Genomic DNA, 56,329 nt, shown 5'->3' on the forward strand with positions numbered 1-56,329 from the left:
CCCCAGCGGAGCCGCTGCGGCCCCTTCCGCCCGGAGAACCTGAGCTTCAGCGTGGACAGCAGGGAGGCCGACAGCAGGTAGGACACCGCGTCGACCAGAAGCGCGTACGGCGCGCCGAGCAGCTGGACGATCAGTCCCGCGAGCCCGGGACCGGCCACGTCGATGACGGAGTAGCTCGTGCTGACCGCGGCGTTGCCGGGGACGAGCTGCTTCTCATCGACCAGCCGGGGAAGCATGGAGTGGTGCGCCACGTCGCCGAGGGCCTTGAACACGCCCATGGCCAGGCCCAGGCCGTACAGCCAGCCCAGGCTCAGCGCGCCGGTCGCCGTGACGATCGGCACGGTGAGCAGGATCAGTCCTCGGGCCAGGTCGCACCCGGCGTTCACCAGCTTGGCCGGCCAGTGGTCGGCGACGACCCCGGCGAAGGGCAGGACGACGACCGCGGGGACGTACTGCAGGCCGGTCAGCAGGCCGAGCTGTACGGGGTCGGCGTGCAGGACCATCAGGGCGGTCAGGGGCAGCGCCATCAGCGTGACCTGGGACCCGATTCCCGAGACGGTGATCGCGGTCCAGAACCTGAGGAAGTTCGCGTCGCGGAGCGGGCCTTTCCCGACCTGGCCTTCCTCCGTGGCCGGGTCGTTCATGGCAGGCCGATGACGCCGACGTCGACGAGCGAGGCGTGGTAGGCGGCGATCTCGTCCTCGCCGACCTGGAGCCCCGCCGAGGCGAGCGCGCCCCCCATCAGGTGTACGGCCTCCTCCTTGGGACGGCCGTGGGAGACGCCCCACAACAGGGCGCCCTGCCAGCTGAGCAGCACGGACTCCCCGCGTACCGACTCGATGAGGACGCCGCTGCCCTTCATCGGGATCACGCTCACGTCGACGCGCCGGGAGTGGTGCCCGGGGACGGCGCCGAGCACCGGCACGTACTCCAGGCCGGTCGCCGCCATCACCAGCAGGTCCTGCGCGAGGAAGCGGTTCCTGCCGACGGCGTCGTCCTCGGCCGTGTACGCGTGGTCGATCACCTCGGTGAGCGAGGCCTTCAGCGGCTCACTCGCCGAACGCCTCCAGCGGGCCCAGACCCACTTGGTGTTCACATAGAGGTCGTCCCGCATGCACAGGTAGGCCTCGGTGGCGCGGTGCAGATACTCCTGGGAGAGATACCTCGTGGCGGGCGCGTCCCCGTTGAGAATGGCGCCGCAGATGTCCTCGTTGAGATTGTGCGCGTCGATCGCGTGCCGCGTCATGAGGAGCCGCTTGTAGTCCGGCATGTTGTCGGCCAGGCGTTGCCGCAACGCGGCGAGTTCACCGTCGTCGACGACGACCTCGCCGAGCAGGAAACGGGTGAGAACGTCCAGCCGGTTACGGCTGAACCGCGCGGTCTGGCTGAAGTCGGTGTTCGTCACCCGGAAGACCGTGCTCTCCTGCACGTCCCGGCGCAGTTGTTCGAGATCCAGGTACTCCACGTCCGCGCGCTCGCCCTCGAATTCGAGCTGCGCCGGGGGAAGCGATTCGCAGTCGGCCCTGACGACGAACAGATCGATGTCCGACATCGGGGAGCCAAGCCCTGCCGTCGGCGCGCCACCGAGGTAGATCCGGGACACGGGGTGTTCCTTCGCGAGCCATTCGGCGGCGCGTCGCCCTCGCGCGAGGGCGTCATTCGACATAGGGGTGGTCATAAGCTTTCCGACGCTTTCCGAGGCTCTCGCTGGACGGTTTCCAGAACTGTCACCGGGCAGCTTTTCTGAATCGTCGCCAGACAGGTCGTGGAGATCCGGCGACCGGGCGGCTGGGTGCGCGAGCACTCGGTCAGAGGGCGCGCGCACCCAGTCAAGCTGGGGAAACTCAGCCGTCTCCCGTTGTGGAGGACTACTCCATCCTGGTGGAGATGGTAATCATCGGAGACTCACCCATGGTCGATCACCCCCTTCCTGACCGTCGCGGCGGTGCTTCTCGCGAAACAAGGCCGTCTTTATCAGGAACCGTTTCCCCGGGGCCCGTGGGTTTTCCGGGCACCGTCCTCTTCTACAGGCGCCCGCCCACGGGAAGGATGTTTTGAATCCGTTGCCGCAGCGATTTCTCCTCCGGCCCTCCGGCCGATACGGTTCCCTGCCCAACCTTCGTGGCGCCGGAGATCGCCGGGCAACTCTTTCGGTCCCCGCCGAATCGCCGGACTCCCCGAGCCTCCGAAAGGGGACGGCCCACTCGCCGTCGCCCCCCCACGAGCCACGAACCCCGTGCCCGCGGGCGGTACCGGCCTCCCCCGCTCAGCCGGTAGGCGGGCGTGTGCACCTGGTCCTCTCCGGCCGTCGGCGCCCACTTCCTCCCCATGGTCCGCGAACTCGGCGCTCCGCCGCTGAGCGTGATCGCCGCGGCCACCGCCCTGGCGGCAGGGGGCGTCCCGGAGATCCGGCGGATCGTGCCGTGCCCGGGCCCGCGGCCCTCCTCCGGGGTTCGGTCGCGTTCACAGCCGTACGGACACGTCGCCTCGCCCTCGCGACCGGACATGCCTGACGGATCACCCTGAGAGAGTCGCCGTCGCCCCGGAGGCCGGTCGCCGGAGAAGTCAGAAACGGCGGTGATGTCACGCGTCGCCACGGTCCCCGTCCGGGTCCCGGGCGGGGGCCGTGATTATCCGGATGAAACCCGGCCTTCGCTGGCCTTTTATCGTAGAATGCTCAGTTTTCTGAGGCCCTTCTCCCGGAATTGTCCGGTGCATATGATTCGAGCCGGTTGACGAAGTATCCCGCGCTCGGACCCGGCCGCCTCCGCACGAGGAAAGGGACATCACAGAGCGGCCGGCCGTACTCCGCCTGCGCCGATGCGTCCGTGCGGCCGGGCTGCGGGTGCCGCGCGGCGTTTTTCGGAAATCCCGAACAAACGGTGGAAACAAAAGGCGTCGGTTCGGCGGAGCCCTTTCCATGTGAGTCACGCCCTTTCTTTTCGTATGCCTCGGAGGCGGAACGATGAACGAACCGATGACGGTCGGTGCCGCGGTTCCCGCTCTTGTCGCGCGCTGGGCGCGGGCGCGTCCTGACCACCCGGCGATCGTGTCCGCCGGTACCGAGCTGACCTACGGCGAGCTGGTCGAACGGGCGGGCCGGATGGCGAGCGTGCTGCGTTCCCACGGCGTCGAGCGGGGCACGCTGGTCCCCCTGGTCGTCGAACGCTCGGCGGAGCTGGTCGTCGCCGCCCTCGCGGTGCTGTTCGCCGGGGGCGCCTACGTGGGCGTCGACGTGGACGAACCGGACGCCAGGCTCGGTGCGATCGTCGCCGACTCCGGAGCCCCCCTCGTCGTCACCCGCGCGGCCACGGCCGGGCGGCTCGGCGGGGGACCGGCCAAGGTGCTGGCCGTGGAGGAACTGCTCGCCGCCGACGCGCCGGTGAGCCTGCCTCCGGAGGCGAGCCTCCCGCCGGTGAGCCCGTCCCCGGCGGCCGGCCTGTCCCTGGAGGCCGGCCCGCTCCCGGAGGTGACGGCCGGCGACGTCTGCTACGTCACCTACACCTCCGGTTCCTCGGGCACGCCGAAAGGCGTCATGGTGGCGCACGGCGGACTGTCCAATCTGGTCTCCTGGTACGGCCAGGCGTTCGGCGTGGGCCCCGAGGACCGGATCACCCAGTTCGCCCGACCCTCGTTCGACGCCTGGGCGCTTGAGGTGTGGCCCTGCCTGGCGTGGGGCGCGACGTTGCGCCTGGTCGAGGGACGGCTGCCGGACTCCCCGGCCGACTTCGCCGAGTGGCTCGCCCAGGAACGGATCACCGTGTGCTTCCTGACCACGGTGCTGGCCGTCGAGATGTTCGACCAGCCCTGGGACCTGTACGGCCACGCGCCCCGCGTCCTGCTCCTGGGCGGGGAGAGGCTGCGCCGCCACCCTCCGTTCGGCCTGCCGTTCGCCGTGTACAACCTCTACGGGCCGACGGAGGCGACGGTGGTCGCCACCTGGGCCGAACTCGACCCCGCCGACGTGGTCGGAGGCCAGGATCCGCCGATCGGCAGGCCGTTGCCCGGTCTGCGGACCCATGTCCTGGACGCCGAGCGGCGTCCGGTGCCGCCGGGCACGGTCGGCGAGCTGTACGTCGCGGGGGCCGGGGTCGCGCTCGGCTACCTGCGCAGACCCGAACTGACCGAGGAGCGTTTCCCCGCCGACCCGTTCACCCCGGGCGGGCGCGTGTACGCCACCGGAGACCTGGTCCGCGAGCTGCCCGGCGGCGCGCTGGTCTTCGTCGGCCGGGCCGACGACCAGGTGAAACTGCGTGGTTTCCGGATCGAACTCGGGGAGGTCGAGACGGCGCTGACCCGCCTGCCCGGGGTCCGCGAGGCGGCCGTGGTCCTGCACGAGCGGGGTGACCGGCTGGTGGGTTACGTCGTGTCCGACGGCCTCACGGAGGATCCGGGGGAGGGTCTGGCCGCTCTGCTGCCCGCCCACATGGTGCCGCAGACGATCGTCACGGTCGAACGGCTGCCCCTGACACCGCACGGGAAGCTCGATCGCGACGCCCTGGCCAGGCGCCCCCTCCCGGCCCGCGTCGCAGGTGAGACCGGTTTCCTGACCGAGGCGGAACGGGTGCTCGCCGAGATCTGGTGCGACGTGCTCGACCTCGACGAGGTCGGGCGGCAGGACAGCTTCTTCGACCTCGGGGGCGACTCGCTCAGCGCGATGCGGCTGGCGTCGCGGGCCCGCGAGCGCGGCATCAGGCTCGGCGCCGAGGACGTGTTCGAGCACGAGGTGCTGCACGAACTGGCGGCGGCGATCGACGCGACGGCGGGTGAGGACAGATGAGCCCCCTGACGAGCCCCTCGACGAGCCCCCTGCCCGAACCGGTGCCCGAACCGCTGCCGGAGTCACTGCCGGAGTCACTGTCCGAGCCGCTGTCCGGGTCGCTGCCGAGGCCGCTGCGGGTGAGCCTGCTCGAACTGCCGCTCTACACCAACACGCTGCCCCTGGCCTCGGGCTACCTGCAGGCCTACGCCCTGCGGGACCCCGCCGTCGCGGCCGGTTGTGAGTTCCTCGTGCACGCCCCCACGGCGCGGACGCCGGTCGCCGAGCTGGTCACGGCGCTGCTCGCGCAGGACGCCGACGTGTACGCGATGAGCTGCTACCTGTGGAACATGCGCCGGATCAAGGAGGTGCTCGACGAACTCGTACGGCACCGCCCCGACGCCTGCTTCGTCCTGGGCGGTCCGCAGGTGATGAACCACGCCGCGGAGTACGTGCCGCCGGAGCTGGAGAACGTGCTGGTGTGCAACGCCGAGGGGGAACGGCCCTTCCACGCGCTGCTCACCGAGCTGCTCACCGCCCGCGCGGGCGAGGCCGTACCGGACTTCACCCGGGTGCCGGGGATGAGCTTCTGGGTACGGGGACAGCTGCTGACCACCGACAAGCCCGCCCGGATCACGGATCTGGACGAGATCCCCTCACCGTTCGCCATGGGCCTGTTCGACGGCGGGGAGTACACCTTCGCGGTCGTGGAGACCAACCGGGGCTGCCCCTACAGCTGCTCCTACTGCTACTGGGGCGCCGCGACCAACGACAAGGTCCACCGCTGGGACCTGGAACGGGTCAAGGCAGACCTCACCTGGATCAGCGAGCACGGCGTCGAGAGCGTCTTCCTGGCCGACGCCAACTGGGGGGCGCTGCCCCGTGACGTCGAGCTGACCCGGCACCTGGTCGAGGGCAAACGGCGCACCGGCTACCCGATGATGATCGCCATCCAGGCGGCGAAGAACCGTCCCGACCGGGTCACCGAGATCACCGAGATCCTCGTGGAGGGCGGCCTGCTGACCAGCCAGCCGGTCTCGCTGCAGACGCTGAGCCCGCAGACGCTTGAGATCGTGCAGCGCGCCAACATCAAGGAGTCCACCTATGTGGAGCTCCAGCTCAAGCTGCACGAGAAGCAGATCAGTTCCTACACCGAGCTGATCTGGCCGCTGCCCGGCGAGACCCTGAAGTCCTTCCAGGCGGGCATCGCCAAGGTGTGCAGAACCGGGGCCGACGCCGTCGTCGCCTATCCGCAACTGCTGCTGCGCAACACCCCCATGTACGGCACGCGGGAGGCGCTGGGCATCGAGACCGTACGGGTCGACGACCCCGTGGCCGAGGCGGACGTGGTCGTGGCCACCAAGTGGGTGACCCGCGAGGACTTCCAGGCCGGGGCCTGGTTCTACTACGCGGTCATCAGCCTCTACAACGCCCGCGCCGCCTTCCACGTCGCCAGGGAACTCGACCGGAGCGGCGTCTGCTCCTACGAGGACTTCCTCGTCCGCGCCGCCGACCACTACCGCCGCCGCACCGACACGGAGATCTGCGCGTTCTTCGCCGAGTCGGTGCGCGGGCTGGGCAACTACGACCTCAACAACATCGGCAAGGTCCTGCACATGGTGCTGCACTCCCACCGGGCGGAGATGGACACCCTGCTTGAGGACTTCCTCGGCGAACAGGGCTGGCTGGCCGATCCCGCGCTGCGCGCCGTCTTCGAACTCGACCTGGTGGCCAGGCCGTACGTGTACCGGGAGGCCGTCTCCGCACCCGCGGTGCCGCTCTCGCAGGTGCGGATCGTGGACAGGGACCGCTACCGGCTCGTGGTCGACCTGCCGGAGGCCGCCGTGGGGGCACTCGCCGAAGCGGGTTTCGTCGAAGGCTCCACGGATCCCGGGAGGTACGTCGTCGATCATCGAGGCCGCAGGAAGATGCCCTATCCGCGCCACCGCAGCCTGGAGCACAACGCCGCCTACTGCCAGGCGATGATGAACCGGCTACGCGACATCCTGCCCTCCTGGCGGGCGGCGGCCGTACGGGATCGGGTTCTCGATGCGTCGTGACCTCTTCACCCGGGAGCACGAGGAGTTCCGCGACCTCGTGCGGACCTTCGTCGCCAGGGAGGTCACCCCGAACCTGGAACGGTGGGAGGAACACGGCGCCGCCGACCGGGCCGTGTGGCTGCGCGCGGGCGAGCACGGCCTGCTCGGCCTCGACGTCGACCCGGAGTACGGCGGGGCGGGCGTCGCCGACTACCGCTACCACGCGGTGCTGGGAGAGGAGTTCGCCCGCGCCGGAGCCCACGCCCCGGCGCTCTCCCTGCACAACGAGATCTGCGGCCTCTACCTGCGCACGCACACCACTCCGGAGCAGCGGCTGCGCTGGCTGCCCGGCTTCTGCTCGGGTGAGCTGGTCACGGCCGTCGCCATCAGCGAACCGGACGCGGGCAGTGACCTGCGGCGCATCCGGACCAGGGCGGTGCGGGACGGCGACCGCTACGTGCTCAGCGGGCAGAAGACCTTCGTCTCGAACGGTGCCACGGCCGACCTCGTGCTGGTCGTCGCCCGCACCGGGGAACGGCCCTCCGACGCCGGTGTCTTCGTGGTCGAGCCGACCAGGGTCGGGGTGACCAGGGGCAGGACGCTCGACAAGATCGGGATGCGCGCGCTCGACACCGTCGAGCTCTTCCTCTCGGACGTGGAGATCCCGGTGGAGAACCTGCTCGGTCGTGAGGACCGTGCCTTCGCCTACCTGATCAGGACCCTTCGGCAGGAACGGGTGATGCTCGCGGTCTCGGCATTGGCCACCGCCGAACGGCTCTTCGAGGAGACCCTGACCTACTGCGGCAGACGCGAGGTCTTCGGACGGCCGATCGGACGTCACCAGTACAACCGTTTCCTGCTCGCCGAGCTGAGGACCGCGCTCACGGTCGCCCGCGCCTTCACCGACCGCTGCGTGGCCGAACACGACGCCGGACGCCTCACCTCGGAGGAGGCCGCCATGGCCAAGTGGTGGAACACCGAGCTGTGCCAACGCGTGGTCGACAGGTGTGTCCAGCTCCACGGGGGTTACGGCGTGATGCGGGAGTTCCCGGTGGCCCGTGCGTTCGTGGACACCCGGGTCCAGACCATCTACGGCGGGACCACCGAGATCATGAAGGAACTGATCGGTCAGTCCCTTCTGTGACCGGCTCGACCGTGAGCCGGAGCCGGAGCGGACCTGGGGTGTCTCCCGCTCCGGCCACGGACTTCGACAGGACGGGTCGTTCAGGAGGTCACAGCTTGACGCAGGTGCTTCCCACGACCCAGGTGGGGCTGAGCAGTTTCGCCGCGTCACACTGGTAGGTGCCCGCGTGTGAGCCGGACAAGATGGTGATCACGCTGGCTCCTCCGTCACCCGAACCCGTGCACGGATTGCCCCAGACGTGCCAGAGGGGGGTGCTTCCGGGGAGACTCCGCTCGAAGAAGGTCCCGCTGTCACAGGTGTAGGTTCCGGCGGCGTGCGCGGCCGGAACCATCAGCAGCGGCCCGGCGAGGGCCGCAGCGGCTGCGGTGAGGGTAAGGCGCTTGATCAGGGACATGGGGGGTGTCCTTCCGTAAAAAGGATGATTGTCCAACTATCCACCCATCCCCCCAAAGATCACCCTCACCACACCGTCAGGCTTTCGGACCCCGCCCCTGACTTCCGTGTCACGCGGAAAGAAACGTCAGCCTCTCTCGACGATCCCCGTGAGGCCGTCGAGGAGCGCGGTCAGGCCGAAGTGGAAGAGGTGGTCGAGGTCGAGGTCGAAGTCGCCGGCCAGGTCGTCGACGACCTGGCCGAAGTTGGGATACCTCCCGGCCTCGAAGATCGTCCGTAGCCGGTCCTCCTGACCGTCCATCCACTCGTCCTGGGTGAGCCCGGTGGAGGCGAGCGCCTGCCGTTCGCGTTCGATGTTGACCGCGATGCCCTGCACGAAGCTGTAGAGCAGGGTGTGCACGTGCATCTTGGTCACGGCGTCGATCGGGGTGTCCCGCAGCGCGCCGAAGGCCCATTCGGTGTGCTTGAGGAGGCTGGCGGAGGGCACCGGCCTCGTCAGCGAGGTCACCTTGACCAGCCACGGATGCGCGCGGTAGGCGGCCCACTGCAGACGCGCGGACGTCTCCAGGCGGGCGCGCCAGCCGTACGGAGGGTCCGCGGGCAGGGGGAACTCCTCGACCACCGCGTCGATCATCAGCAGGACCAGGTCGTCCTTGCCGCCCACGTGCCGGTAGAGCGACATGGTGGCCGTGCCGACCCGGTCCGCGACGCCGCGCATGGTCAGCTCGGAGAACCCCTGGGCGTCGGCTATGTCGATGGCGGCCCGTACGACGCGTTCACGGGTCAGGTCCACACCCGGCGCCACCGGGCGCCGGGGGGACGCCTCGCCACCCCGGGGTTTCGCGACCACCGTGCCGACCCGTGGCTCGGCGACCACGACGCCCTCCCGGGCCAGGAGGGTCAGGGCCTTGGCCGCGGTGGCCAGAGCGACCCCCCAGTCTCTGGCGAGCTGCCTGGTCGAGGGCACCCGGTCACCTTCACGGAGTCTGCCGTCGGCGATGCGGCGCTTGACGTCGGCGGCGATACGCGCGTGGGGCGGTTGGGTCATCGTGCCCCCTGTACTAGTACAGAACCTATGAGATTCCCTTGTTATCCGCTGTTTGTACATCGTACGGTCCATGTCGCGTACAACGTCAACAGACAGGGGTGTCTCATGAGGGTTCTCATCTCCGGCGTGGGCGTCGGCGGTCCCGTCCTGGCCAACCGGTTGCGTGAGCACGGTGCCGAGGTGACGCTCGTCGAGCGTGCCCCCGCCCCACGCACGGGAGGCCAGGCCGTCGACATCCGAGGGGCGGCGCTGACCGTGGCCGAGCGGATGGGCGTCCTGGAACAGGCCAGGGCCGTCCGGACCACCATGCGCGGTATGTCGATGGTCGACGGAGACGGCAACGAGATCATGCGCAGCACCGAGGAGACGATCAGCGGAGGCCGGTTCGACAGTCCGGACATCGAGATCCTGCGTGACGACCTGACCGCCATCGTCATCGGGGCGACCGACGCCGATTACCTGTACGGCGACTCGATCGCCGCCGTCGACCAGGACGAACACGGCGTGGACGTCACGTTCGAGAGCGGCGCCCGGGACCGTTACGACTACGTGGTGGGGGCCGACGGCCTGCACTCGAACGTCCGTGACCTGGTCTTCGGCCCCGAGGACCGCTTCCTGCACCACCTTGGCACCTACGTCTCCATCTACACCGCCCCCAACTTCCTGGGACTGGACCACTGGCAGGTCTGGCACCACGAGGGAGGGGCGGGCTATGGCCTGTTCAGTGACAGGGACACCGATGTGATGCGGGTCAACCTGGGCTTCGAGGCCGGGGTGATCGACTACGACCCCCGTGACGTCGACCGGAACAAGCGCCTGGTCGAGGAGCACTGCTCGTCCCTGCGCTGGGAGACTCCCCGGCTGATCGAGGCCATGTGGAAGGCCGACGACTTCTACTTCGACGCCTTGGCCCAGGTCAGGATGGACAACTGGTCCCATGGCAGGGTCACGCTGGTGGGGGACGCCGGATACTGCGCCTCACCCCTGTCGGGTCAGGGCACCAGCCTGGCCATGGTCGGCGCGTACGTGCTGGCAGAGGAACTCGGCAGGGAACCCGCCGGGGCGTTCGAGCGCTACGAGCGGCGCGTGCGCCCCTTCGTCACGCGCAACCAGGCCCTCGCCCTGGAGAACCCGGGCCAGGGCGCCTCGCCGGAGAGCGTACGGCAGGCGGCCGACGCCATCACGCTCTGAGGGAGGACCGGAGGGTCAGCGGCGGCGCAGCGACGGGTCGAGCAGCGCGGGCGGGGTGTCGAACTTCTCGTGCGGGGCCAGATCGACACCGGGGGCGACGATCGCGTCGATCGCGTCGAGGACGTCGGCGGAGAGCACCGTGTCCGCGGCGTCGAGTTGCGAGCGCAGGTGGTCCAGCGTGCGGGGACCGATGAGCGCGCCGGTCACGGCGGGATGCGCGGTCACGAACCCGAGCGCGAGCTGGATCATGGTCAGCCCTGCCTCGTCGGCGACCTTGGCCAGTCGTTCGACGGCGTCGAGTCTGGCGCGGTTGGCGGGGATCGCGGTGTCGAAACGCTGCGGCATGAACGTCGAGCGGCTGGTGGTGATCTCCTTGCCCTCACGGATCGCGCCCGACAGCCAGCCGGAGGCCAGCGGGCTCCACGCCAGCACACCGAGTCCGTACTGCTCGGCCACGGGCAGCACGTGGGCCTCGACACCGCGCTGCAGGATCGAGTAACTGGGCTGTTCGGTGACGTAACGGCCCAGATGGTTCTCGCGGGAGGCCCACTGGGCCTGCACGATGCGGTACGCGGGGAAGGTCGAGGAACCGAAGTAGCGGATCTTCCCCGCGCGTCGCAGGTCGGTCAGGGCCGACAACGTCTCCTCGTCGTCGGCGCTCGGGTCCCAGCGGTGGATCTGGTAGAGATCGACGTGATCGACGCCGAGGCGGCGCAGGCTGTCGTCCAGCGCGGTGACCAGCCAGCGGCGCGAGCCTCCCCGGTGGTTGCGCTCCTCGCCCATCGGCATGGCCGCCTTCGTGGCCAGCACGATGTCGTCGCGGCGGCCGGCGACGGCCTTGCCGACCATTTCCTCCGACTCGCCCGCGCTGTACATGTCGGCGGTGTCGATGACGTTGATCCCGCCGTCGAGGGCGGCGTCGACGATGGCGGTGACCTCCTCCTGGGTGGTGCGGCCGATCTTGCCGAAGTTCATCGCGCCGAGCGCGAGGGAGCTGACCTGCACACCGGTGCGGCCCAAGGTGCGGTACTGCATGGCCGTGTTCCTTCCGTCAAGGGTGGGGAGCTTGGACATCGGGACCCGTTCTGCCATCATGAATAAACGGGACGCTGTCCCGATTAACGATATGGAACGTTGTCCCGTTTAGCAAGCTCGACGGCGGAGGGAACGGCGCGGTGAAGAACAGCGACGAGAACGCGGGGAGTACGGCCCGGCCCAAGCGGGCGGACGCCCAGCGCAACAAGGAGGCCCTGCTCGACGCGGCCGCCGCGATCTTCGTCACCTCGGGCGTCGAGGCGCCGGTACGCGACATCGCGGCCAAGGCGGGCGTCGGGACGGCCACGATCTACCGCCACTTCCCGACGCGGGCGGACCTCATCATCGCCGTCTACCGGCACCAGGTCGAGGCGTGCGCCGAGGCCGGACCGGCCCTGCTGGCCTCAGGCGCGACGCCGTACGCCGCGCTGGAGCGATGGATCGACCTCTTCGTCGACTTCCTGGTCACCAAACACGGTCTCGCCGCCGTGCTGCAGCCGGACAACCCCGGCTTCGACACGCTGCACGCCTACTTCATCGACCGTCTCGTGCCCGTATGCGGCCGGCTGCTCGACGCCGCGGCCGGTGCCGGTGAGATCCGATCGGACATTCAGGCCTACGAGCTCATGCGCGGCATCGGAAACCTCTGCATCGGCGCGGGCGGCGATCCCCGCTACGACGCGCGCCGCCTGGTCGAACTCCTCGTGGCGGGCCTGAGGACCTGAGGAGACCGGTGCGTGAGGGCCGTCAGTCCCACCAGAAGGCCCAGGTGTCGACGCCGACGAGCTCCCGCGCGTAGGCCTCAAGGGTGTACGGACTGCCGCCCTGCTGGATGTTGTCCGGACAGAACGCGAAATGCTCCGCCGCGACGTGCAGGGCGTGCTCCACGGTGCTGGGCGGCGCGGCCACGCTGAGATAGAGGGTGGCGAAGCCGACCGCGACCACGCGAGCGCCGAAGCGACTCTCCCAACTGCGCAACACCGCCGACAGGGGCGGCATGTCGCTGTGGTTGCACGGCCCCGTCCAGCCGATCGCGGTCAGGGCGTCCGCGCCGCGCGCGGCGGGCACCAGGCCCAGATGGCCGTGCTGCCCGTCGAACAGCCGGGCATGTCGGTCGGCGGCCTCGTCCGGATCGGTGACGGAGACGCCGGGCGCCGCGAGGCCGGGACGCGTGCGGCGGAACGTCTCAAGCTCCTCGAACTCCGCCCACGTCTTCACCATGAAGTCGGCGACGTCGTACCCGTCGATCGCCGACACGGGCGTCGGCGTCAGCTCACCCTGCTCCCACGGCCGGCCGTCACCGTCTCTCAGGTCGTGCAACAGGAGCAGGGGCCACAATCCGGACCGGGGGTGCTCGGCGCGACACGCGGCCCAGACCTCACCGCCGACCGGACGCTCGCTCATCCAGAAGACCGGCGCGTACGGCTGGGCCGCGGTCGTCTCGTCCGACATGGACGGGTCCGCCGTCATGAGGCGCCCGGCCGGAAGCGGGACGCGCGGTTCGGGAAGTACGAGATCGTCCATCGTGCCGGATCCTCACATGTCGGCTGAACCCCTCGGCGGGTGGTGTCCGAAAGGACCGTACGGATGAGGACCGACAAATTAGCCGATCGCGTCCTGCGAGCTCTGGCGGTCGTGACGAGGCGTCGAGGGTTACGGGTTCACGCCCTTCCGGGCGCCGGTGGTGAACCCGGCGGTCTGCGGGTCGCCGGTCGTGCCCGCGGCGACCGAGGTCAGCATGCTGACCACCGCCGCCATGCCCGCCACCGAGACCACCGCGGTCCAGGCGACGTCGAACAGCCCGGCCTGCCTGGCGGTCAGCGCCGCCAGGGCGCTGGAGGCCGCCGCCCTGATCATCCGTTCGACCGTGTCCGCCCAGTACGTCCCGGTCAGGAGCCGTCGTGTCGTCATCATGATCTCCTCATCTGCGCCGGGGTCAGGGCGCTCTGGAGGGTGGATACTTCCACGACCGTAACTATTTGTAGTTTTGTGAACACTTACCGTCACAGTGAGGAAGTCATCACTCCACCCGTGCGTAAGCGGTCCGCGAGTCCGCCCTGCTCGGCGCGGGTGTCGCCGGGGTTCACGGATTTCGAGTCGTACGGCGGAAACGCGCCGCCCTTCTCGGGCTGGGGTGATTACGCCAGGACAAAACACCATGGACGTATCAACCATAGGGCCGAAATATCGGCAAATATGATCTCCACATCCACTGGTGACTAATGATCACCTTGGTCGCGTTAACCCCCCCAAACCGCAAGGAACCACCCAGTGGGAATTCGCAACCTGTCCGCCGCAGCCGTATTCGCAGTGGCGCTTGGCGCCGGAACCCTGGCAGCCGCCGCCCCCGCGACCGCGGCGCCCATCGGATGCCGGCCGACCTACCCCTACAACGGCGCCGTCACGACCTACTGCTCGGGCGGTACGGGTGAGCACAGGGCCGTCTGCCTCTACCGGGACGGCCAGACCGTCCTGAAGAACTTCGGCGCGTGGGTACCCACCACCGCCTCCTCCAGCACCTGGTGCCCGCCCGCCACCATGATCGGCGGCAACGTCGAGATCAGGGGCTGACAACCACGCCAAACGCGACGACGACGCCCCGAGGTCCCCGGCGGCCGCGGGGCGTCGTGCCGTCCAGGGTCATGCCACCCGATAACACCAAGGCCCGGGGGCGGAAGAACCTCTCCCGTCAGGCGGCGGGCAGGGAAAAGCCTCCGGGAACACCCGGGAACAATGGACGGGAAACCACAGGAACGGCAAGCGGGAAAACGCCTTCCGGATTTCCCCCGGAGACAGCGAAAGGGCCTGATCCGATAATCAGATCAGGCCCTTTCAACTGGCCGAACACTGTCGGGGTGGCGGGATTTGAACCCACGACCTCTTCGCCCACGAAGGAACCGCGAACGTCCCGGACCTTGAGTGATTCACCCTCCGACCAGGGCCATAGAGTCCCTGAGCACCCGTGGACGTCCGGAAAGGTTCCCCGGCGTTGTCACGCGGTTCGACACACAGCACCCCACGAGCCTGTCTGCCGCCACCGGCACATATCCCCACGTGCGCAGGGACCATCCCCGCGTGCGCGGGGAGCACCATGTTCACGGAAGCCATTGTCTTCTTCCTCGTGGGACCATCCCGCGTGCGCGGGGAGCACTGGGCAGGAACACCTGATCCTTCACCTGGACCGGGGACCATCCCGCGTGCGCGGGGAGCACCCTCGCCGACCTGCGGGTTTGTCGGCGGGAAGGGTGGAAATTCATCACTTTCATCGACTTGGACATTTCGGACACATCATGAAGTTCGCCAGGACGACATCAATCACAAGCTAGCGTGCGATAAAGCGAAATACCCCCTGAAGCGCAAGCCCAGAACGGAAGCTCCATCCACCTCACGACCCTCGCCCCTAACCATCCAGAACCACCAGATCCCCTTTGTGTCCATATGTCTTCAATAGCTAAGACGTCCATAATGTCCAAGTCGATGGAAGTGATGGATTTCGGCGCCTCCCGCCGACAACCCCGCAGGTCGGCGAGGGTGCTCCCCGCGCACGCGGGGATGGTCCCTGCACGTGCCTGAAGGCGCCGCGACTGTCATAGTGCTCCCCGCGCACACGGGGATGGTCCCTACCAGCGCGACGCCAAACTCAAAGGCACCTAGTGCTCCCCGCGCGCGGGGATGGTCCTTCTCTGAACTAGCAGAATCTTTTGTTTAGGCCCTGTTCGGCAGCTAAACGAGTGGTGTAGTTAGCTTCAACAGGAAGTCGTCGGGTTGGAGTACTCATATCCTCCAGAGGAAACACGTCTGCGCTTGTAGAAGGGTTCCTGCGTCGTGAGTTTTGATCTTGGGGTGTGGGCTATTCCGCAGTCCATCAGTGATGCTCAAGCCATGCGAATCTATGAGGAGCTGTGCGAGGAGAACGCTGCGTCGGTGCGGGATGATCCTGGAGTGCAGCGCTTCGCTCAGGCGCTGCTGGAGCAGTTCCCGGCGCTGGAGGACTTGGCCGATGAGCAGATAGAGGACTCGCCTTGGAGCGTGAGCCCGTGGGTGACCGGCAGCCACGTGATCATAAGCACGGTCTGGTCCAGGTCGAGCGAAGTGACTCAGTTTGTGCTGGGGCTCACGGGTCAGTACGGCTTGGTCTGCTTCGACCCGCAGGATGCGGTGGTTGTGCATCGCCCTTCCACTCCGGCCTAAATCGGCGGGGGTGATCCCCGTGCTCCAGCGATGGCCAGGTCACGCAGGCCGCGCTTCTCGCGGGTACGGCTGCGCGTGGGATGCACGCCCGAATGTTTTTGATCTTCCTGCCAGGGGTGCCACACCGGGTGCCACGGTCCGGGCTGGAGGGGTGCCACGGGGGTGCCAGCCCCCTGCCACAGGGGTGCCAGGAGGGTGCCACACCGGGTGCCAGAGGGGTGCCACGATGGTGTGGCACCCCTTTGACCTGTAACTCCCTCCCCCAACCCCCGCCCCTGGCACCCCCAGGGGTGCCAAACGATCATGAACACACCCTCAGGGGACTCCCCAGGGGGCCGTTCGGCCGGTACCGCCGGACCGTCAGACGGGCGCCAGGGCAGGCGTCAGGCGGGCCGCCAGAGGGCGTCAGACGCTCTCGCGCGCGTTACCGGGGAAACACGCCCGGCCGTCAGACACCCCCTGTGGCCGCTTCCCTGGCCCCTTTCGGAGGGGCGGGCAGGAGGGGGTTGGGGTCGCCTCGTGCGACGGGTGTTGTCACGGGGAGGGGCTGGGGATGGGAGTTACAGGTCAGCGGGGGTGTGACACCGTGACACCCGTCGGCGTGACAGCCGTGACAGCCACCCGTGACAACCCCCGTGACAAGATCATCGACGGGGCGGACGGCTCCCCGTACGCGCAGCCGCGCGACCCGGCCTCCGCCCGTTGCGCACGCCGCCCGCGCGACGAGTCCTCAGCTTGGCCGGGGCCGTGGGAGGGGGTCACACCCCTGGGTGTGACCCGCACACCCCGGTGTGGCCCCCCTGTGACCCCCTTGACCAGCACGAACAGGAAGGGTGTGACCCGGTGCGCGGGTCACACCCCACTCCCGCCACCCACCTCCTGAGGCCCTTTCACCCCTGTTCCGCCAGAGGGTCACGGGGAGTCACGGGGTCACACCCCCGAACGAGGGCCGGTCGAGTTGGGGGTGCGTGGGCCGTACGGGGCACTTTTAGAGGTGCCGCCGGAATACGGGGGAAACGGGCCGCTCTGGGAAACGGGACAGAGTCAAAATTTCTGCTTGTTGATTCAGCCCGACGACCTGGTCAATGCAATCGCGTGTACCTGGTTGCACGAGCCTTGCCCCAGCGCCCGGGCCCGCCGAGCAGAGCGCAGCCGGCCAAGCGGCGGGTCACCGCCAGGCGGCGATGGGGGGATCGAGGAAGGGCCTGCTCCCGCCCGCCGGGATGAACGCGACAGGCCGGCTGGCGCAGTCGGGGTCGACGTACAGCAGCCGTGAGAAGCGGGTGTTGTTGACGGCGGATGCCGCGTGGGTGTCGGGCGTGGGAACGCACGGGCGCGGCCCGGGGACGGGGTGGACGACCTGCCGGTCGCCGTCGAACCCGGGATGGGTCCAGAAGCAGACCGCATCGTCGGGGCAACGTGGGTCAGGGGCGCGAAGGGTGTGGGCCGCAGCGGGCGTGGCGGTGGCGAGAGTGGCACCGGCGGCGAGGGCCGCAAACAGGGCAAGGGAACGCATGTAGGCCTTCTCTCGATCGTGGACTCCGAGCTCCCATTATCCTCACTCAGTGTATTTATTAAGGCACTTTGAGTGATTGGCCTATCGTCGTGACACCAGTGCGGCTGGGACTGGTGACTGCGAACAGTCGGCAAGGAGATCCCGAGTTCCCGGGAGATAGGGCGAGGCGAAAACGGGTGAACCACCGGCATCACCCGCGAGGACCATCGGAAGAAAACCGGTGACAGGCCGCCCGTGCCCTCACCGCCACTGCTGCGCACACGGCCGACGCTCCCACCCACACCTGCGAATCCATCCTCTCTTGCCGGGGCTGCTGTTCACGTGGTCGCCCAGCTGCCGCCGAACGTGACGGCTAAGACTGGTCTCGCTTACCGCCAGGGCGCTCGATCGGATCAGACGTGAACGGTACGCCGAAGCCGAGCGGCAGCGTGTTCACGAATGCCGCGAACGCCAGGTGCGTCATGCTGGAGCAGCGACGTCACCATGAGACGAAACGCCCCGTGAACAGCAGGAGCGGGCTGATCGTGAGCGCCGTGAACGCGAACAGCGCGAGCACGCCGAGCGTGAACACCAGACGCGCGAACAGCAGGAGCGCCACGCCCGTGAACGGGCTGATGCGCTGGTCCGCGAACGCCGTGAACGCCAGACCCTGAACATGGCAGCAGCAGCGTGAACGCTTCAGCGAACACTCGCAGGACGCCGCGGTGAACGCCGGCGGCCCTCAGCTGGCGAGTCGGCCGTCTCCTGCAGCTGCACGGCTTGAGAGGGTCCAGCTCAGGAGGCCGCACGACGCATCACAGATAGCGTTCACCGCCGGATGGAGCAGGCGGCGAAGTCGCGCCTACCCCATGACCGCGAAGAGTGCGGTGGCGTCGTCGTAGCGCTTCGTCCGGGGAAGCCGCGTTCCGCGTCCGCCCGTGCCGCCGCACCTGGCCGTCTGGCGTTCGGTACGGGCCGGTGGAGACCACCAAGGCCCGGAAGTCCCGGCGAGCGCTCGCCCTCCTCAAGCGGTGTGTGGACGTTGTTCAGCAACACCGGAAGGATCAGGGCGACTCCTGGTCGGCAATCGGGCTCGTGTTCGCCTCCGCTAAGGGGACGTCGCTCGACGCCGCGAACGTCCGGCGCGACTTCCGGAACGCCATCAAGGACGCAGAAGGCGTGAACCCGGGGAGCGGACGCCCCGAGAGCTTCGGCACAGCTTCGTCTCGCTGCTCTCCGACAACGGCATCCCCCTGGAGGAGATCTTCCGGTTGGTCGGCCACAGCGGCACGTCCGTGACGGAGGCCGTCTACCGGAAGCGGATCCGGCCCGTTCTCCAGGGCGGGGCCGTCGCCATGGACCGCATTTTCGGAGGTGAATCAGAGGCCTAGTCGCGCGATTAGACACGCAGAAAAGCGAAAAGGCCACTTCCGTAGATCGGAAGTGGCCCTTCAACTGGCCAAACACTGTCGGGGTGGCGGGATTTGAACCCACGACCTCTTCGTCCCGAACGAAGCGCGCTGCCAAGCTGCGCTACACCCCGGTGCACGCCGTTTTGCTCGTGCTTCGGAAAGTCTAGCGGACTTCGCGCGTGCTTGCGTCACCTCTAGGCCGGGGCACCAGGGTCAGCAGACTGGCCTCGGGGAAACAGGAGAAACGCACGGGGGAGAAGGGGCTGGTGCCCAGGCCCGCCGAGACGTGGAGGAAGGCGGACTCGTGCCTGCTCAACCCCTTGACCCGGGCCCTGTCGATGCCGCAGTTGGTGACCAGGGCGCCGTAGAACGGCACGCAGACCTGGCCGCCGTGGGTGTGGCCCGCGAGCAGCAGCTGATAGCCGTCGTCGGCGAAGCGGGACATGTTGCGCGGCTCGGGGGAGTGCATCACGCCCAGACGGAGATCCGCCTCCGCCGGGGCGGGCCCGGCGATCTCGTCGTAGCGGTCGAGGTTGATGTGGGAGTCGTTGATGCCGCCGACGGCCACGTCGAGATCGCCGACCTTGAGACGGGCGGTCGTGTTGTTCATGTTCAGCCAGCCCTCGTCGGACATGGCGGTGCCCAGCTCCTCCCAGGGCAGGGAGGGGATCTTCCTGCCGTGGTCGCCCTTCGAGGTGCGCCACAGGTAGCGCATGGGGTTCTTGAAGATCGGCTCGTACATGTCGTTGGAGCCGTAGACGAACAGGCCGGGTCGCGACAGCAGCGGTTCGAGGGCGTGCATGAGGGGGCCGACGGCGTCGGGGTGCGCGATGGAGTCGCCGGTGTTGACCACCAGGTCGGGCTTGAGGGCGCCCAGCGAGCGGACCCAGTTGATGAGCATCCGCCTGCCAGGGGTGAGGTGCAGGTCGGACAGGTGCAGGACACGCACGGGCCGCTGGCCGGGTTCGAGAACGGGCACGTCGAAACGCCGCAGGCGGAAGGTGTTGCGCTCGACGACCGAGGCGTAGGCGAGGCCGGTCAGGCCGAGACCGATCAGGGACAGGGGCACCGCGGCTGCTTTCCTCACCTTCTCATCATGCCCGACGAACGACCCCCCGCAGGAAACCTGCGATACAACGAGGCGGTCAAGACGGCAAGATGGACCGCATGAGCGCATTGAAGGACAAGTTGAAGGCCGACCTCACGGCCTCCATGAAGAGCAGGGATGAGGTCCGCACCCGTACGATCCGCATGGCCCTGGCGGCCGTGAACGTCGAGGAGGTCTCGGGCAAGGCCGCTCGCGAGCTCTCCGACGAGGAGATCGTCAAGGTGCTGACCAAGGAGGCCAAGAAGCGCCGTGAGGCGGCGGAGGCGTTCAGCGGCGCCGGCCGTACCGAGCAGGCCCAGGCCGAGGTGGACGAGCAGGCCGTCCTTGAGGAGTACCTCCCCGCCCAGCTGTCCGACGAGGAGCTCGCGGCGCTGGTCGAGGAGGCCGTCACGGAGAGCGGCGCCTCGGGGCCGCAGGCCATGGGGCAGGTCATGAAGGTCCTGACCCCCAAGGTCGCGGGCCGGGCCGAGGGCGGCAGGGTCGCGCAGGCCGTACGGAGCCGTCTGGCGGGCTGAGAAGCGCGGACTGAAGAAGCGCGGGCTTTGGGAGTACGGGCTGAGAAGCGCGGACTGGGAGTACGGGCTGAGAAGCGCGGGCTGGGGGTGCCGATCCTGTACGGGAGCCGTCCGTCGGGCGGTGCCCACCCCGTGCGGAGCCGCCGGCGGCCCTGAGGGCGCCGGCCCGTACGGAGCTGTACGGCGGGCTTGAGAGTCACGAAACGGCCGGAGTCCCTCCCCGATCGGGGAGGGACTCCGGCCGTGTGCGGGCCGCTCAGCGACCGATGGGACGGTTGGAGTCGCCCTTCTTGTTCTTGCCCCGGCCGCCGAACCAGCCGCCGTTGCCGTCGTTCTCGATGGTGCCGTTGTCGTCGGGGCGGTCGGCGCCGCCACGGCCCCGGTCGGGGCCGTCACCGGGCTTGTCCGGTTTCGGCGGCGGCTTGGGGGCGCACCTGGTGCAACCACCGAAGCGGTCCTTGTCCACCGCGGTGAAGGGTGTCGGATCCACGCCCTTCAGCGCGTCGATCATGGAGTACTTCCAGATCCGTCCCGAGATCGTGGCGCCGTACACGTAGGGGTAGTAGGTGCCGCCGATGGTCACGCCGGTCAGGTCGTGCTGGAAGGCGCCACGCGGGTCGCCGAGGCTGACGGAGGAGGCGAGGTCGGGGGTGAACCCGGCGAACCAGGCGGCGGTGTAGCCGTCGGTGGTGCCGGTCTTGCCGGCCGCGGGACGGCCGATGCCGCCGTACTGGCTCATCGTGCCCTTGGTGAACACCCCGGACATGATGTGCGCGGCGGCGTCGGCGACCTTCTCGTCCAGGACCTGCTGGCACTTCGGCTTGTACTGCGTGGCCTTGTTGTCGCGGTCGCGGATCTCGGTGATGGCCATCGGCTTGCAGTAGGCGCCGCGCGCGGCGATGCCCGCGTAGGCCGCGGCGACCGTCACCGGGTCCATCTCGTTGACGCCGAGGGTGAAGGTCTCGACCTCCTTGAGCTTGTCGCCGTCGGCCCGCTTGATGCCGAGGCTCTTGGCGGTCTTGACCACGTCGCAGAGGCCGACCTCCTCCTCAAGACGCATGAAGAAGGTGTTGACCGAGTTCCGGGTGCCGGTGAGCAGCGTGTTGAAGCCGCCCTCGCCCTCGCTGGAGTTCTGCACGGTGTGGCTGGGGATGCCGACCGGGTTGCCCTTGCAGTCGCGGAAGGAGCCATAGCCTGAGGCGCTGTAGCCGGCGCCGGTGCTGAAACCGTCGTTGATCTTGAAGCCCTTGTTCAGCGCCGTGAGCAGGGTGAAGACCTTGAACGTCGAACCCGCCTGGAACCCGGTGCCGCCACCGTGCTGGCTGTCGCCCGCCAGGTTGTAGCTCATCTGGTTCTTCTTCTTGTTGCGCCCGAAGTCGCGGCTGGCGGCCATCGCCTTGATGGCGCCGGTGCCGGGCACGACCATCGCCTGCGCGGCGACCGGCTTGTCACTGGCCTTGACGAACTTCCTGATGGCCTTTTCGGACGCGGACTGCATCTTCGGGTCGAGCGTCGTCTTGATCGTCAGACCGCCCCGCTGGAGCAGCCTCTTGCGCTCCTCGGGGGTCTTGCCGAAGGACTCGTCGTTGAGCAACTCGTTCTGCGCGTAGAGGCAGAAGTAGGGGTAGGAGCTCACGTCGCAGCCGCCGGGAACCGGGACGTCCTTGAAGCCCAGCTTCTTGGCCTTCGCCTCCGCGGCCTCCTGCGTCGTGATCTTGCCGAGCTCGGCCATCCGGTTCAGGACGATGTTGCGCCGGTCGAGCAGTCGCTCACGGCTCGCCTTGCCCACGTTCGGGTCGGTCCTGTTGGGGTTCTGCACGGCCCCGGCCAGCGTCGCCGCCTCGACGAGGTTCAGCTTGGAGGCGTCCTTGCCGAAGAAGCGCTTGGCCGCGGCCTGGATGCCATGGGCTCCGGCACCGAAGTAGGCGATGTTGAGGTAGCGCTCAAGGATCTCCGACTTGGTGTACTTCTCCTCGATGGCCAGCGCGTAGCGAAGCTCGTTCAGCTTGCGTTCGAGGGTCTGCTCGATCGCGGCGCTCTGCTCCTCGGGAGTCTCGGCCGCGTTGAGCAGCACGAGCTTGACGTACTGCTGGGTGATCGAGGAACCACCCTGGACGCTGCCCCCGCTGAAGTTCTTCATGGCCGCGCGAAGTGTGCCCTCGGGGTCGATCGCGCCGTGCTCGTAGAACCGGAAGTCCTCGATCGCGACGATCGCGGTCTTCATGATGTCGGAGACCTCGTCGAGCTTCACCGACTCGCGGTTCTCGTAGTAGAACTGGGCGAACTGCTTGCCGTTCGCGTCGAGCAGAGTGGTCTTCTCCGCGAGCGGAGGTTCCTTCAGCTCCTCGGGGAGCAGGTGCAACTCCTCCGTGGCCGACTTGACCGTCAGCCCCGCCCCGCCGACCGCGGGGAATGCCACGGCGGCGACCAGCACGCCAGTGACGGTGGCCGCGGCGAGCAACCGCACCACGTTGCCCATGCCACGGAGCACTGACCTGTGAGCTTTGCCTTGAGCTTGCACGACACCAAGAGTACGTCGGACGGATAGCCCAAACGGTAACGGAACACCACTTCGCTGGGCCTCACTCCCGTATCGGACGCAGGTGACTAGTCATTACCGGCCAGATGGCCGCCGATGACCATGCGGGAAATTGGTCCCGCCGGGGTCTGTCGGCCCGAACGTCTGATTGCGTACGTTCTCCTTCTGCGGCAACTGAATACGGAGGCTCGACGCCCGCGCCCGTCGGCCCCAAGTCACGACTGACCACCTAAGGGGAGTGGGGTCGAATGTGGATCACGGATTGGACCTCCCGTGCGGCCTGTAAGGGTGCGGATCCTGACGCGCTTTTCGTTCAGGGCGCTGCCCAGAACCGGGCGAAGCTGATCTGCCGGGGATGCCCGGTCCGGACCGAGTGCCTCGCCGATGCGCTGGACAATCGCATCGAGTTCGGGGTGTGGGGCGGGATGACCGAGCGCGAACGCCGGGCGTTGCTACGCCGGCGACCGGACGTCGACTCCTGGCGTGACCTGCTGGAGTTGGCCAAGGAAGAGTACGAGCGGACGAACGAGCTGATCGCCGGCTGAGTTCGCGCAGATCCCGTACGGCTGGCGCACCGCGCCGGCCGTACCCGCGCGTCCGCGGGACGTCGGTTCCCGGAGACGGGATGCCCGGCTCCCGAAGACCGCGGGGTGTCAGGCTCCCGGAGGCCTGGAAGAGGTCTCCGGGAGCCTGAGAACCCTCGTCACTGGGCCGTCAGCAGTTCACCGACCCTGCGCAGGCCCTCCAGATCATGCACGTCCTGCGACATCGCCGGGACCCGGGCGACGGGCACCGTGGGATGCGCAGACAGGAAGTGCTCCTGTTCGCGGTCCTCACGCGCGGCCAGTTGCATCCGGCCCGCGTGCAGGCGCAGGACGGCGGCGGTGAGGTCGTGTTCGCCCCGCGTCTCCAGATCCTCGGCCGCGGCGGTGCTGCGCGCGGCCGACAGCACGGCGGCCGGCGCCCGGTGCACCCGGTTCACCACCAGCCCGGCCAGCGGCATGCGCTCCTCGGCCAGCCGTTCCACGAAGTAGGAGGCCTCCCGCATGGCGTCGCGCTCCGGCGCGGCCACCACGACGAAGGCCGTCCCCGGGGCCTGAAGGAGCTTGTAGGTCTGTTCGGCCCTGGCCCTGAAGCCGCCGAAGACGGCGTCGAGGGCCGAGACGAACGTCTGCAGGTCCTTGAGCACCTGCGCGCCCAGCAGCTTGGTCAGGGCGCCCGCCACGAGGCCGAACCCGGCGTTGAGCAGCTTGAACGCGCTGCGTCCGCCCGCCTTCGCGGGGGCCATGAGCAGCCTGATGAGCCTGCCGTCGAGGAAGCGGCCGAGCCGTTCGGGGGCGTCGAGGAAGTCGAGCGCCGAGCGTGACGGCGGGGTGTCGACGATGATCAGATCCCAGTCGCCGGAGCGGCGGAGCTGCCCGAGCTTCTCCATCGCCATGTACTCCTGGGTGCCGGAGAAACTCGACGAGAGAGACTGGTAGAAGGGGTTCGTCAGGATCTGCCGGGCCCGTTCCGGGTCGGCGTGCGCCTCGATGATCTCGTCGAAGGTGCGCTTCATGTCGAGCATCATGGCGTGCAGCCTGCCCTCGCCCTTCACCCCGGCGACGGGCCGCGGGGTGTTGTCGAGTTCGGTCAGGCCCATGGACTGGGCCAGCCGCCTGGCGGGGTCGACGGTGAGCACGACGGCGGATCGGCCGCGTTCGGCGGCGCGCAGCCCGAGCGCCGCGGCCGTCGTGGTCTTGCCGACGCCGCCGGAGCCGCAGCAGACCACGATCCTGGTGCCCGGGTCGTCGATGATCGCGTCGAGGTCGAGGACCGGAACCGCCCTGAGCCTGCCGGACCGTTCGTTCATGCCGCTCCCTGCGCGTGGATCGACTCGGCCAGTTCGTAGAGTCCCGCCAGGTCGACCCCGTCGGACAGCAGCGGCAGCTCGTAGCGGGGCCTGCCCGCGGTGTCCAGCGAGCGCCGTTCACGGCGTTCGAGCCTGGTGCGGTGGGCGTGCTCGGCGATCTCCTCGGCCAGGGCGTCGGCCACCGCGGCGGCGTCCGCGCCGCCCTCGGCGAGCCCGGCGGCCTTCAGCCCGAGCGCCAGTTCGGCCGGGTCGAAGCGGCCCTTGGCCGCGGCGTCGAGGACCGAGGCGGGCAGCAGCGACTCCCTGACCATGTTCGTGAAGATCCCTCCGGGCGGCAGGCCCGCCTCCCGCAGCTCGTCGAGCCCGTCCAGGGTCTCCTGGACCGGCATCTCCTCAAGAAGTGTGACGAAGTGCACCGCGGTCTCCGGGGAGGAGACGACGCCGTTGACCAGGTCGGCGTGGTTCTTGATCGGTCCGACCCTGGCGAGCCCGGCGACCTCGCTGGTGACGTTGAGGAAGCGGGCGACCCGCCCCGTCGGCGGGGCGTCGAGCACGACGGCGTCGTAGATCCGCCTGCCGTCCTTGCCCTTGCGCCGTACGGCCTCGGTGGTCTTGCCGGTGACCAGGACGTCGCGGAAACCGGGGGCGATGGTGGTCGCGAAGTCGACGACGCCCATCTTGGTGAGAGCCTTGCCCGCCCTGCGCATCCCGTAGAACATCTCCAGGTAGTCAAGCATGGCCTCCTCGGGGTCGATGGCCAGCGCGTGCACGTCACCGCCTCCCGGCGCGACGGCGATCTTCCGCTCCTCGTACGGCAGCGGCGGCAGGTCGAAGACCTGTGCGATTCCCTGGCGGCCCTCGACCTCGACCAGCAGGACCCTGCGCCCGCCCGAGGCGAGCGCGAGGGCGAGGGCGGCGGCGACGGTGGTCTTGCCGGTCCCGCCCTTACCGGTGACGACATGGAGGCGTACGCCGTCCCAGTCGGTGTCACGAGCTCTCACGCTTCGAAGGCTACCCAACGGCCCCCTGCCGATTCGCCCGGACCGTCCACCCACGAATATGCCGATTCTCACTGGCGATCCATCCGAAAAGGGACACGGGCGTGGTGGGAGCCCGTGGACGGCCGTCCACCGGGGCGGCTGTCGCTAATGTGTCCCCCATGACGCAATGGGAGTACTCGACGGTGCCGCTGCTGGTGCACGCGACCAAGCAGATCCTCGACAACTGGGGCCAGGACGGCTGGGAGCTCGTCCAGGTCGTGCCGGGGCCCAACCCCGAGCAGCTTGTCGCCTACCTGAAGCGGCCGAAGCAGTGACGCCGGAGGAGCGGTTGAGCGAGCTCGGCCTGACGCTGCCCAAGGTCGTCGCGCCGCTGGCGGCCTACGTCCCCGCGGTCCGTTCGGGAAATCACGTCTACACCTCGGGCCAGCTCCCGGTGGTGGACGGCAAGCTTCTGGCGACCGGCAAGGTCGGCGCCGAGGTGAGCCCGGAGGACGCCTACCAGCTCGCCAGGACCTGCGCGCTCAACGCCCTGGCCGCGGTCGGGTCGGTGGTCGGCGACCTGTCGAACATCGTCAGGATCGTCAAGGTCGTCGGCTTCGTGGCCAGCGACCCGGCCTTCTCCGGCCAGCCGCAGGTGGTCAACGGCGCCAGTGAGCTGCTCGCCGAGATCCTCGGGGACGCGGGCAAGCACGCCCGCAGCGCGGTCGGCGTCGCCGTACTGCCGCTGGACGCCCCGGTCGAGGTCGAACTGGTCGCCGAGGTCGTCTGACCGGGTGACGGGGCGGAAGCCGTACCGGATGACAGGGCCGAAACCGGAGGGGTCTGATGGGTGGGATTCCGCTCCGCGGTGAGCTGGGCGAGCGAGCACGGGACATCCTGGCCGGGCGGGCCGAGCCCGTCCCGGCCCGGGACGCCGCGACCGTGGTCCTCCTGCGTGAGGACCCGCGCCGGGGGGTCGAGGTCTACCTGCTGAGGCGTAGGGCGAGCATGGCCTTCGCCGCGGGCGCCTGCGTCTTCCCCGGTGGTTCCGTCGATCCCCGGGACGCCGACCAGGCGCTCGCCTGGGCCGGTCCGCCGCCCGCCGAGTGGGCGCGGGCCTTCCGCACGTCGGAGGGCGTCGCGCGCGGCCTGGTGTGCGCGGCGGTCAGGGAGACGTTCGAGGAGTCGGGCGTGCTGCTCGCCGGTCCCTCGGCGCGGGAGGTGGTGGCCGACACCACCGGGGACGACTGGGAGGCCGATCGGCTCGCCCTGATCGACAGGAGCCTGTCCTTCACCGACCTCCTGGCCAGGCGTTCCCTGGTGCTCCGCGCCGACCTGCTGCGCCCCTGGGGGCACTGGATCACCCCCGTGGCCGAGCCGAGGCGCTTCGACACCCGTTTCTTCGTCGCCGCGCTCCCGCCGGGCCAGCGCACCCGCGACGTCGGCGGTGAGGCCGACAAGGTCATCTGGGTACGGCCGGCCGACGCGCTCGACCAGGCGCGGCGGGGGCTGATCAGGCTGATGCCCCCGACCTACCGCACGCTGCGGGAGGTCTCCGCGCACCCGGCCGTGGCCTGCGTCCTCGCGGCCGAACGTGAGATCGTGAGCTACATGCCCGGTATCGCCGAGGTCGACGGGGAGATGCGGATCGTGCTCGACGACGACTACGGACCCGGTGTGGGATGAGCGGGCTGCGGATCCCCCTGGACGGTCCCGACGGGTCGGGAACCGCCAACGCGTTCGCGATCCTGGCCCCCAACCCCTCCGCGATGACCCTGGAGGGCACCAACACCTGGGTGGTCGGCGTCGGGGAGGAGGCGCTCGTCGTCGATCCCGGCCCCGAGGACGAGGCCCATCTGCGGCGGGTCGCCGGCCACCTCCGGGAACGCCGGGTGCGGGCGGTCCTGCTCACCCACGGTCACGACGACCACAGCGGCGGCGCCAGGAGGTTCGCCGAGCTGGTCGGGGCCCCGGTCAGGGCCCTCGACCCCCGGCACCGCCTCGGCACGGAGGGGCTCGACGACGGAGACGTGATCACGGTCGGCGACCTCGAACTGCACGTCGTCGGCACGCCCGGCCACTCGTTCGACTCGCTGTGCTTCTGGCTGCCCGAGGACGGGGCCGTGCTCACCGGGGACACCGTACTCGGCAGGGGGACGACCGTGATCGCCCCGGACGGGGACCTCGGAGACTATCTGCGCTCCCTCGACCGTCTGCGGGCGACGGTCGAGAAGGTCGGGGCGCGGGCGCTGCTGCCGGGACACGGCCCGGTGCTGCCCGACCCGGTCGGCGCGCTCGACGGCTACGTCGCGCACCGCAGGCGGCGGCTCGACCAGATCAGGCGGGCCAGGCGGCAGGGGGCGACGACGGCGAGGGAGATCGTCGAGGTCGTCTACGCGGAGGTCGACAGGTCACTGTGGCCGGCCGCGGAGATGTCGGTCCGCGCCCAGCTCTCCTATCTGGACGATCTCGGCGAGTGAGGGTCAGCGCGAGCGGTTGTGCAGGCGCTCCAGGTCCATGATGACCACGGCCTTGGCCTCGATGCGCAGCCAGCCGCGCTGGGCGAAGTCGGCCAGGGCCTTGTTCACGGTCTCGCGGGAGGCGCCGACCAGCTGGGCCAGCTCCTCCTGGGTGAGGTCGTGGTGGACCCGGACGCCGTCGTCGATCCGCTGCCCGAAACGCTCGGCCAGGTCGAGCAGGGCCTTGGCGACCCGGCCGGGGACGTCGGTGAAGACCAGGTCGGCCAGCACGTCGTTGGTACGGCGCAGCCGCTGGGCCAGGGCGCGCAGCAGGTGCAGGGCGACCTCGGGGCGGCCGGTCAGCCACGGGCGCAGGTCGTCGTGGCCCAGACCGGCGAGGCGGACGTCGGTCAGCGCCGTCGCCGAGGCCGTACGGGGACGGGGGTCGAACAGCGAGAGCTCGCCGAACATCTCACCGGGGCCGAGCACGCTGAGCAGGTTCTCCCGCCCGTCGGGGGCGGTCCTGGACAGCTTGATCTTGCCTTCGAGGACCACGTAGAGGCGGTCTCCGGTCTCGTTCTCGCTGAAGAGGGTCTGTCCCTTGGACAGCTCGACCTCCGAGACACTCGTACGCAGCGCGGCGGCGCCCTCACGGTCGAGCGCCGAGAACAGAGGCGCCTTGGCCAGCACGTCGTCGGTGTTCACAGTGCCTCCTGTTTCACGGCTCACGCAGTTATTGTGACCTATCACACCGAGTCGTTCTCAAGGGGCCCGGCGTGAAGGCCGCCGGGACTCCACGGCGGTGGTTCCACTGGGTTGGACCCGGCTCGCGGTGATCCGCCGTGTTCGACGGCTGGATCACGCTCATCCGGAAATCTACCCATATAGATGGGTGAACCCGACGTCGGTCCCTCCTCCCGCGTCCCAGGCCGTCTCTCGGACCCCGTGCCCGCGGGCACGGGGTCCCCACCAGAGACGTTGTCAGTCGTCGGCCGCGCCGCGCAGCTCCCACGCGCCGCGCCTGCGCAGGACCAGCAGGTAGTAGGCGGCGAAGACGATCCCGATACCGACGGTGATGAGGAGGCTCGGCCGTCCGACCTCGGGGTCGAGGAGGTTGCGGTAGGCGACGTACCCGATGGCCAGCAGGGCGAGCACCGGCGCCACCGGGAACCACGGCATGCGATAGGCGGCGTGCGATGTCGAGCCGTTGCGGCGCCCGGTGAGGGTCGCGACGCACAGCGCCGCGTAGATCGCGATGATCGTGGTCGCGGTCACGACCAGCAGGAACCGTTCGTCGGCGTAGCAGAACCCGGCGCCGATGAGCCCGGCCCCGATGGTGGCGATCCACGGGCTGCCGAAGCGGGGGTGGATCGAGGCCAGCGCCCTGCTGACCGGGGACGGCCAGGTGGTGTCGCGGCCGGTGCTGAAGATCATGCGGGCGGTGACGAGGATGATCGCCAGGACCGCGTTGAAGATGGCCAGGGCGACGGCGAGGCTGAGGACGTTGTTCAGCGTGGTCCCGGCACGGGCGGTGATGAAGTACTCCATCATGTTGCCCGCGCCGAAGAGACCGGGGAGCGAGGGCGCGCCCATGAGCACCGCGGTCACCGGGATCAGCTCGGCGGCGACGGTGATGCCCAGGGCCCACAGGACCGTCTTGGCGATGCCCCGGTGGGCGTCCTGGGTCTCCTCGCCGAGATAGACCGCGGCGCCGTAGCCGTTGTAGGCGAACAGGGCCACGGCGGTGGCGGCGCCGATCACCCCGGCCGAGGCCGCGACGACCGTGCCGTCCTGGCCCGCGGCCACCGGGTGCAGCACCAGGTCGGCCAGGGAACGCTCGGGGTTGAGGAAGCCCAGCGCGCTCACCACGACCAGGGCGAGCATCTCGATGGCCAGGAAGACGCCGGTCACCCAGGCGTTGAGCTTGATGTCGAACACGGCGAGCACGGTGGCGACGACCGTGGTCACGGCCGCGACGGTCGGGGCGTGCAGGCCGGGGAAGATGACCGCCAGGTAGGTGCCGACGCCGAGCGCGATCACCGCGATGATCAGCAGCTGGGTGACCATGAACAGGCCGAGCACCACGAACCCGGGCAGCCGCCCGAAGGTGCGGGCCACGATCGCGTACTCGCCGCCGCTGAGCGGGTAGGCCGAGCCGAGTTCGGCGTAGACGAAGGCCATGAGGATCCCCACGACGCCCGCGACCAGGAAGGCCGTGAAGGCTCCCGAGCCCGCCTGGCCGATGACACCCGGGGCGATGATGAACACCGAGGACGCCGGCGAGATCGCCGACAGGGTGATGAACAGGGTGCCCAGCAGTTTCAGGCCCCGGTGCAGGTGGGGGTGGGAGCCGGCCGGGGCGGGTGGCGGTGTGGGGGTGGACGGGCTCGTGTCGTGGGGGGTCACGGCGCCTCCTCAGGCGTGGTTCTTTGAACATGCATCAAAGAACTCTGTGAGATGTACGTCAATACACCTCCGTGTAAAAGCTCCGTGTCGTCTTCCCCGGTTGCGTTCTTTGACCGATGTCTAGAGAATCACCGGCATGGCACGACCCAGCCGAGCACACGAGAAGCGCGCCGAGCTCGTCGCCGCCGCCCGCCGGGCGGTGCTGCGGCACGGCGTCGTCGACCTGCGCCTGCGGGACGTCGCCGAGCAGGCGGACATGTCGGCGGGATCGGTCCTGTACTACTTTCCGGCGCTGACCGACCTGCTGAAGGAGGTGCAGCACGAGGCGGTCGAGCGTTTCTGCGTCGAGCGGGAACGGGCGGCCTCCGAGGAACCCGACCCCAGACGCAGGCTGCTCGGCATGATCCGCGCGGGCCTGCCGGCCGGCAGCGACGACGAACTGTGCGTCCTGCTGTACGAGCTGGGCACCTACGCACGCAGGGACCCCGCCTACTCCGCCCAGCACATCCGCCTGTGCGAACGGCAGGTCACCCTGTACGCCTCCATCCTGGAGGCCGGGGCCGCGACGGGGGTCTTCACGCTGACCCGTGACGCCGTCACCCTTGCCCGCAACCTCGTCATGCTTGAGGACGGCCTCGGCCTGCACGTCACGCAGGCCGTACCCACCCTCGACGCCGGGCAGGCCGAGCGCCTGCTGCTGACCTACGCCGCCGACGTCACCGGCTGCGACCTGGAGAACCTGGAAGGACCTGAAGAACGATGACACGGGCGCGCGAACTCGGCCTGCCGCTGCCGGGCCGTACGGGGCCGGACAACGCGATCACCGACGTTCCCGGGGTCGAGGTCGGCCACACCACGCTGATCGAGGGGGAGTCGGTCCGCACCGGTGTGACCGCGCTGCTGCCACGCGGGCGCGCGGACTTCGAGGTGCCGTGCGCGGCGGGGTGGTTCTCGCTCAACGGCAACGGCGAGATGACGGGAACCTCCTGGCTCAGCGAGACCGGCTCCCTGCGGCTGCCCGTGCTCATCACCAACACCCACGCCGTCGGCACCTGCCACCGCGGGGTCATCGACTGGGTCGCCCGTGAGAAGCCCGAGGTCGCCGCCGAGTGGCTGCTGCCCGTGGTCGCCGAGACCTGGGACGGCTACCTCAACGACATCAACGGCCCCCACGTACGGCCCGAGCACGCCGTGGCCGCCATCGACGCCGCCCGCCCCGGGCCGGTCGCCGAGGGCTCGGTCGGCGGCGGCACCGGGATGAACTGCTACGGCTTCAAGGGCGGCAACGGCACCTCCTCCCGGCTGGTCGAGTACGGGGCCGACACCTACACGGTCGGGGCGTTCCTCCAGGCCAACTTCGGCGCACGCAAGGAGTTGACCGTCTGCGGCGTGCCCGTCGGCAGGTCGCTCACGGACGACGACCCCATGGACGGGCACGACTCCCCGGCGGGGGCGGGCTCCGTCATCGTCGTCGTCGCCACGGATGCGCCGCTGCTGCCGTTGCAGTGCACCGCGCTGGCCCGCAGGGTTCCGCTGGGCCTCGCCCGTACCGGGACCACCGGCTCGCACTTCTCCGGTGACATCTTCCTGGCCTTCTCGACCGGCAACCCCGGCGCGCTGACCTCGGGCTTCCCCGGGGAGGAACCGGTTTACGAGAGCATGCGGTTCATCCCGTGGAGCCGGCTCGACGTCTTCTACGAGGCCGTCGTCGAGGCCGTCGAGGAGGCCGTGCTCAACGCCCTCCTGGGCGCCGAGACCATGGTCGGCCGTGAGGGGCGCCGCTCGCCCGCCATCCCCGTCTCCCGGCTCCTCGACCTGCTCGGCACCCAGGTGTCGTCCGCGAATCGCGTGGAGTGAGGGCCGGTAGGCTCCTGCCCATGCCGGGTGACAGACAACGTGACGGATCGCGCAACCACGGTGCCCGCGCGGGCCGGGGCACGCGTCCGGCGAACGGCGCCGTGGGGGTGCACAGCCGCGGTGACCGGTTCCAGACGTGGCAGGCGCTGCTGACCAACCGGAACAAGCGGCAGAAGCTCGGCGAGTTCCTCATCCACGGGGTCCGCCCGATCTCGCTCGCGGTCGAGCACGGCTGGCCGCTGCGCTGTCTTCTCTACCCACACGGTCAGCCCCTGTCGGCGTGGGCGGAGGGCCTCATCCGTGACAGCGGGGTCCGTTCGGTGCCGGTGGCCCCGGAACTGCTGCTCGAACTCGGAGAACGAGAGTCGGCGGCGCCGGAGCTCGTGGCCGTCGGCGCGCTGCGGCCGGACGACCTGGGGCGCCTGCCCCAGGGGCACGACCTGCTGGGAGTGGCCTTCGACCGCCCGACGAGCCCGGGCAACATCGGGACGCTGACACGCTCCGCGGACGCGTTCGGCGCCTCGGGGATGATCATCACCGGTCACGCCGCGGACGTCTACGACCCGAAGGCCGTGCGCGCCAGCACGGGATCGATCTTCAGGCTGCCGGTGGTCAGGGCGCCGGGCGTCAACGAGGTGCTCGAATGGGTGGAGTCCCTGCGCGAGCGGGGCACCCCGGTCAAGATCGTCGGGACCGACGAGACCGGCGGGACCTCCGTACAGGACTGTGACCTGACGGGCCCGGTCCTCCTGGTCGTCGGCAACGAGACCGTCGGGATGAGCGCCCGCTGGCGCGAGGTCTGCGACGAGACCGTCAGGATTCCGATCGGCGGTGCCGCAAGCTCGCTCAACGCGGCGTCCGCGGGGACCCTGATGCTCTACGAGGCGGCCCGGCAGCGCGGGTTCCCCACGGCCAGGGACTGACCCTCCGCGAAACAGGCCCTAGGATCTCTGCGGAAAAGGCATCGGTGAAGGGGGCGGCGGGATGACGGGCTACCGTCATGTGGTCGCCAAGGACGACTATACGGATCTCGCGAGCGGCACCGTCCTGCGCTCGGCCCCGGGGTTCCCGGCCTTTCCCGTCCGGTTGGTCTCGGAGATCTTCCTGCGCGCCCTGGAGCTGCGCGGCGGTGACGCCCCGGCGGTGATCTGGGACCCCTGCTGCGGGAGCGGCTATCTGCTCACCGTTCTCGGGCTGCTGCACCGGCGTGAGGTCTCCTCGCTGGTCGCCTCGGACGTCGCGGAGAACGCGCTGGTGCTCGCCAGGGAGAACCTGGCCCTGGTCGATCCGGAGGCCGTGGAACGCCGGGCGAGGGTGCTTGAGGAGCGAGCCGAACGCTTCGGCAAGCCCGGCTACCTGGACGCGGCGGCGAGCGCGCGCCGCCTGGGCGGACGGCTCATCAGGGACGGCGGGGCGCTTCCCACCACGGTCAGCCGGGCGGACGTGTTCCGGCCGGCCGAGCTCGCGGCCGTCGTCTCCACGGCCGCGCCCGACATCGTGATCACCGACGTCCCCTACGAGGAGCAGACCAGCTGGATCGGCGGTGCCGGGGTGCCGGAGATGCTGGGCTCCCTGGCCTCCGTCCTCGACGGCGGGTCGGTCATCGCGGTCACGGCCAAGGGCCGCCGGGTCCCGGTCGGGGACGTCGCGCGCCCACGGGTCTCCTTCCGCGTCGGCAACCGCTCCACCGTGCTCCTGAAGGCGGCCGACCTCTCCGCCGGTTAACGGGAATCTCCAAGGCCGCAGGGCCGGACACCACCTACGCTTGAGGCCATGGCGACGCAGTTGACCCCTGGGCAGAGGACGAGACGATTCAAGAACGAGACCCGGCTCGGCCTGGTGCGCAGGGCCCGGCGGATGGACCGGGTGCTCATGGAGACCTACCCCGACGCCCACTGTGAACTCGACTTCAACAGCCCGTTCGAGCTTCTGATCGCTACGGTCATGTCGGCGCAGACGACCGACGTCCGCGTGAACATGGTGACGCCCACGCTCTTCGCGAAGTATCCGACCCCCGAGGACCTCGCGGCGGCCGACCCGGAGGACGTCGAGGAGATCATCAAGTCCACCGGGTTCTTCCGGGCCAAGACGAAGTCGATCATCGGACTGTCGATCGCGCTGCGCGACGACTTCGGCGGCGAGGTGCCCCGGACGCTCGAACAGATGGTCACCCTGCCCGGTGTGGGCCGCAAAACGGCCAACGTGGTCCTCGGGAACGCGCGTGACCCCAAGACGGGAGAACCGTTCGGGGTGACGGGCCTGACCGTGGACACCCACTTCCAGCGGCTCGTGCGACGCTTCGGATGGACCGAGGAGACCGACCCCGTCAAGATCGAGCACATCGTCGGCGAGCTCATCCCGAAGCGGGAGTGGACGATGGCCTCCCACCGCCTGATCTGGCATGGCCGCCGCGTCTGCCACGCCCGCAAACCCGCCTGCGGCGCCTGCCCCCTGGTCGCCCTCTGCCCCTCGTACGGCACCGGCCCGACCGACCCCGTCGAGGCCGCGAAACTGGTCCGTTCCGGCCCCCTTCCCTGAGATGACCGGATCGTCGGGAAGCACGAGGCCGTACGGCGTGTTGCAGAGACCGGAACAGACCGGAGGTGTGCCCGTGGAAGTGCCCGGCTGGTTGGAGACGCTCGCCGAACGGGTCGCGAGGAAACCGGTTCCCCTGGCCCTGCGCCCGCCGGAGACCGGCGGCCGTCACGCCGCGGTGCTCATGCTGTTCGGCGAGGGGCCGCTCGGCCCCGACGTGCTCCTGATCCAGCGCAGCTCACGCGGGCGCAGACACGCGGGACAGCCCGCCTTCCCCGGCGGCGGGATCGACCCGGACGACGGCGGGCCGGTCGCCGCGGCGCTGCGTGAGGCCCGCGAGGAGACCGGGCTCGACCCGGCGGGCGTCCACGTCGTCGGCACCATGCCCGAGCTGTACATCTGGCGCAGCGACAACCGGGTCACCCCCGTCGTCGGCTGGTGGCACACCCCCTCCGTGGTGCACGCGGCCTCGCCGAACGAGGTCGAGTCGGTGGAACGGGTCCCGCTGTCCGAACTGACCGACCCGGCCAACCGCGTCACCCTGCGTCACCCGAGCGGCTTCGCCGGCCCGGCCTTCCGGGTCCGCGGGCTGCTGGTGTGGGGCTTCACCGCCGGGGTGCTCGACGGGGTGATCACCGGTTCCGCCTTCGAACGCCCCTGGGACAGGTCACGGGTCGAGGACATGCCCCCCGACGTCGTCAACCTCGCCGCCCGCTGACCCCTCCCAGCCGCCCCCCTCGACCTCACGCCCGGTGGACAGGGCCAGCCCGAGACGCGCCCACTCGGCCACGTCCTCGCAGGGGTCCCCGGTCAACCGTTCGAGCACGGCCAGGCCCGCAGGGTCCGGCGGAGCACCGATGATCTTCGGGAGCGCGTGGGCGACGCCGTACCTGACCCTGGAGTCCTCGTGCTCGCTCAGCGTGACCACCGAGGGCAGCGCGCGGCCGTCCCGCAGATGGCCGAAGGCGATCAGCACCGAGTAGAGCACCATGCAGTCGTCCTCGGCGGCGGCCAGGAAGCGCAGAACCGGCAGACTTCGGTCGACGAACGGCAATCTGCCGAGGATGTCCACCCCGAGCATCCGCTCGGTGGCCGTGTTCGCCGCGCACAGCCGTCTGGCCGCGGTGAAGGTCTCCAGATCGCCCCGTTCGTGCAGCATGGCGATGGCTTTCCAGCGGATCGTGCCGTCCTGGTCCCTGTCCCGCAGCGCGGTCTCGATGAGCGTTTCCACAGCCGGCGACCCCCCGATCGTTGCCATACGGCCCACGATAACGGCCGGGACCTCCGGCAAGGGGTGCACGCGCGGGCCAAGGGCTGGATACCGTTAAGGGGTGCGTGGTGATCTCCTCGACCTTATCCTGATCGCCCTTATGGTGGCCTTCGCGGTGTCGGGGTACCGTCAGGGGTTCATCATCGGGTCCCTCAGCTTCATCGGATTCGTCGGCGGTGCCCTGCTGGGCATGTTCATCGCCCCTCCCATCGCCGGGGCGATAGTCGACGGCGACACCGAGCGGGCGCTGCTCGCCATCGTCATCGTCTTCCTCGCCGCGACGATCGGGCAGTTCGCCTCGTCCACGATCGGCGCGGTGGTCCGCAGTCACGTCACCTGGGAACCGGCCAAGGTGGTCGACGCGGTCGGCGGCACCTTCGCCAGCGCCTTCTCCGTGCTGGTCATCGCCTGGCTGATCGGCTCACTGATCGCCTCCTCGCCGTTCACGCTGCTCAGCGAGCAGATCAACGGCTCGCTGCTGATCAGTACGGTCGACCAGGCGTTGCCGCCCGCGGCCAAGGACTTCCAGAAACCGTTCAAGCGCTTCATCGACACCTCGGGCTTCCCGAAGGTGTTCGGCGCCATCGGCGGCAACCAGCTCGTCGAGGTCCCGCCCCCGGACCAGAGCGTGGCCAAGGGCGTCCAGCTCAAGCGGGCCCGCCGGGGCATCGTCAAGGTCCAGGGTGTGGCCACCAGCTGCCGCAGGCACATCGAGGGCACCGGGTTCGTCTTCTCGCAGAACAGGGTGATGACCAACGCCCACGTGGTCGCCGGGGTCGACCAGGAGCTTGAGGTCACCGACTACCTCAACAACAACCACCCGGCCAGGGTCGTGCTCTACAACCCCGACCGGGACATCGCCGTCCTGTACGTCCCCGGTCTCAACATGCCGGTGCTGCGCTTCGACGGCACCGCGACGATGGGCGACGACGCCATCATCGCGGGCTTCCCCCACGGCCAGGGCTTCACCCTCGCCGAGGCCCGCATCCGGGTGAAACAGCGTGCCAAGGGCCCTGACATCTACGAGCGCAAGACCGTCGTCCGCGACATCTACTCCATCCGCGGCTCGGTCATCCAGGGCAACTCGGGTGGCCCGCTGCTCACCCCTGACGGCCGGGTGTACGGGGTCGTCTTCGCGGCGGCCCTCGACCAGCAGGAGACCGGCTTCGCCCTGACGGCGGCCGAGGTCTCCCCGGACGCCGAGGACGGCTCCAAGCTGTTCAACCAGGTCAGCACCCAGGAGTGCGACCGTAACGGCTGAGTCTCTTTGCTCCGCCTGGCTGAGTCTCTTTGCGACGCCTTCGGCGTCGCGGGCTTGGGCGCCCTGAGTCGGTGTCTTCCCTCGTCTCTGCGTCGCTTCGCTCCTGCGTTCCTCAGTCCAGACACCGACGCGCCCAAGCCGTGTCTCTTTGCGACGCCTTCGGCGTCGCGGGTTCGGGCGCCTCAGGCCGGCGCTTTCCCTCGTCGTTCGTCCGCTTCGCTCCCTCACTCCTCAGTCCAAGCGTCGGCGCGCCCGAACCGACACTCTTCACGCTTGGCACCGGTACCCCGAACCCTTCACTCCTGGCACCGAGAGTTTCCCAAGCCGGGTCAGAGAAGGTGCTTGATGGTGGTTATGGCCTCTTCTGGGCTTTGTGGGGTTTCTGCTAGGGATTGGGCGGCTTGGGCTAGTTTTTCGTATGGCGGGCCGTACGGGGAGATTCTGGTGGCCCCACGGGTGAACAGGGCGGCGGCGCCGCGGGGGTTGCCTCGCTGGAGGTGGGTGAGCCCGACGCAGATCTGCGCCAGGCCCTGCCACAGCTCGCGTTCCTCCTGAGGGGAGGTCTTCCAGCGGCCTTCGAGCACCTCGTGCGCGTGGAAGGGCCTGCCCTCGCCGAGCAGCCTGCGTGCTTCGTGGAGCGCCTCGGCGGCGTCCGGCGCGTAGTCGTTGGGGACACGCTCCACACCCTGCGCGTCGTGCGGCAGGGGACGGCCGAAGGCGTCCCTGGGGCGGCGGTTGCGCGGCCTGCCCTCGGGGTCGCGGTCTCTGGGGATCGGACGGTCCGTCATCGGTCGAGATCCGCGTCCGCGAGCCAGGACAGGAGTTCGGCGTCGAACTCCTCGGGCCGTTCCTCGTGCGGGAAGTGCCCGGCCCCCTCGATCAGCCGCCACCGGTAGGACCCGGTCACGTGGCGGCTCGATCCCTGGGCGGTACGCGGCAGGGTGTGCGGGTCGAGTGCGCCGTGGACCTGGAGCGTGGGCGCGTGGACCTCACCGCGCATGATCCTGGCGTAACGCAGGCCGTCGGGACGGAGCTGGGAGCGGGCGAACCACCGGTGGTACTCCAGCGCGCAGTGCGCCACGGTCGGGATGCGGAACGCCTCACGGTAGGTCCGCGCGACCTCGGCCTCCGGCCAGCCGGGCCCCGACCATTCGTCGAGCATCCGCCCGACCAGCGCGCCGTCCTTCGCGGTGAGCCGCCACTCCGGCAGGAAGGGCAGCTGGAAGCCCAGCGCGTAGGCACCCGCCCTGATCTGGCGGAGGGAACCGGTCAGCAGGGCGGAGCGGAGCCTGAGCGGGTGCGGCGCCGAGACCGGGACCAGCCGCAGGACCGACTTCGGGTCCCGGACGGCCATGGTCCAGCCCAGCAGCCCGCCCCAGTCGTGACCGACGACGATCGCGCCGCTCTCGCCGAGCGCCCTGATCAGCCCGGCCGCGTCACCGGCCAGGGTCGGCAGGTCGTAGCCACGCGGCGGCTTGTCGCTGGCACCGTACCCCCGCAGGTCGACGGCGACGGCGCGGTAGCCCGCGGCGGGCAGTGAGACGAGCTGGTGGCGCCAGGTCCACCAGAACTGCGGGAAACCGTGCAGCAGCAGGACGAGTGGGCCCTCACCGGCCTCGACCACGTGGAAGCGGGTGCCCCCCGCGTGGACCGAGCGATGGGTCCACGGGCCCTCGATCCTGACCAGGGACTCGTCCGGCTCGTTCACTGGTCCGGACTCACCGGTTCGCGGTGGGAACCGACCTGCCCGGCGCCCTGCGAGGCGGGGGCGGCGGCGAGGCCGGTCTCCGGCTCGCCTCCCTTGAGGTTCTTGAGCGAGCGCATGGTCCGTCGCATGCCGGTCAGGCCCTTGAGCCTGCGCACCCCGAACAGGACCAGCAGGGCCGCGACGACCAGGTAGAACACTGTGACGATGGTGAAGGCGAGCCAGTCCCACACGCCCAGGGCGACCAGGCCGTGCGCGATGGCGAAGGAGGCCAGGATCAGGCACAGGTGGGCCATGAACGCGGCGGCGCCGAAGAGTCCGGCGGCCGTGCCCACCCGCTTGGCGTCGAACCTCAGCTCGGCCTTGGCCAGTTCGATCTCGGCGCGTACCAGGGTGGAGATGTGGTCGGTCGCGTTGGCGACGAGCAGGCCGAGTGACTCCTCCTGTGGTTCTGCGGACAGTGGCTCCGCGGCTGGGTTGTGTGTCATGAAGGATCTCCTATCGAGCGCCGGTGTCCATCATCATCCTGTGCGCCGGCGCGCTTGCGCACGCGCAGTCGGAGCAGGATCGCCGCCAGGACCGATGAGGCGAGGCTCGCCGCGAGCACGCCCGTGGTCACCGCGTTCACCCGTCCCGGATCGTCCCCGTATGCCAGGCCGCCGATGAGCAGCGACACGGTGAAGCCGATCCCGGCCAATGTCGAGACGGCCGCCATGTCCCGCCAGTGCAGCTCCTCGGACAGTCTCGCCAGGCCGAGCCGTACGGCCAGCCACGCCCCGCCGAAGACGCCGAGGAACTTACCGACGACCAGCCCCGCGATCACGCCGAGCACCACGCGGTCGGTGAACATCGTGCCCAGCGCCTCCGGGGCGAGCGTCACCCCGGCGGACACGAACGCGAACACGGGCACGACGAACCCGGCCGACAGGGGGCGCAGGCGGTGGGCGGCCAGTTCGGCGGGGGAGTTCTCCTCGCCGGGATCGTTACGCACACGGGTCATCAGACCGAGGGCTACCCCGGCGACGGTCGCGTGAACACCGCTGATCTCCATGAGGTACCAGGCGGCCAGGGCGAGGGGGAGATAGATCCACGGGCCGCGGACCCGCTTGGCCTGGAGCAGGCCGTACAGGGCGATGACGGCGATCCCGGCGGCCAGGGCGAGGAGGTCGAGGTGGTCGGTGAAGAAGACGGCGATCACGGCGATGGCACCGAGGTCGTCGACCACCGCGCAGGTCAGCAGGAAGGCGCGTAGCGCCGGGGGCATCGCGCTGGCCGTCACGGCGAGCACCGCGAGCGCGAAGGCGATGTCGGTCGCGGTGGGTACGGCCCAGCCCTGCCCGGCCCCGGGAGCCCCCCAGCTCACCGCCAGGTAGACCAGCACGGGGACGACCATTCCGGCGATCGACGCGAGGATGGGCAACGCGGCCTTGCGGAGGTTGGACAGCTCGCCGTGGACGAACTCCTCCTTGACCTCGATGCCGGCCACGAAGAAGAAGATCGTGAGCAGGCCGTTCTGGACCCATTCGCGGAGGTTGAGGTCCAGGTGGAGAGAGGCGGGGCCGAACGTCGTCTCGCGCAGCGCCTCATAGGAGCCGGTGGACACATTCGCCCAGATCAGCGCGACGACCGTGGCGGCCAGCATGATGACGCCGCCGACCGTCTCCGCCCTCAGCGCCTCGGCGAGCCTGCGGGAGTGGTGGATGGTGGGCCTGAACGGCCAGATTTCGGCAACGCGACGCATGCGACCTCCGGGGAGTACAGGCAGGGCCGGTTCCCTCCCTGGCCGACCAGACTTCCCGGCACACCTGATCGCCAGCCTACAGAAGGCCGACGAATGGGATTCGCAGTACCTCGGTGTCGCATATCACTCTTGATGGGCGGTCGCGCCCTCGGTCGCCCTCGCCTTGTGGGCGGCGACATCGAGGGGCGCGAACCGGGAGCCATCATCTGTCTCGCTCTTCATCCGCGCGCCGCGCCTGTGGCGGGGTGACCGCCCACGGCGCCCGAGACGGTCCTCAGTCCTCGCTCTTGGCGCTGGGCAGCTTCTCGGAGATGAGGTTCATCACCGTGCTGTCGGCCAGCGTGGTGACGTCGCCGATGCTGCGGTTCTCCGCGACGTCACGCAGCAGACGCCGCATGATCTTGCCGGAGCGGGTCTTCGGCAGCTCGGGGACGACCAGGATCTGGCGCGGCTTGGCGATCGGGCCCAGCGTCTTGGCCACGTGGTTGCGCAGCTCGGCCGCGATGTCCGCGCTCTCCTCCACGCTGCCGCGCAGGATCACGAACGAGACGATCGCCTGACCGGTGACCGGGTCGGTCGCGCCGACGACCGCGGCCTCGGCGACCTTCGGGTGCGAGACCAGGGCCGACTCGACCTCGGTGGTCGAGATGTTGTGGCCGGAGACGAGCATGACGTCGTCGACCCGGCCGAGGAGCCAGATGTCGCCGTCGGCGTCCCTCTTGGCGCCGTCGCCCGCGAAGTACATGCCCTCGAAGCGGGACCAGTAGGTGTCGATGTAGCGCTGGTCGTCGCCCCAGATCGTGCGGAGCATGGAGGGCCACGGGTCACGGATGGCCAGGTAGCCGCCTCCGCCGTTGCCGACGCTGTTGCCCTGGTCGTCGACCACGTCCGCGGTGATGCCCGGCAGCGGGCGCATGGCCGCACCCGGCTTGGCGCTGGTCACACCGGGCAGCGGGCTGATCATGATCGCGCCGGTCTCGGTCTGCCACCAGGTGTCCACGACCGGGGTGCGGTTGCCGCCGATGTGCTCGCGGTACCAGACGTAGGCCTCGGGGTTGATCGGCTCACCGACGCTGCCCAGGACGCGCAGGGACGACATGTCGAACTTGGCGGGGATGTCGTCGCCCCACTTCATGAACGTGCGGATCGCGGTGGGCGCGGTGTAGAGGATCGTGACGCCGTACTTCTGCACGACCTCCCAGAACCGGCCCCGGTGCGGGGTGTCGGGGGTGCCCTCGTAGATGACGCTGGTGGCGCCGTTGGCGAGCGGGCCGTACACGATGTAGGAGTGGCCGGTCACCCAGCCGATGTCGGCGGTGCACCAGTAGACGTCGGTCTCCGGCTTGAGGTCGAAGACGGAGTAGTGGGTGTAGGCCGTCTGGGTGAGGTAGCCGCCCGTGGTGTGCAGGATGCCCTTGGGCCTGCCGGTGGTGCCGCTGGTGTAGAGGATGTAGAGCGGGTGCTCGGCGTCGTGCGGCTGCGCCTCGTGGGTCTCGGACTGGCGCTCGACGAGGTCGTGCCACCAGATGTCCTTGTCCGTCTGCTCGACCTCCTGGCCGGTCCGGCGGACGACCAGGACGTGCTCGATGCCGGGGCACTCCTTGACGGCCTCGTCGACGGTCGGCTTCAGGGCGCTGGGCGCGCCACGGCGGTAGCCGCCGTCGGCGGTGACCACGACCTTGGCGTCGGCGTCCTTGATCCTGCCGCTGAGGGCGGTGGCGGAGAAGCCGCCGAACACCACGGAGTGAATCGCGCCGATGCGGGCGCAGGCGAGCATCGTGATCGGCAGCTCGGGGATCATCGGCAGGTAGACGGCCACCCGGTCACCCTTGCCGACCCCCAGCTCCTGCAGGGCGTTGGCCGTCTTGGCGACCTCCCGCTGCAGATCGGCATAGGTGATCGTACGGCTGTCGCCCTCGGGCTCGCCCTCCCAGTGGTAGGCGATCTTGTCGCCGTTGCCCGCCTCGACGTGCCGGTCCACACAGTTGTAGGCGACGTTCAGCTCCCCGCCGACGAACCACTTGGCGAAGGGCGCGTTCCACTCAAGGGTGTTGTCCCAACGCTTGGACCAGGTCAGCCGGTCGGCCTGCTTGTCCCAGAACGCCAGACGGTCACGCGCGGCCTCCTCGTAAGCCTCGGCGGTCACGTTCGCGGACGCGGCCAACTCGGCAGGAGGGGCGAACCGCCGGGTCTCGTTCAGCAGGTTTGACAGCGTCTCCTGGGTCTCACGCGACTCGGAACCAGGGGTCTCCGGGGCCACTGCACACTCCTTATACGTACTGCTCGTCTACTGTTCGTGTTCCACTTCACCAGGCCAGAGGCGCCCGCCACAAGAGGTCTAGACTGGTCTGTACCAATCGGTGATAGCGGTCCGTACGGTTCACAGGCGCCTTAACACCGGATAACAACCGCAGCGGAAACGTTGCTCTTTTGTCATCGTAAGAATGTAGATGACGCTATTCGGCATCCTTTAACGGGGGGCCGGACTGAGCGCCTCCCGCGTCCGGAGGGCCCGTACTTACGGGCTGTCCGTAAGGACGGGGCGTGTCCGCCTCCCGGCACCCGGACGCTATGGTCGGGGAGCGTGAGCGACCCATTGGCTGTCATCGCGGAGATGCCCGGCGTGCCCGAGGCCGTCGCCGAGGCGCGCAAGGCCGTCGACCGGCTCTACGGCCACCGTGTGCTGCGGCGTAAGAGCCCCGAGGTCTCCGCCAGGTCGGCACTGCGCGGCGCCCGCGCGTCCGCCGCCCTCGACGGCGCCGACGTCCCGCTGGAGGCCGTCCCCGAGACCGCCGACCCGGTCGTCCAGGGCGCGCTACGCGTCTCGGCCGAGCTGGGGCGACTCGGCGCGACCTGGCGTACGGCCCCCCGCCAGGTGCTGGCCAGGCTGCACACCCTCGCCGCGGCGGGACAGGGCGACGACCTGGGCCGCCCCCGGTCCTCCGCCGTGGCGCCCGACCCGCTCGGCCTGGGCGCCGCTCCCGGGCCCGAGGAGACCGTGGCCCGGGTGGACGGCCTGGTCGGCCTCCTGACCGGCCCGACCTCGGCACCCGCCCTGGTGCTGGCCGCCGTCGTCCACGCGGAGCTGGCGGTGCTGCGGCCGTTCGGATCGGCCGACGGGATGATCGCCAGGGCGGCGGAGCGTCTGACACTGGTCGAGTACGGCCTCGACCCCAAGTCGCTGGTGGTCGTGGAGGTCGGTCACCTCGAACTCGGAGCCGCCTACCCTCAGGGCCTGCGGGCCTACCTGAGCGGGACGCCGGACGGGATGGCGACGTGGGTACGGCACTGCGCGAACGCGGTCGTCCTCGGGGTGCGTGAGACCACGGCGATCTGTGAGGCCATGCAACGCGGCTGACGTGTCCTTTCGTCGCCTTTCGGCCCTTACGGCTCTTTGTGGCCTCTCGCGGCGGCGGGCCTTTCGGACACAGCAGACGGCGCCCCTGGTGATGGGGCGCCGTCGCTAACACGACGCCACCGGGTTACCAAGCGTGCACCTGTCTATCGTCGGAACGGGTCGAGACCCGTACTCGACGTGCCTCCCGCGGCTCGGCGGCACGTGGGTACCCGGCGGTTCGTGCTCGGACTACTCGGACAAGTGGTCCGTGCACCCTTTGTATGACGGATTCGGGCTGTTGGGAACCCCTTGGGGTGGGTCCTTTGCCGAACATGGGACATTTATGGACAAATCTCCCATATGGGACGCCTGGCATGCTGGGTGATCTTTATGGCTCCCGGTGGCCGATCACGCTGCGTGATCGAAAACGGGCCTATTAGGGACGTGTCCGATTGGCCGCTATGCCTATGCGAGATCGTTACATTGAAAAAAACTAGCGGAAACTGCAGATTGCTCCTCGACGAAACTCAACTCGATCGGGCAGCATGAGGTGGTATCTCCACAAAGTGGAGAGACCACGCACGCTTGGGCATGCAATGTCCTTGCCATGCCCTGGTCAACCGTTGAGGCTTTCTTCTGAAACGGGACCGGCTCTACCCCCCCAGAGCCGGACCGGTTGGCGGCCCCCGCTCTCCCCCCCCGGCGGGGGTCGCCACTTTTTCTCCCACTCCGCGTACGGCGGTAGTGGAGGACGGCCGGGACGTTCCCGTGAGGCCCCGGACCGGATCGGCGACGGCCCGGTCCTTGAGCGCTTCCCGTCTTGTGGCCGGGCCTCGCGACTTGGCCGTGTCCCGCCTTCGGGCCGTGTCTCACCGCCTGATCTTGTCCCGTCCTCGGCCCTTGCCTTGTCTTCTGACCGTGTCCCGTTGCCCGGCTGTGTCCTGTGAGCTGGTTGTCCACAGGCGGGATCGCCCCTCCCGGGTTTTCCACAGAACGGCGTTCGGCGCCGTCGAAGGGAGGGCGTTTCGCGGAAAGTGGGCTTCCCGCATCCCAGGGAGGCACCATTGGACCGTCCGCTGGTCATCACCGAGGACCACGATCTGCTCGACGACCTTCTCCGGGTCGCCGCCGCGGCGGGCGCCGAGCTCGACGTCGCCCACGCGCCCACGCACGCCAGGCCGTACTGGAACCGAGCTCCGCTCGTCGTGGTCGGCGGTGACATGGCCGACGCGCTGGCGGCGACCGGGCCACCGCCCAGAGACCGCGTTCTGCTGGTCACCCGCGCGCCCGGTGATCACGACGCGTGGCGAAGGTGCGTCGCCGTCGGCGCCCAGACGGTCCTGGAACTGCCCTCGGCCGAGCGGCGGCTGGTCGAGGAGTTCGCCGACGCCGTCGAGCCGGTGTCCAGGGCCGGGCCCGTCGTCTGTGTGGCGGGCGGGCGCGGCGGAGCCGGGGCCAGCGTCCTGGCGGCCTCCCTGGCGCTGACCGCCTCCCGGCGGCGCCTGCGCACCCTGCTCGTCGACGCCGACCCACTCGGTGGCGGCCTCGACCTGCTCCTCGGTCAGGAGGAGGCGAAGGGCGCCCGCTGGCCGGACCTGGTCGCCCGCGAGGGCAGGATCAGCGCCGCCGCGCTCCAGGCGGCCCTTCCCACGTTCGCGGAGCTCACCCTGCTCTCCTTCGGCAGAGGAGAGGTCGAAACCATCCCCGTGGAGGCGATGCGCTCGGTTCTTGAGGCGGGCATGCGAGGTTTCGACCTGGTCGTGGTCGATCTGCCGCGCCACTGCGACCACGCCGCCGCGCAGGCGCTCGCCAGGGCGGCGGCGACCCTGCTGGTCGTCACCGCCGACGTGCGCGGCGTGCTGGCCGCGGCGCAGGCGCTGGCCCGGTTGCGCGAGCACACCACCGAGATACGGGCCGTCGTGCGGAGCGGCGTCCTGGACGACGACGTCGTCACCTCCTCCCTCCGTCTGCCGTGCGCGGGGGGCCTTCCCGACCAGCCCAGGCTCACCGCCGCCCTCAACCGGGGAGATCCGCCCCCGCTCGGCGGACGGACCCCTCTGGGGCGTTTCTGCACGTCGTTCCTGAACTCACTGCCCGAGGCCGAACGATGATCCGGGAGGCCACGGTCTCACCCGAGGTGGTCGAGGCCGTCCGGATACGCCTGGCCCGCGCCGGGACCGAGCCGAGCGCCGCCCACGTCGCGGCCGCCCTCAGGGCCGAGCGCGCGGTGCTCGGCGACGCGGAGATCCTGGCGGTGACCCGTGCCCTGTGCGCCGACCTGATCGGCGCCGGGCCTCTCGAACCACTGCTGGCCGAGCCCGACGTGACCGACGTGCTGGTGAACGGCCCGGAGGAGGTGTGGGTCGACGACGGCAGGGGCCTGCGCCGTACATCCGTCGTCTTCCCCGACGAGGAGACGCTCCGGCGGCTCGCCCAGCGGCTGGCGGCGGCCGCGGGCAGGCGTCTCGACGACGCCTGCCCCTATGTCGACGCCCGTCTCGCCGGGGGCGTGCGACTGCACGCGGTCCTGCCACCCGTCGCCGCGGGAGGCACCTGCCTGTCCCTACGGCTTCCGCCACGGCGTACGTTCACCCTGCCCGACCTTGTCAGGGCGGGCACCGTCAGGGCCGAAGCCGTGCCCGTGCTCAGCGCCGTGGTCCGATCGAGGCTCGCCTTCCTCGTCACGGGCGGGACGGGCACAGGAAAGACCACGCTGTTGTCGGCGCTGCTGTCCCTGGCCGATCCGGGAGACCGGCTGATGCTGGTCGAGGACTCGGCCGAGCTGCGTCCCCTCCACCCGCACGTCGTGCGGCTGGAGAGCCGCCCCGCCAACCTCGAAGGGGCCGGTGGCGTGCGCCTGCGCGATCTCGTGCGTCAGGCCCTGCGCATGCGTCCCGACCGTCTGGTCGTCGGCGAGGTCCGAGGTGCCGAGGTGGTCGACCTCCTCAGCGCCCTCAACACCGGCCACGAGGGCGGATGCGGCACACTGCACGCCAATACGGCGGCCGACGTCCCGCCCCGCCTCGAAGCCCTGGCCTGTGCCGCCGGCCTCAGCAGGGAGGCCGTCCACAGTCAGCTCGCCGCCGCGCTGGACGTCGTCATCCACCTCGTCCGAGACCACACCGACGGGCGCCGCCGGGTGGCTGAGATATGCGTGATGGTTCGTCGTCCCTCCGGGCTGGTCGAGGTCGAGCCCGCCCTCACCTTCTCTTCCGACGGCCGGACGGCCACGGGGCCGGGGCTGCCCATTCTCACGGCCCGTGCTCCCGGTGTGCCCTACTCGCCCGTCCTGGCTCTGACGCGAGGAGAGGCCCGACCGCCGGAGGCGGGTCGTCGGTCGAACGAAGAGCCTCCCGAGGCCATGGGCGGCAGAGCCGGTCCTCCAGCTGCTGTACGGATCGGTGGAAGGGCCCGTGCGCATGGGGTGCCGCCATGACGGTGGCGGCCGTGCTGCTGGCCGCTCTGGCGGCGTGGCTGTGGACCGGTGCCGACCAGGCGACCGCCCGCCTGCTCCTGGCGGGGCGCGATCGTCGTCGTCCGGCCGAGCGTTCGCGCAGACCGGGTCCGCCGCTCGGTCTTCTCCTGGGCTCTCTGCCGTCGAGACGCGCGAGGGCCTGGCGGATCGCGTCGATCGAACTGTGCCGTGGCCTCGCCGCCGAACTGGCGGCGGGGCGGACCGCCGGGGAGGCGCTGGCCCGCGCCGTGTCGGCCACTGATCTTCCCGATCCTGCGGTGGCGCGTCCTCTGGTCGCGGTGGCGCGAGAGGGCGGCGACATTCCCTCCGCTCTGCTGGCCGTCGCTCCCGAACAGGGCGGAGAGGCCTTCCACGACCTGGCGGCCTGCTGGCGGGTGAGCACGACCACAGGGGCGGCCCTGGCCGTCCTGGTCGATCGTGTGGCCGCCTCGCTCGGGGAGGCACGGTCCCACCGTCAGGATCTCGCCGCCCAGCTCGCCGGTGCCCGGGCCACCGCCCGCCTGCTGGCCTTCCTGCCCGCGCTCGGGTTGCTGATGGCGACCGGGCTTGGCATGGACCCTCTGGGCTTCCTGTTCGGAGGTCCCGCCGGTGCGGGGTGCCTCCTGACCGGTCTGGCCCTCGACGGTTGCGGCCTGTGGTGGACGAACCGCCTCGTCGCCCGTGCCCAGCGTTTCTGATCCCGAGGCTGTTTCAGGGCGTCGGCCTCGGTGCCGGCTCGTCGCCTGTGTTCAGCGTTCCTGATCCCTGCCGCGTTTTGGAGGTGCCCCTTGTTCCCTTCCTCTTCCGCCTTCGACGGACGGCCACGGCGGCCGTAATGATCTTTGTGCTGGCCGTCGTCCTCGCCGGGACCGCCGGATGGCTGTGGATGTCGCCCGATGGCCCCGCGGACCGGGTCCACCGGGCCCTGCGGGCTCCTTCGAGTCCGTCCTCTCCGCCGTCTTTCTCTTCACGGCCCGCCGCACGGGGCTCACCCGTCGCGGAGCGGGTTTGGACGCCGTCCTCGGCCCTCGCCCCAGGAGGGCGGCGACGGCCGGAGCGTAAAGAGGTGGTGCTCTGTGCGATCGTCGGTCTGACGGTGTTCCTCGCCCTCGGGAGCGCCACCGGGCTCGTCGCCGGCATGACCGGGTTCGCGATCGCGCTGGAGGCCGTGCGAAGGCGGCAGCCGTCCTGGCTCCGTCAGGAGCGCGACCGCGTGATGACGGACCTGCCCCTCGCGGTCGACCTCATGGTCGCCTGCCTGCGCGCCGGACAGCCGATCGCCGGTGCCGTCGACATGACGGCCGGAGCGCTCGGCGGGCCGCTCGGCGACCGGTTGGCGTGGGTGGGCGGGCAGTTGAGGCTGGGAGCCGCTCCTGAGGAGGCCTGGCGGGCGCTGTCGGCCGAGGGGCCGCTGGCCTCGCTGGCGCGGACGATGAGCCGCGCCACGCTCAGCGGCGCGCCCGTGGCCGACATTCTCACCAGGCTGGCCGACGACGCCCGCGAGGAGGCCCGTTCCGCCGCCTCAGCCGCTGCCAGGAGGGTCGGTGTTCAGGTCGTCGCCCCGCTGGGGCTCTGCTTCCTGCCCGCCTTCGTCTGCCTGGGCATCGTTCCCGTCGTGGCAGGCCTCGCCGGTGACGTGCTGTTTCCCTGAATCATCCCGGTGTTTTCCACAGGGCGCGCTCGCGGCCCCGAGTTATCCACAGAACGCTGTTCGCGGCCTCGGAGCCCGGTCCTCATCGAGAAAGCTGACCTTGACCGGCGCCGGGTGTCCGCCCGGCGACAACCCCGATGACCCTCCCAGGAGGAAACGATGTCCCCGATGGTGTCCCCACCGTCCACCGGCTGTGGCCGCCCCAGGCTGAGGCGGTGGCTTCACGACCGTTGGACCCGTCTGACCATGCTCACCGGCCGTGACAGAGGCATGTCCACCGCCGAGTACGCCGTCGGCACGATCGCCGCCTGCGCCTTCGCGATGCTTCTTTTCAAGGTGGTGACCAGCCCCGAGGTCCGGCAGATGATCAGCAATCTGATCAAGCGAGCACTCAACGTGGCCGGGTGACCCCGTGAGATCCGCTGCGTTCCTCCGCCGATCGAGGGGATCGGTGACCGCGGAGACCGCGGTCGCGCTTCCCGCCCTGGTCATTGTCCTGGCGGTCGCGCTGTGGGCGGTGACGGCGGTGGGAGCGCGGCTTGAGTGCGTGGACGCGGCTCGGGCGGGTGCCAGGGCCGCGTCGCGAGGCGAGCCCCTGGAGCGGGTGCGAAGCGCTGTTCTGGCCGCGGCTCCGGCGGGAGCGCGGGTGGCGGTGACCCGAGGAGCGGAGACCACCCGAGTGGAGGTGTCCGTGAACGTCGTTCCCGGCTGGAGCGCGTCGCTGCCCGGCATCACCGTTCACGCGACCGCCGTCTCCATCACCGAGCCGGGCGTGGAACAGCCAGGCGGAACGCCGGAGTGAGAGGTGCCCGAGCCCCGCGAGGCAAAGCCGGGACGGGTCGCACGGAAGGGACGGCCACACCGTGAAGAAACCGTGGAAGAAGGCGACCAAGCCCACGAGGAAGCACGAAGGAAGGACAGGAGACAGGCATGAGGCGACGTGGGCCAGATAGGCGACAGACGAGAGAAGCGACAAGAAACGCTGAAACGGCGGCAGACCCGACAGACGGCGAGATAGGCACAACAAGCAGAACAGTAAGAAGGCGGCGAGGAGAAGACCGGGGAGGGGCGACGATCTGGATGGCCGGGTTCATGACGTTGGCCCTCACGGTGATGGCCGCGATCATGTTCGCCGGAACGGTCAGGGTCGCCCGGCACCGCGCCATGAGCGCCGCGGATCTGAGCGCGCTCGCCGCCGCACGCCTGGCCTTCGCCGATCCACGACGCGCGTGCGCCCAGGCGGCCTCACTGGCCCAGAACAATGGGGTGCGGCTCACCCGGTGCTCTGTCAACGGCCACGGGGTCGCCGACGTCCAGGTGACAGTACGGCTCCGCCTGCCCGCGTTCGGCCCCCAGACGGTCACAGCCGTCGCCCGTGCCGGACCCGTCCAGCTCACCGTTCCCACAGGAGGGGCCGACGAAGCGGTGAGAGGTCCACCCCCGGAAAGACCCTCCTCTTCGCGAAGATCGGCTGTGCCCGTTCCGGCGGTGGATTCCGGGTCCTGACCAACCAGGTGGCTGCGCGCGCCGACCAGCTGTCGCGGTCGTCGGCCACGTGCCGGTGGCGAAGATCCCAAGGGGGCGGTCACCGTCGGCCGACGACGTGAATTTCCCGGTGACCTGCCAAAACGTGCCCGCTCTTCGCGCTAGGGTCTGTTCCTTGGATCTTCGCCGTGGTGAGGACCGGCCGGTCGTGCGTGTCGCGAGGGAAGGAGCCCGTAACGGTGCTGTGGACGGTAAGGGCCTTCCCGGCGTTCACGGCAGGCGCGGAACCGGCGGAACGTCATCGTGGGTGAACCGGCACGGCGGTCGGCGTCTGGCCGACCACGATGGACGAGAAGATCCGCGAAGCAGACCTGGGGCGACCCAGGGTGACCGCGCCGAACAGCCGGTCAGTAAGGAGAAGGCCCATGTGGTGTCGAATGATTGCGAATGCCATGGCGGTTTGATCCTGATGTGTGACGCCGGATGCCCTGGCCAGACGGGCAGAGCATCGGCTACACCAAAAAACAGTGGAACCTCCCCTCCGGCCCCTCCTCTCCGATTCACCCGGCAGAAGGCGAAACGACTGCGCGGATCGCCTGCCTCCCCTCGGGAGCTGTCGCTGAACACCAACCTCATATCGCGGCCGGAGTGAAGAGCTGCCGACAGGGCGCTCCCCACACCACGGTTCGCCACGACGACTGACCCGAACCGGGGAGAGAACACCATGCATGATCAGCCGTGGACCGCCGTGCCCCGTCTGGTGGCCTTCGACCTGGAGGGGACCGGTGGCCAGGACAGGGAGCGGGAAGCGGTCCTGGAGGTGGCCGTCGTCCCGCTGGACGACGGGTGCCCTGACCTTTCGGGCGCCTACCACTCCGTGGTGAACCCCGGCCGCTACATTCCGCCCCACCGGTGGATCTCGCCCGGACTGACCAACGACCTGCTCGGGCTCGCCCCACCGCTGGAGCACATCCGCCCGGAGCTGGCGGCCCGTTTGGGCGATGCCGTCGCCGTCGGCCACAACGTACGTGTCGACGCGCGGTTGTTGGAGTTGTGCTGTCCCGGCATCCGTCTGGCGGGATTGATCGACACGCTCAAGCTCGCCCGGTTTGTCCACCCTCACAACCGGCGGCTGGGGCTGACGGCGCTTTTGGATCACTATGGGCTCACCGAGGAGGTGAACGAACTGACCGGCAGCGTGCCGCACCGGGCGCTGTGGGACGCGGTGGGAGCCGCCCTGCTGTTGGGAAGTCTGCTGCGAGACATCCCAGGGGGAGCCGACTACACCTTCGCCCAACTGAACACGGCGGCAGGTTTGCCCGACGCGACCGGCGCCGAGGAGAGCAGGTCGCATGAGGACGACCGGTCACAGTTGTTCTAGGAAGCGTTCTTGTTCCAGGGAGCGTTCTGAGACGTTCTGGTGGTGAGCCCCATGAGGGTCGACGGGTGACCCGCCTCGGGACGCCGGCCTCCGGGCCCGTTCTCGTCCCCGGCACGCATGGGCGGTCGTGAGGCCCGTGGGTCGTGGTGGCCTCTCCGGCGAGCGGAGAACCTCACGTGGCGCGGGAGCGGGAGGGCGGAAGCTTTCCCGGGAAGCAATTAACATAAAAACTGGTATGTCGGAAATGTGGTTTTAGGAAGGGGGGTTTGTTTTGTCGGGAACGTGCTGACCTTCTCGCCTCGGCCTTCCTGAACTTCCCTGGCCTCCGCTGAGGCTCGCGGGGTTGGGACCGCCATCTCGCGGGGCTTCGCGGAGCTTCGTGGGGGCTTCGTCAGGCTTCGCGGAACTGAGGCCTCATCCTCACCTCAGGGGAGGTGCTCCTCGTCGACCACCATGTGCACCCGGGAGCCGTCTGCCGGGACAGAACGAGGGACGGAACGACGGAAGGAACGACGCCCAGAACGACGGATGGAAAGGCCGGACGGAAAGCCCTCGGAGAGGCGGGAGGCCGTCAGATGGGTAGCGGACACCAGACGGCGGAGGACGCCGGTAGCGGAGGTGTGCGAAACAGCGGGGAAGCGCCGGTTGGGTGACTGGCCACCACGGAGATGGAACGGGCTCTCCGGATTATGAGGAGTCGGTTCTCCGTAATTCCATTGTCCGAGGAAAACGCCCGCACCCCATGGGCCTTTCTCTCACGCGAATGAGCCCTCATGTCGATTCCTGGCAGCAGGCCCCTGTACCGGACCGTGTTACCGATCCCCATGCCGAGATCTCGTACGGGATTTCATCATGTGGAGCGACAGTGGAGGGACATACGACACGGACCTTCCGGCCGGCCCTCGGTTGATGGGCGGGAAACAGAGTCAGGAGTCGACCGAGAGCAGAACGGCGAGCATGCGCAGGGCTCCCGCCTTGTCGAGAGGGTCGTTGCCGTTGCCGCACTTGGGAGACTGGATGCACGAGGGGCAGCCCCGCTCGCACTCGCACGCCAGGATGGCCTCCCGAGTGGCCGTGAGCCAGTCGACGGCACGGGCGTAGCCACGCTCGGCGAAGCCCGCGCCCCCCTCGTGGCCGTCGTAGACGAAGACGGTGAGCAGGCCGGTGTCGGGGTGCAGTTCGGTCGAGACGCCGCCGATGTCCCAGCGGTCGCAGGTCGCGAAGAGCGGCAGCAGGCCGATGGAGGCGTGTTCGGCCGCGTGCGCCGCCCCACCCAGGTCCAGGCCCTCCTGGGCCAGGGCGGCGGTCGCGGAGGCGGGCAGGGTCCACCAGACGGCCCGGGTGCGCAGGGTGCGGGCGGGAAGCTCGAGGGGTTCGTCGCCGAGCAGCTCACCGTTCTGGGTGCGGCGTTTGACGTAGGAGACGACCTGGCGGGTCACCTCGACCGAGCCGAAGTGGAGCTCCCCCGGGCCGAGCGGGTGGGAGCGGAGCGACTCCAGGACGGAGATGTCGGTGACGTCCCTGGCGAAGGTCGTGTAGTCGGGGCTGCCCTCCTCGACGAGGGCGACCCCGGCGTCGAGGTCCAGCTCCTCCACCAGGAACGTCTCCCCCTGGTGGACGTAGACCGCGCCGGTGTGCACGGAGGTGTGCGCGGAGGCCTCGTCGACGGTGCCGAGCAGCCTCCCCGTCGACGCCTCGACGACCTGTACGGGGGGCCCGCCCGACCCCCTGATGTCGGCGAGGTCGGTCGCCCGTTCCCTTCTGGTCCAGAACCAGCCCGTCGGCCGTTCCCTGAGCAGGCCGTCCGCGACGAGGTCGGCCAGCACCTCCTTCGTGCCCTCCCCGAAGATCTCCAGGTCGTCCTGGGCCAGCGGGATCTCGGCGGCGGCGGCGCACAGGTGGGGCCCGAGCACGTAGGGGTTGCCGGGGTCGAGCACGATCGCCTCGACCGGGCGGCCGAAGAGGGCCTCGGGGTGGTGGACGAGATAGGTGTCCAGCGGGTCGTCCCTGGCGATCAGCACGGCCAGCGCGTCCCGTCCCGCGCGTCCCGCCCGGCCGGCCTGCTGCCACAGCGAGGCCCTCGTCCCGGGCCAGCCCGCGATGAGCACGGCGTCCAGTCCGGACACGTCGACGCCGAGTTCCAGCGCGTTGGTCGTCGCGAGCCCGGCGAGCGTTCCCGAACGGAACGCCTTCTCCAGCGATCGACGGTCGTCGGCGAGATACCCGGCACGGTAGGCGGCCACCCGGTCGGGCAGGTCCGCCGGCGCCCCGGTGCCGAGCACGAGATCCTGGAGCCTGGCTCTGGCGGTCAGGGCGACCGACTCCGCGGCCCTGCGCGAGCGGACGAAGGCGAGCGTGCGAACCTCGGCGGCGACCAGGTCCGCCAGGAGGTCGGCGCCCTCCAGCGTGGCCGGGCGCCGCAGCGGGGCGCCCCTCTCGCCCCGCAGGTCGGTCAGGGGAGGCTCCCAGAGGGCGAAGGTGGTCGCGCCCCGGGGAGAGGCGTCCACGGTCACCTCGGCCGTCTGGAGGCCCGTCAGGCGCTCGGCGAAGGCGCCGGGCTCACTGGCGGTCGCGGAGGAGAGCAGGAACACGGGCCGGGCGCCGTGGCGCGCGCAGACCCGGCGCAGGCGCCGCAGGATCTGCGCGACGTGCGAGCCGAACACACCCCGGTAGCCGTGGCACTCGTCGATCACGACCATCCTCAGCCGCCGCCAGAAGGCCGCCCACTGGGCGTGGCGGGGCAGCAACGAGCGGTGGAGCATGTCGGGGTTGGTCAGGACGTAGTTGGCGTGCTTGCGGACCCACAGCCGTTCCTCGTAGGGGGTGTCGCCGTCGTAGGTGGCCGCGCGCAGCTCGGGAAGGTCCAGCTCGTTCAACGCGCGGAGCTGGTCGGCGGCCAGCGCCTTCGTCGGCGTCAGGTACAGGACCGTGCCACCGTCCAGTACGGAGGACAGAGCGGGGACGAGATAGGCCAGGGACTTGCCCGACGCGGTGCCGGTGGCGATGATCACGTTTTGGCCGCGACGTACCAGTTCGACGGCCTCGACCTGGTGCGGCCACAGGCCCGGTATCCCACGGTTCGCCCAGCGCGTAACCAGTCGTTCCTCGACCCAGTCCGGCCAGTCGACCTGGCCGCTCTGACGTGCGGGAACGTGTTCGACGTGGGTCACGCGATCGTGACGTGCGGGAACACGGAGCAGGGCGTCGAGCGCGGAACCCGCTCCGAGGGAGGAGGATGAGGTCGGAGTCACTGGTTTCCAGTCTGGCATCTGTGGGCAGAGTCGCCGGGAATCGTGATTTCGTATAGACACTGAGCGTACGCATGGTTGAATGCCGCGCGTCGGGGCTTGTCGTCTGGGGGCCACCCGGTCCCGGGAGTCACGCCTGAATCGGTACTTTCGCAGGCAAGGCGCTGGAGGATCTGTGGATCTGAAGTTGGACCACCATTCCGAGGACCGTCTCACCATCGTTGAGGTCGAGGGTGAGATCGATGTCTACACCGCGCCCAGATTGCGTGAGCTCCTGATCGACCTGGTCAACAAGGGAAACTTCCACCTTCTCGTGAACATGGAGAAGGTTGACTTCCTCGACTCGACGGGCCTTGGTGTCCTGGTCGGCGGGCTCAAGCGCGTTCGGGCGCACGACGGCTCACTGGAGTTGGTCTGCACCCAGGAGCGCATCCTGAAGATCTTCCGGATCACCGGACTGACCAAGGTCTTCGGGATCTACGCCTCGGTTGAGGAGGCCAAGGAAGCTCACGGCTCAGACAAGTAATCATGGCTACCGTCGAGCTGACGTTCAGCGCCCTTCCGGCCCATGTGCGTACGGCACGCCTGGTCGCCACGGCGATCGCCAGGCGCACCGGGGTGGAGGAGTCGCTGCTGGACGAGGTACGGCTCGCAGTCGGTGAGGCGTGTTCCCGGGCCGTCGAGGCACATCGTCTCCATTGTCCGGGAGAGCCGATCCGCATCGAGCTACGTGATGATCTTGGGCGGTTCGAGGTCACCGTCACGGATTCGGCCCCGAGCGACGAGTTGGAGCAGGAGCAGGTCTCGTTAGGTTTCGAGGACCCGCTCGTGCAACTTC

At 69.6% G+C, this 56,329-nt stretch carries 52 protein-coding genes, 1 tRNA gene and 1 CRISPR repeat array (2 of these 54 cut by a window edge); of the genes, 31 read left to right on the plus strand and 22 right to left on the minus strand.

Annotated features, from left to right (window positions below):
* A protein-coding gene (locus ACFYY8_RS14540; protein ID WP_390040789.1) for an MFS transporter crosses the window boundary here: on the minus strand, nt 1-644 show its start. It extends 649 nt beyond the left edge of the window; only the first 644 of its 1,293 coding nucleotides appear in the window; it begins with the start codon at nt 642-644; the stop codon falls past the left edge of the window.
* Complete coding sequence (locus ACFYY8_RS14545) at nt 641-1,603, minus strand: hypothetical protein (protein WP_390040791.1); 963 nt, start codon at nt 1,601-1,603, stop codon at nt 641-643. Before ACFYY8_RS14545 ends, ACFYY8_RS14540 begins: the two co-directional genes overlap by 4 nt.
* A 1,362-nt stretch (nt 1,604-2,965) precedes the next feature.
* Between ACFYY8_RS14545 and ACFYY8_RS14550 the strand changes: the two genes are divergently transcribed.
* From ACFYY8_RS14550 to ACFYY8_RS14560, 3 genes are read left to right on the plus strand one after another with little or no spacing between them, the layout of a single operon-like run.
* Nucleotides 2,966-4,780, plus strand: a complete 1,815-nt coding sequence (locus tag ACFYY8_RS14550; protein WP_390040792.1) for an amino acid adenylation domain-containing protein — start codon at nt 2,966-2,968, stop codon at nt 4,778-4,780.
* Complete coding sequence (locus tag ACFYY8_RS14555; protein WP_390040794.1) at nt 4,777-6,819, plus strand: radical SAM protein; 2,043 nt, start codon at nt 4,777-4,779, stop codon at nt 6,817-6,819. Before ACFYY8_RS14550 ends, ACFYY8_RS14555 begins: the two co-directional genes overlap by 4 nt.
* Complete coding sequence (locus ACFYY8_RS14560) at nt 6,809-7,942, plus strand: acyl-CoA dehydrogenase family protein (RefSeq protein WP_352011051.1); 1,134 nt, start codon at nt 6,809-6,811, stop codon at nt 7,940-7,942. The genes ACFYY8_RS14555 and ACFYY8_RS14560 overlap by 11 nt, the downstream gene beginning before the upstream one ends.
* 88 nt (nt 7,943-8,030) lie before the next feature.
* Here ACFYY8_RS14560 and ACFYY8_RS14565 read toward each other — a convergent pair whose 3' ends face one another.
* Both ACFYY8_RS14565 and ACFYY8_RS14570 read right to left on the minus strand, forming a co-directional pair.
* On the minus strand, nt 8,031-8,336 hold the full coding sequence (locus ACFYY8_RS14565; RefSeq protein ID WP_390040797.1) for a hypothetical protein: 306 nt from the start codon (nt 8,334-8,336) through the stop codon (nt 8,031-8,033).
* 126 nt (nt 8,337-8,462) lie between these two features.
* On the minus strand, nt 8,463-9,383 hold the full coding sequence (locus ACFYY8_RS14570) for a TetR/AcrR family transcriptional regulator C-terminal domain-containing protein (RefSeq protein WP_390040799.1): 921 nt from the start codon (nt 9,381-9,383) through the stop codon (nt 8,463-8,465).
* Nucleotides 9,384-9,488: 105 nt separating this feature from the next.
* Here ACFYY8_RS14570 and ACFYY8_RS14575 point away from each other — a divergent pair, with 105 nt between their 5' ends.
* On the plus strand, nt 9,489-10,574 hold the full coding sequence (locus tag ACFYY8_RS14575; protein WP_390040800.1) for an FAD-dependent monooxygenase: 1,086 nt from the start codon (nt 9,489-9,491) through the stop codon (nt 10,572-10,574).
* 15 nt (nt 10,575-10,589) lie between these two features.
* On the opposite strand, the gene ACFYY8_RS14580 is transcribed toward ACFYY8_RS14575, so the two are convergent.
* Entirely contained in the window at nt 10,590-11,609 is a 1,020-nt protein-coding gene (locus ACFYY8_RS14580) for an aldo/keto reductase (protein ID WP_390040802.1), read from the minus strand.
* Between the two features lie 140 nt (nt 11,610-11,749).
* Here ACFYY8_RS14580 and ACFYY8_RS14585 point away from each other — a divergent pair, with 140 nt between their 5' ends.
* Nucleotides 11,750-12,334 (plus strand): TetR/AcrR family transcriptional regulator, encoded by a 585-nt coding sequence (locus tag ACFYY8_RS14585; protein WP_390040804.1) that lies wholly within the window; start codon nt 11,750-11,752, stop codon nt 12,332-12,334.
* A gap of 22 nt (nt 12,335-12,356) precedes the next feature.
* On the opposite strand, the gene ACFYY8_RS14590 is transcribed toward ACFYY8_RS14585, so the two are convergent.
* Nucleotides 12,357-13,133, minus strand: a complete 777-nt coding sequence (locus ACFYY8_RS14590) for a DUF4253 domain-containing protein (RefSeq protein ID WP_390040806.1) — start codon at nt 13,131-13,133, stop codon at nt 12,357-12,359.
* Nucleotides 13,134-13,262: 129 nt separating this feature from the next.
* Nucleotides 13,263-13,523: a holin gene (locus ACFYY8_RS14595; RefSeq protein ID WP_390040808.1), complete on the minus strand. Its 261-nt coding sequence runs from the start codon at nt 13,521-13,523 to the stop codon at nt 13,263-13,265.
* 357 nt (nt 13,524-13,880) lie between these two features.
* On the opposite strand from ACFYY8_RS14595, the gene ACFYY8_RS14600 reads away from it, so the two are divergent.
* Both ACFYY8_RS14600 and ACFYY8_RS14605 read left to right on the plus strand, forming a co-directional pair.
* The gene (locus ACFYY8_RS14600) at nt 13,881-14,180 is read left to right on the plus strand and encodes a hypothetical protein (RefSeq protein ID WP_390040810.1); all 300 of its coding nucleotides are present in this window, start codon (nt 13,881-13,883) and stop codon (nt 14,178-14,180) included.
* Between the two features lie 488 nt (nt 14,181-14,668).
* Nucleotides 14,669-14,822: direct repeats of the CRISPR family, unit length 20 nt; unit sequence CCCGCGTGCGCGGGGAGCAC.
* A 612-nt stretch (nt 14,823-15,434) separates the two neighbouring features.
* On the plus strand, nt 15,435-15,800 hold the full coding sequence (locus tag ACFYY8_RS14605) for a hypothetical protein (RefSeq protein WP_390040812.1): 366 nt from the start codon (nt 15,435-15,437) through the stop codon (nt 15,798-15,800).
* 1,168 nt (nt 15,801-16,968) lie between these two features.
* Here ACFYY8_RS14605 and ACFYY8_RS14610 read toward each other — a convergent pair.
* The 3 genes from ACFYY8_RS14610 to ACFYY8_RS14620 form a co-directional block, all read right to left on the minus strand.
* Nucleotides 16,969-17,316: a peptidase inhibitor family I36 protein gene (locus ACFYY8_RS14610; protein ID WP_390040814.1), complete on the minus strand. Its 348-nt coding sequence runs from the start codon at nt 17,314-17,316 to the stop codon at nt 16,969-16,971.
* 1,448 nt (nt 17,317-18,764) lie between these two features.
* A tRNA-Pro gene (locus tag ACFYY8_RS14615) sits at nt 18,765-18,838 on the minus strand.
* Nucleotides 18,839-18,870: 32 nt separating this feature from the next.
* Entirely contained in the window at nt 18,871-19,794 is a 924-nt protein-coding gene (locus ACFYY8_RS14620) for a metallophosphoesterase (protein WP_390040816.1), read from the minus strand.
* An 80-nt stretch (nt 19,795-19,874) separates the two neighbouring features.
* Between ACFYY8_RS14620 and ACFYY8_RS14625 the strand changes: the two genes are divergently transcribed.
* A complete protein-coding gene (locus tag ACFYY8_RS14625) occupies nt 19,875-20,330 on the plus strand; it encodes a GatB/YqeY domain-containing protein (protein WP_390040818.1) in 456 nt (151 codons plus the stop codon).
* Between the two features lie 256 nt (nt 20,331-20,586).
* Here ACFYY8_RS14625 and ACFYY8_RS14630 read toward each other — a convergent pair whose 3' ends face one another.
* Nucleotides 20,587-22,809, minus strand: coding sequence for a transglycosylase domain-containing protein (locus tag ACFYY8_RS14630; RefSeq protein ID WP_390040820.1), 2,223 nt, complete (start codon nt 22,807-22,809; stop codon nt 20,587-20,589).
* 308 nt (nt 22,810-23,117) lie between these two features.
* Here ACFYY8_RS14630 and ACFYY8_RS14635 point away from each other — a divergent pair, with 308 nt between their 5' ends.
* Nucleotides 23,118-23,414 carry a WhiB family transcriptional regulator gene (locus ACFYY8_RS14635; protein ID WP_012887233.1) on the plus strand — a complete coding sequence of 99 codons (297 nt, stop codon included), beginning with the start codon at nt 23,118-23,120 and terminating at the stop codon, nt 23,412-23,414.
* Nucleotides 23,415-23,572: 158 nt separating this feature from the next.
* Here ACFYY8_RS14635 and ACFYY8_RS14640 read toward each other — a convergent pair whose 3' ends face one another.
* Together ACFYY8_RS14640 and ACFYY8_RS14645 are read right to left on the minus strand one after the other, a co-directional pair.
* Nucleotides 23,573-24,721, minus strand: a complete 1,149-nt coding sequence (locus tag ACFYY8_RS14640; protein ID WP_390040822.1) for an ArsA family ATPase — start codon at nt 24,719-24,721, stop codon at nt 23,573-23,575.
* A complete protein-coding gene (locus ACFYY8_RS14645; protein WP_390040824.1) occupies nt 24,718-25,722 on the minus strand; it encodes an ArsA-related P-loop ATPase in 1,005 nt (334 codons plus the stop codon). Before ACFYY8_RS14645 ends, ACFYY8_RS14640 begins: the two co-directional genes overlap by 4 nt.
* Nucleotides 25,723-25,880: 158 nt before the next feature.
* Here ACFYY8_RS14645 and ACFYY8_RS14650 point away from each other — a divergent pair, with 158 nt between their 5' ends.
* The 4 genes from ACFYY8_RS14650 to ACFYY8_RS14665 are packed head-to-tail and all read left to right on the plus strand — an operon-like array spanning nt 25,881 to nt 28,181.
* Nucleotides 25,881-26,036 carry a DUF4177 domain-containing protein gene (locus tag ACFYY8_RS14650; RefSeq protein ID WP_221460272.1) on the plus strand — a complete coding sequence of 52 codons (156 nt, stop codon included), beginning with the start codon at nt 25,881-25,883 and terminating at the stop codon, nt 26,034-26,036.
* A complete protein-coding gene (locus ACFYY8_RS14655; protein WP_362777909.1) occupies nt 26,033-26,491 on the plus strand; it encodes a RidA family protein in 459 nt (152 codons plus the stop codon). The genes ACFYY8_RS14650 and ACFYY8_RS14655 overlap by 4 nt, the downstream gene beginning before the upstream one ends.
* A gap of 56 nt (nt 26,492-26,547) precedes the next feature.
* Complete coding sequence (locus tag ACFYY8_RS14660; RefSeq protein WP_390040826.1) at nt 26,548-27,387, plus strand: NUDIX hydrolase; 840 nt, start codon at nt 26,548-26,550, stop codon at nt 27,385-27,387.
* Complete coding sequence (locus tag ACFYY8_RS14665) at nt 27,384-28,181, plus strand: MBL fold metallo-hydrolase (RefSeq protein WP_390040827.1); 798 nt, start codon at nt 27,384-27,386, stop codon at nt 28,179-28,181. The genes ACFYY8_RS14660 and ACFYY8_RS14665 overlap by 4 nt, the downstream gene beginning before the upstream one ends.
* A 3-nt stretch (nt 28,182-28,184) precedes the next feature.
* Here ACFYY8_RS14665 and ACFYY8_RS14670 read toward each other — a convergent pair whose 3' ends face one another.
* Both ACFYY8_RS14670 and ACFYY8_RS14675 read right to left on the minus strand, forming a co-directional pair.
* Nucleotides 28,185-28,865 carry a Crp/Fnr family transcriptional regulator gene (locus ACFYY8_RS14670; RefSeq protein ID WP_086567499.1) on the minus strand — a complete coding sequence of 227 codons (681 nt, stop codon included), beginning with the start codon at nt 28,863-28,865 and terminating at the stop codon, nt 28,185-28,187.
* Between the two features lie 276 nt (nt 28,866-29,141).
* Nucleotides 29,142-30,566, minus strand: a complete 1,425-nt coding sequence (locus tag ACFYY8_RS14675) for an APC family permease (protein ID WP_390040829.1) — start codon at nt 30,564-30,566, stop codon at nt 29,142-29,144.
* A 136-nt stretch (nt 30,567-30,702) separates the two neighbouring features.
* On the opposite strand from ACFYY8_RS14675, the gene ACFYY8_RS14680 reads away from it, so the two are divergent.
* The 6 genes from ACFYY8_RS14680 to ACFYY8_RS14705 all read left to right on the plus strand — a co-directional run bounded on the left by ACFYY8_RS14680 (nt 30,703) and on the right by ACFYY8_RS14705 (nt 35,676).
* Nucleotides 30,703-31,329 carry a TetR family transcriptional regulator C-terminal domain-containing protein gene (locus tag ACFYY8_RS14680; protein WP_352011015.1) on the plus strand — a complete coding sequence of 209 codons (627 nt, stop codon included), beginning with the start codon at nt 30,703-30,705 and terminating at the stop codon, nt 31,327-31,329.
* Nucleotides 31,326-32,423: a P1 family peptidase gene (locus tag ACFYY8_RS14685; RefSeq protein WP_390040831.1), complete on the plus strand. Its 1,098-nt coding sequence runs from the start codon at nt 31,326-31,328 to the stop codon at nt 32,421-32,423. Before ACFYY8_RS14680 ends, ACFYY8_RS14685 begins: the two co-directional genes overlap by 4 nt.
* 20 nt (nt 32,424-32,443) lie before the next feature.
* Complete coding sequence (locus tag ACFYY8_RS14690; RefSeq protein ID WP_390040833.1) at nt 32,444-33,346, plus strand: TrmH family RNA methyltransferase; 903 nt, start codon at nt 32,444-32,446, stop codon at nt 33,344-33,346.
* Between the two features lie 61 nt (nt 33,347-33,407).
* Nucleotides 33,408-34,148 carry an rRNA methyltransferase gene (locus ACFYY8_RS14695; protein ID WP_390040835.1) on the plus strand — a complete coding sequence of 247 codons (741 nt, stop codon included), beginning with the start codon at nt 33,408-33,410 and terminating at the stop codon, nt 34,146-34,148.
* Between the two features lie 48 nt (nt 34,149-34,196).
* Nucleotides 34,197-34,961: an endonuclease III gene (nth, locus tag ACFYY8_RS14700; RefSeq protein WP_390040837.1), complete on the plus strand. Its 765-nt coding sequence runs from the start codon at nt 34,197-34,199 to the stop codon at nt 34,959-34,961.
* A gap of 73 nt (nt 34,962-35,034) precedes the next feature.
* Nucleotides 35,035-35,676: an NUDIX hydrolase gene (locus ACFYY8_RS14705; RefSeq protein ID WP_390040839.1), complete on the plus strand. Its 642-nt coding sequence runs from the start codon at nt 35,035-35,037 to the stop codon at nt 35,674-35,676.
* Here the strand turns inward: ACFYY8_RS14705 and ACFYY8_RS14710 are convergent.
* Nucleotides 35,626-36,216: a HEAT repeat domain-containing protein gene (locus tag ACFYY8_RS14710; RefSeq protein WP_390040841.1), complete on the minus strand. Its 591-nt coding sequence runs from the start codon at nt 36,214-36,216 to the stop codon at nt 35,626-35,628. The genes ACFYY8_RS14705 and ACFYY8_RS14710 overlap by 51 nt on opposite strands.
* 73 nt (nt 36,217-36,289) lie before the next feature.
* Here ACFYY8_RS14710 and ACFYY8_RS14715 point away from each other — a divergent pair, with 73 nt between their 5' ends.
* Nucleotides 36,290-37,489, plus strand: a complete 1,200-nt coding sequence (locus tag ACFYY8_RS14715; protein WP_352011008.1) for a MarP family serine protease — start codon at nt 36,290-36,292, stop codon at nt 37,487-37,489.
* 329 nt (nt 37,490-37,818) lie between these two features.
* Here ACFYY8_RS14715 and ACFYY8_RS14720 read toward each other — a convergent pair whose 3' ends face one another.
* From ACFYY8_RS14720 to acs, 5 genes are all read right to left on the minus strand, one after another.
* A complete protein-coding gene (locus ACFYY8_RS14720) occupies nt 37,819-38,277 on the minus strand; it encodes a DUF309 domain-containing protein (RefSeq protein ID WP_390040844.1) in 459 nt (152 codons plus the stop codon).
* The gene (locus ACFYY8_RS14725; protein ID WP_390040846.1) at nt 38,274-39,197 is read right to left on the minus strand and encodes an alpha/beta fold hydrolase; all 924 of its coding nucleotides are present in this window, start codon (nt 39,195-39,197) and stop codon (nt 38,274-38,276) included. Before ACFYY8_RS14725 ends, ACFYY8_RS14720 begins: the two co-directional genes overlap by 4 nt.
* On the minus strand, nt 39,194-39,682 hold the full coding sequence (locus ACFYY8_RS14730) for a phage holin family protein (RefSeq protein ID WP_390040848.1): 489 nt from the start codon (nt 39,680-39,682) through the stop codon (nt 39,194-39,196). Before ACFYY8_RS14730 ends, ACFYY8_RS14725 begins: the two co-directional genes overlap by 4 nt.
* A complete protein-coding gene (gene nhaA / locus ACFYY8_RS14735; RefSeq protein ID WP_390040850.1) occupies nt 39,679-40,935 on the minus strand; it encodes a Na+/H+ antiporter NhaA in 1,257 nt (418 codons plus the stop codon). Before nhaA ends, ACFYY8_RS14730 begins: the two co-directional genes overlap by 4 nt.
* Nucleotides 40,936-41,209: 274 nt before the next feature.
* Complete coding sequence (gene acs, locus ACFYY8_RS14740; protein ID WP_390040852.1) at nt 41,210-43,195, minus strand: acetate--CoA ligase; 1,986 nt, start codon at nt 43,193-43,195, stop codon at nt 41,210-41,212.
* Nucleotides 43,196-43,519: 324 nt separating this feature from the next.
* On the opposite strand from acs, the gene ACFYY8_RS14745 reads away from it, so the two are divergent.
* From ACFYY8_RS14745 to ACFYY8_RS14785, 9 genes are all read left to right on the plus strand, one after another.
* The gene (locus ACFYY8_RS14745) at nt 43,520-44,293 is read left to right on the plus strand and encodes an oxidoreductase (protein WP_390040854.1); all 774 of its coding nucleotides are present in this window, start codon (nt 43,520-43,522) and stop codon (nt 44,291-44,293) included.
* 1,043 nt (nt 44,294-45,336) lie between these two features.
* Nucleotides 45,337-46,383 (plus strand): septum site-determining protein Ssd, encoded by a 1,047-nt coding sequence (gene ssd / locus ACFYY8_RS14750; RefSeq protein ID WP_390040856.1) that lies wholly within the window; start codon nt 45,337-45,339, stop codon nt 46,381-46,383.
* On the plus strand, nt 46,380-47,708 hold the full coding sequence (locus ACFYY8_RS14755; protein ID WP_390040858.1) for a TadA family conjugal transfer-associated ATPase: 1,329 nt from the start codon (nt 46,380-46,382) through the stop codon (nt 47,706-47,708). Before ssd ends, ACFYY8_RS14755 begins: the two co-directional genes overlap by 4 nt.
* On the plus strand, nt 47,705-48,424 hold the full coding sequence (locus ACFYY8_RS14760; protein ID WP_390040860.1) for a type II secretion system F family protein: 720 nt from the start codon (nt 47,705-47,707) through the stop codon (nt 48,422-48,424). The genes ACFYY8_RS14755 and ACFYY8_RS14760 overlap by 4 nt, the downstream gene beginning before the upstream one ends.
* A 368-nt stretch (nt 48,425-48,792) precedes the next feature.
* Nucleotides 48,793-49,377 carry a type II secretion system F family protein gene (locus ACFYY8_RS14765; protein ID WP_390040862.1) on the plus strand — a complete coding sequence of 195 codons (585 nt, stop codon included), beginning with the start codon at nt 48,793-48,795 and terminating at the stop codon, nt 49,375-49,377.
* A gap of 159 nt (nt 49,378-49,536) precedes the next feature.
* Nucleotides 49,537-49,785: a DUF4244 domain-containing protein gene (locus tag ACFYY8_RS14770; RefSeq protein ID WP_390040864.1), complete on the plus strand. Its 249-nt coding sequence runs from the start codon at nt 49,537-49,539 to the stop codon at nt 49,783-49,785.
* Between the two features lie 43 nt (nt 49,786-49,828).
* A complete protein-coding gene (locus ACFYY8_RS14775; RefSeq protein WP_390040866.1) occupies nt 49,829-50,179 on the plus strand; it encodes a TadE family type IV pilus minor pilin in 351 nt (116 codons plus the stop codon).
* A gap of 128 nt (nt 50,180-50,307) precedes the next feature.
* Nucleotides 50,308-50,883, plus strand: a complete 576-nt coding sequence (locus tag ACFYY8_RS14780; protein ID WP_390040868.1) for an Rv3654c family TadE-like protein — start codon at nt 50,308-50,310, stop codon at nt 50,881-50,883.
* A 703-nt stretch (nt 50,884-51,586) separates the two neighbouring features.
* Nucleotides 51,587-52,243: an exonuclease domain-containing protein gene (locus ACFYY8_RS14785; RefSeq protein ID WP_390040869.1), complete on the plus strand. Its 657-nt coding sequence runs from the start codon at nt 51,587-51,589 to the stop codon at nt 52,241-52,243.
* Between the two features lie 926 nt (nt 52,244-53,169).
* Here the strand turns inward: ACFYY8_RS14785 and ACFYY8_RS14790 are convergent.
* Complete coding sequence (locus tag ACFYY8_RS14790; protein WP_390040871.1) at nt 53,170-55,512, minus strand: DEAD/DEAH box helicase; 2,343 nt, start codon at nt 55,510-55,512, stop codon at nt 53,170-53,172.
* Between the two features lie 154 nt (nt 55,513-55,666).
* Between ACFYY8_RS14790 and ACFYY8_RS14795 the strand changes: the two genes are divergently transcribed.
* Nucleotides 55,667-56,017, plus strand: a complete 351-nt coding sequence (locus tag ACFYY8_RS14795) for an STAS domain-containing protein (RefSeq protein ID WP_184711921.1) — start codon at nt 55,667-55,669, stop codon at nt 56,015-56,017.
* Nucleotides 56,018-56,019: 2 nt separating this feature from the next.
* On the plus strand, nt 56,020-56,329 hold the 5' portion of the coding sequence (locus ACFYY8_RS14800) for an ATP-binding protein (protein ID WP_390040873.1). It continues 137 nt past the right edge of the window; 310 of the gene's 447 nt are visible here — the first part of the coding sequence; the start codon lies at nt 56,020-56,022; its stop codon lies off the right edge, out of view.

It is taken from the genome of Streptosporangium sp. NPDC001559 (assembly GCF_042893955.1).
Lineage (GTDB): Bacteria > Actinomycetota > Actinomycetes > Streptosporangiales > Streptosporangiaceae > Streptosporangium.

What these genes read in the sequence shown, in the direction of transcription:
- ACFYY8_RS14550 (WP_390040792.1), top strand. Translation starts at nt 2,966, where the DNA reads ATGAACGAACCGATGACGGTCGGTGCCGCGGTTCCCGCTCTTGTCGCG.
- ACFYY8_RS14555 (WP_390040794.1), top strand. Translation starts at nt 4,777, where the DNA reads ATGAGCCCCCTGACGAGCCCCTCGACGAGCCCCCTGCCCGAACCGGTG.
- ACFYY8_RS14560 (WP_352011051.1), top strand. Translation starts at nt 6,809, where the DNA reads ATGCGTCGTGACCTCTTCACCCGGGAGCACGAGGAGTTCCGCGACCTC.
- ACFYY8_RS14565 (WP_390040797.1), bottom strand. Translation starts at nt 8,336, where the DNA reads ATGTCCCTGATCAAGCGCCTTACCCTCACCGCAGCCGCTGCGGCCCTC.
- ACFYY8_RS14570 (WP_390040799.1), bottom strand. Translation starts at nt 9,383, where the DNA reads ATGACCCAACCGCCCCACGCGCGTATCGCCGCCGACGTCAAGCGCCGC.
- ACFYY8_RS14575 (WP_390040800.1), top strand. Translation starts at nt 9,489, where the DNA reads ATGAGGGTTCTCATCTCCGGCGTGGGCGTCGGCGGTCCCGTCCTGGCC.
- ACFYY8_RS14580 (WP_390040802.1), bottom strand. Translation starts at nt 11,609, where the DNA reads ATGCAGTACCGCACCTTGGGCCGCACCGGTGTGCAGGTCAGCTCCCTC.
- ACFYY8_RS14590 (WP_390040806.1), bottom strand. Translation starts at nt 13,133, where the DNA reads ATGGACGATCTCGTACTTCCCGAACCGCGCGTCCCGCTTCCGGCCGGG.
- ACFYY8_RS14595 (WP_390040808.1), bottom strand. Translation starts at nt 13,523, where the DNA reads ATGATGACGACACGACGGCTCCTGACCGGGACGTACTGGGCGGACACG.
- ACFYY8_RS14610 (WP_390040814.1), bottom strand. Translation starts at nt 17,316, where the DNA reads ATGCGTTCCCTTGCCCTGTTTGCGGCCCTCGCCGCCGGTGCCACTCTC.
- ACFYY8_RS14625 (WP_390040818.1), top strand. Translation starts at nt 19,875, where the DNA reads ATGAGCGCATTGAAGGACAAGTTGAAGGCCGACCTCACGGCCTCCATG.
- ACFYY8_RS14630 (WP_390040820.1), bottom strand. Translation starts at nt 22,809, where the DNA reads ATGGGCAACGTGGTGCGGTTGCTCGCCGCGGCCACCGTCACTGGCGTG.
- ACFYY8_RS14635 (WP_012887233.1), top strand. Translation starts at nt 23,118, where the DNA reads ATGTGGATCACGGATTGGACCTCCCGTGCGGCCTGTAAGGGTGCGGAT.
- ACFYY8_RS14640 (WP_390040822.1), bottom strand. Translation starts at nt 24,721, where the DNA reads ATGAACGAACGGTCCGGCAGGCTCAGGGCGGTTCCGGTCCTCGACCTC.
- ACFYY8_RS14650 (WP_221460272.1), top strand. Translation starts at nt 25,881, where the DNA reads ATGACGCAATGGGAGTACTCGACGGTGCCGCTGCTGGTGCACGCGACC.
- ACFYY8_RS14660 (WP_390040826.1), top strand. Translation starts at nt 26,548, where the DNA reads ATGGGTGGGATTCCGCTCCGCGGTGAGCTGGGCGAGCGAGCACGGGAC.
- ACFYY8_RS14665 (WP_390040827.1), top strand. Translation starts at nt 27,384, where the DNA reads ATGAGCGGGCTGCGGATCCCCCTGGACGGTCCCGACGGGTCGGGAACC.
- ACFYY8_RS14680 (WP_352011015.1), top strand. Translation starts at nt 30,703, where the DNA reads ATGGCACGACCCAGCCGAGCACACGAGAAGCGCGCCGAGCTCGTCGCC.
- ACFYY8_RS14685 (WP_390040831.1), top strand. Translation starts at nt 31,326, where the DNA reads ATGACACGGGCGCGCGAACTCGGCCTGCCGCTGCCGGGCCGTACGGGG.
- ACFYY8_RS14690 (WP_390040833.1), top strand. Translation starts at nt 32,444, where the DNA reads ATGCCGGGTGACAGACAACGTGACGGATCGCGCAACCACGGTGCCCGC.
- ACFYY8_RS14695 (WP_390040835.1), top strand. Translation starts at nt 33,408, where the DNA reads ATGACGGGCTACCGTCATGTGGTCGCCAAGGACGACTATACGGATCTC.
- nth (WP_390040837.1), top strand. Translation starts at nt 34,197, where the DNA reads ATGGCGACGCAGTTGACCCCTGGGCAGAGGACGAGACGATTCAAGAAC.
- ACFYY8_RS14710 (WP_390040841.1), bottom strand. Translation starts at nt 36,216, where the DNA reads ATGGCAACGATCGGGGGGTCGCCGGCTGTGGAAACGCTCATCGAGACC.
- ACFYY8_RS14720 (WP_390040844.1), bottom strand. Translation starts at nt 38,277, where the DNA reads ATGACGGACCGTCCGATCCCCAGAGACCGCGACCCCGAGGGCAGGCCG.
- ACFYY8_RS14730 (WP_390040848.1), bottom strand. Translation starts at nt 39,682, where the DNA reads ATGACACACAACCCAGCCGCGGAGCCACTGTCCGCAGAACCACAGGAG.
- nhaA (WP_390040850.1), bottom strand. Translation starts at nt 40,935, where the DNA reads ATGCGTCGCGTTGCCGAAATCTGGCCGTTCAGGCCCACCATCCACCAC.
- ACFYY8_RS14755 (WP_390040858.1), top strand. Translation starts at nt 46,380, where the DNA reads ATGATCCGGGAGGCCACGGTCTCACCCGAGGTGGTCGAGGCCGTCCGG.
- ACFYY8_RS14760 (WP_390040860.1), top strand. Translation starts at nt 47,705, where the DNA reads ATGACGGTGGCGGCCGTGCTGCTGGCCGCTCTGGCGGCGTGGCTGTGG.
- ACFYY8_RS14770 (WP_390040864.1), top strand. Translation starts at nt 49,537, where the DNA reads ATGTCCCCGATGGTGTCCCCACCGTCCACCGGCTGTGGCCGCCCCAGG.
- ACFYY8_RS14780 (WP_390040868.1), top strand. Translation starts at nt 50,308, where the DNA reads ATGAGGCGACGTGGGCCAGATAGGCGACAGACGAGAGAAGCGACAAGA.
- ACFYY8_RS14785 (WP_390040869.1), top strand. Translation starts at nt 51,587, where the DNA reads ATGCATGATCAGCCGTGGACCGCCGTGCCCCGTCTGGTGGCCTTCGAC.
- ACFYY8_RS14790 (WP_390040871.1), bottom strand. Translation starts at nt 55,512, where the DNA reads ATGCCAGACTGGAAACCAGTGACTCCGACCTCATCCTCCTCCCTCGGA.